The sequence below is a fragment of the Methanocalculus sp. MC3 genome (assembly GCF_054767395.1).
Window position 1 is genome coordinate 55,024 of sequence record NZ_BAABMP010000002.1, and the last position, 57,671, is coordinate 112,694.

Here is a 57,671-nt window from a genome sequence, read left to right on the forward strand (position 1 = left end):
GGTGACCGTAAATCACCTCCTTGATGCATCAATTGCTCATGAGCATGATGAACTCTGCGGCGTGACAGAGAATGTCATCGTCGGCCAGCCGATCCGGCTTGGAACCGGCGATGTCCGTTTGGTCGTAAAACCAATGCAACCAATCACCAAAACAGGTGACAACTAATGGATTTCAATACATCTTTACGCAGGGCAATGAAGACCGGAACGGTCATTCTTGGCCGAAACAGCACAGAAGCGAGCATTCAGGATGAGACCGCAAGGCTCGTAATTATTGCAAAGAACTGCCCGGAAGACTTCAAAAAGATCGTTGAAGCGCAGGAGAAAGTCGCTGTATACCACTACAATGGCTCAGGCCGCCAGCTCGGCAAAGAGTGCGGAAAGGATTTCATCGTGAGCGCACTTGCAGTCATTAACGCCGGTGAATCCGACATTCTAAATATTCAGAGAGCTTGATATGTCGGAAATAACCTTAAATGAAGACTGCATGCACCTGATCTCCCAGTTCGAGAGCCTCACAGGTGCAGGTGCACGCGACTGTGTCATCGATGACAGGCATGACCGGGTCATCTTTATCATCAACCCCGGCGAGATGGGTCTTGCAATCGGGAAGAAGGGCGCCTCAATCAAGAAGGCATCCGAGGCCCTTGACAGGCGTGTTGAGGTCGTTGAATATTCTGACGATCTCGTTCAGTTCATCAGGAACTGCTTCCTCCCAGCAGAAGTTCTCTCGATTGAGTTCGAAGGCGAGGATGATGAGCGTGTTGCACAGATCGAAGTCCGTGAGGATGATCGAGGCCTGGCAATCGGCAAAGAAGGTAAGAATATCTCAAAAGCCAAGCAGCTTCTCCGGAGACAGTTTGACATCGCGGATGTCGAACTGATTCAGGAATAATTTTTTTTTGAAGCAGGGGCAGATCTTCGTTCTGCTCTCTGGAAGAATGGTTCATCTCTATGCCTCATCCTGGTTTCTATTCCCTCCCCTGTCTTCTCCTTGATGAGAGAGAACTGCTGGAATCAACAGAGGATGCATCCCGGGAGACGGCAATTGCCCTCTTTGTGAATGGCCGCCATGCAGAGACGGCGATCCTCTCTCCGGGCAGTCTTGAGGAGTATACAATCGGGTACCTCTTCTCAGAAGAGATCATCAGGTCAAAAGATGATATCGAATCAATCAAATTCGAGAAGAACCGGATCAGTGTCCTGACAACAAACCCCTTTCGGATCACCGGCCGGAGGAAGACCATTCTTGCCGGATGCGGTGGGAGTACATCCTACATTGATACGACATCACTTCCCAGGATTGAGGGTGGCGGCAATCCCATCTCTCTTTCTGTCATAAGAAAGATCCTCTCACAACTGCCGGGTGAGAAAGAATCAGCAATACTGATGGATCGGGATGGGGGAATTATTGCCTCGTTCCATGATATCGGCTGTTCACCTGCTGTTGACAGGGTGATCGGGTATGGTATTCAGCACGGCCTTGACTTTTCGGGTGCCGTTCTTGGGATCTCCGGCAGGATTACCTCTGAAATGGTCAGGAGATGCCTCCTTGCCAAAATCCCGATCCTGTTATCAAGAGGGCAGGTAACAGATCTTGCCGTTTCGATTGCAGACGAGACAAACCTCTGCATCATCTCTCATACCCGGGACGGCAGGCCCGCCTGCTTCTCACATCCCGAGAGGATCAAAGGCCCTGTGTGATCTCGCGGATCGCTGCTACCAGGAGATCGACCTCATCGATGGTGGTATAGAGGGCCAGGCTTGCCCTCACCGTTCCATTCGAAAGGCCAAGCGACTCCATCAGCGGCTGGCAGCAGTGATGGCCGGATCTCACCAGGATGTCATAGTCGCTATCAAGACGCTCTGCAACCTCATGAGGATGAAGCCCCTGAATCGAAAAAGAGACAACACCGATCCGTGATGCCGGATTGGATGGTGCATGGATGGTGACTCCATCGATCCGCGAGAGCCCCTCTCTCAGACGGGTGGTAAGCTCTTCTTCGTGGCGACGGATCTGATCCATTCCGATCTTCTCAAGGTAATCGACAGCAACGCCAAGCCCGATTCCGCCTGAGATGTTCGGAGTGCCTGCTTCATACTGCTGGTATCCCTCGATCGGGATAAATCCATCCTGATGCACCTCTTCGATCATCCCGCCACCCAGCATCATCGGTTGAATGATCGGCTCCTTCATCCAGAGGACACCTGTCCCGGTGGGAGCAAGCATCTTATGGCCTGAGAAACAGCAGAAATCGCAGCCGATATCCCGGACACTGACTGGCATATGTGGTATTGATTGTGCGGCATCGATGAGGAGGAGGGTATTGTATCTCCTGCATATCTCTCCGATCTCTTTGACAGGGATGATCACCCCGATTGCATTTGATGCATGGGTGATCGCAACAAGTTTCGCTCCTCTTCTGACCTCCTCCTCAAAGGCTTCAAGATCGAGGCTGTAGTCCGGCTGTATGCCGAGGACTGTGATTTCGACTCCCTCTGCTTTCAGTGCTCTCCAGGGCAGGAGGTTTGAATGGTGTTCGAGGATGGTGGTGATTATCCGATCTCCCGGTTTCCAGTCGAGGCCGCGGGCAACCATATTGATCGACTCGGTGGTATTCTTTGTGAAGACGGTTGTGCCCTCTTCTCCGCCGATGAACCGGGCGACCTTCTCATGGGCATGCCAGTACCGCTGCGAGGCGATCTGCGTGAACCGGTGGATGCCTCTTCCGACATTGGATCGATACGTGTGTTCAAACTCAACAACAGCATTGACAACCGGTTCAGGGGAGAGGCTGATTGCCGCTGAATCGAGGTAGATACAGTCGTGGATGATTGGAAAGTCCCGCCGTACTGTCTCAGAAAAGGATACCCCTTTTGTCTTCTTTGGAGCTATCTCTCCATCAGTTTCTTCCTTCTCCATCCTCTCGGGACTCTTCCGGGGCGCCCCTTCTTTCAGGGTGAAGTCCTTGTTCACCGGGATGTCGTGTTCACGGCAGAGCTCGCGCATCTTTGGGGGGAGCGCCTTCCATCGCCAGAGCCCCCACTGGTGGTATGCATCAGGCAGCCCGTTCTTCCCAGCCCATTTCATGAGGAAGGCATCCCACCGATCACAAAGATCAGGATGGAGGGTTCTGAGCAGCTCATATTCGCTCTCGAGCATTGCCGGGCAGAGGTAACAGCCGATCCGTTCAAGCCCCAAATCATAGAGCGGATTAATCGGCACATCCTGCCACCAGAGGTAGAGGAATACTTCAAATGCCCGCCAGTTTCTAATCGGTGAAACATTCAGCTGGAGAGGGTTTGCCGGATTCTGGCTCGTCTCATCAAGGTCTGCCCTGTTCCACGACTCGTACCACCGGTTCCCCTGAAAGGTGACCGATGCCCCAATCTCCGAGAGATAGATCCTGAGGGGATGGAGTTTTAACAGTTTGCAGCACCAGCGGTGGTCTTTTCCCGGCGGGCCGGCCTTTTCGACTGCTGCGAAGAAATCTCCGCCTTTTCTGATGATATCGACCTTCTGTGATTCGATATACCTGATCGTCTCGGGGAGTTCGATTCCGGTATCAATGAAGAATGCCGATTCCACTCCGGCTTTTCTGGCAAGGTGGAGGACGGCGGCACTGTCTTTTCCACCTGAGAACGAGACATTTGCGGTTGGCCGGTCATTTTTATGTTTTGCAATGATCCGCAGGCTGTCCCGCTCCATAAGCCTGAGATGGTACTGGTTCTGCAGGACTCCCCTCTTCCAGTCGGGGTTTTTGAAGGTTACGGGATTTACCTGCATTAGTTCCTTCACTCTGATATGGCCGTCACGAACGACACCGGTTCCATATTTCCTCCTGTAACTGACGATGACGGTACCATCCAAAACAGGTGACTTGAGGGGGAAGCGTTTCCCCCCGATCCTGACCTTCTTCTCCTGGTCGATGTGATCGTCAAGGTTTACGATGCCGGTTGTTGTATGCTTCAGCAGGTAGGGAAGTGATTCCGGTGCGACATCCAGTGAAAACTGCCGGGAGATTGGATCGAAGAGGAGCCACCCAAACCGGCTGCCATTCATGATGATGAGATCGGCCTTGTCCTTTCCGCCGGTTTTGTTCAGGAGGATGATTTCAGGGAGGGGTACCTCTCCAAACCGGCTGTTGAGCAGTTGTTGAATGAGTTTGCGATCTGCACCAAGGGCGGGCCTTAAGTCAAATGGCTCCAGCAGGGGGATCGCCCGCGCCTCTTTTCCGCATCCGCATCTCCTCCCGATAAGCGGAAGATTGCAGGTATCGCACCAGAAGAGTTCCTTTTTGACTGCCGGCTCTCGCATCATTCATTCTATTGGTGCTTTGAGGCGATGAAAGATATGGTGGGGGTGTTCAGATGAGCACGCGCCGGTCTGCCTGCACGATGCTCCCGCTCGTCTCCGGCGTTTTATCAGAGCGGTACTCGGTGAACTGCTTGAGTGATACCGTCAGATCACGGGTGAAGGCGAAGTATCCGATCTGGGTGGTCCGGCAAAGGTTCATCGCCATATCCATCAGCCCGCGGGGATCAGGCCGGGCTTCTCCAAGCCAGATATGGAAGATATTACCCCCGTCTACGATCGGGAAGAAGACATGCTCTATCTCCATCCGCCTTGTCAGTGGAATATCCGCGGAAGGTGTGACATGAATGCCGTTTGTATAGTAGACCGGGAGATCGAGTGTCTTCTTTGACCGCTCAAGCAGGTTCTTTGTATCTCCCTTGACGATCCTGAGGGCATGGGGGCGGAACTGCTCATCAAGCAGATCGGCAACGGCAAATCTCTGCCCGGTCGTCTCTGCAGGGGTGCGTGCAAGTGCAATCGTCATCCCGTGTTTTGCCGAGAGTTTCTTTGCATATTGTTCCATCTCGGTCATTGTCCGGACCGCGAACCTGAATGCCTCTTTGGTCTCGTGGAGCTGGGAGCCGAGATGATGCTGGATCATCTCATTGACGCCGACGATCCCAACGGTATAGACGAGCCCCTCGAGATCGACTGCAACAGCCCCCCTCTCCTGTGTCTCTGGATCTTTTGGCCTCTGCATTGCAAACGGCATCCGTCCGTTCGCTCTGACAAGCTCCATCCAGCGGCGTTTGATCTTAAAGATTGAGACCGCAGAATCCATCAGTTTTCGGAGTTCAGCAAAGAGTTTCTGGTCGTCGTGGTCTGCCCGGAATGCTGCCCTGGGACAGTTCACCGAGATCACCTGCCAGGATCCCATTGAAAAATGTTTGCCATCCGTGAAGGTGAGTTTATCCTCGAATGAGGTGTCATTTGCTGCGGTCGTCGAGAACTGGTAGGCACAGCACTGGTAACATGAGATCCCCTCTCCGGCACCCCTGTAGGCGGGGAGCTGGTTGTCATAGTATGGAGTGCCGAACTTTGATGCAAGCTCAAATGTCATCAGGTAGAGTTCACGGTAGGTCGGGATATCCGGATTGTTCGTATTGAAGTCTTCATCCTCATCCATAAAGTCCGGTTCAATACTGATCTCGGGTTTTGGGAAGTTGAAGGGCTTGCCCCAGTTATCTCCCTCAAGCATCACTTCCATCAGTGTTGCAAAGAGAAGCCGGACTTCACGTTCAAACTCTCCATATGCCCTGAAGGGAGCCTGCCTGCCATTCCAGACCTTGCCTTTGAAGACGATTGGCTTGTCACGCCAGAGCTTTGGGACTCCTGGTGAGAGCTGGACTGATGAGAAGACGACCTGGCCGCCACGTGCCACCATCATCTGGGTCATCTCATAGACAAACATCTGCATAAGCTGTTTGATCTCGGCCCTGTCCATCCCCTCGACATAGGGGGCTAAGAAGGTGAGGAAGTTGTAGTAACCCTGCCCTCCGGCAAAGTTTGTCTGTGCGGATCCAAGTGCCTTGACCGCATGGAGCACAGCCACCTCGGCGCGTTTTGCCGGACCTGCCACACTCGCTTTTGTCCCGTTTCCATCCGGCATTAAGCCATAGTAGAAGAAATAGCGGAGATCCCAATCCTGGCAATTATGGATGAGGAGGCCGTCCGATGCAAAGAAGGTATGGCTCTCCTCGCTCCCGTCACCTTCCAGAAAGAGATCGTAGACATATCTGCTGGAGGGTGTGCAGGGTTCAATGGTGAGAACGCGTTCAGGCTTTTCAGCCCGGTTTATCTTCTGAGTATGCTTCAGGAAGGAATCGATATGATCCTGCCTCTCATCGAGGAACGAACAGTATTTTGAAAAGATATCGATATTCTTTCGTCCATGGAACTGGATACGGTAGAGTATCCGCCGCTCTGTATCATCATTATACAGCTCGGTGATATGCACCCCTATGCCGAGTGCCGACAGAAGAAGGGCAAGCTCCTGGCGGAGTGATTCTGATGCTGTCGTATAGGTGATGATACAGTCAGACTTTTCCGGGCGATAGTATGCTGATCCATCGCCGGTGTAGAGTGCTGAGAGGAACTCACGAAGCAGTGCGTCATCGGCATGATAGACGATCCAAGGCAGGCGCTTGCTGCTGCTGCCTTCTGGTATGCTGAAGATGTAACGGAAGAGGAGATAGACGATCTTTCCCCCGAAATAGACCTGCTGTGCACGATTCCTATGAACTTCGATTCCGTAGATCTCGGTTGTATCCGGGGTGGGGCGGGTGATCGTTGCATAGGTATTGAGGGTAGCTTTCACTGATGCCTGTATCGAGGCTGACTGATGGTTTTCAGTGATTGCAAGATTATATTGTCCGGCCTTTGGAGAGGCATTGTAATTTCCTTCAGAGATAAAGAATCCAAGCAGCCGCATCAGGTCAGGGGTGATCGGCAGGAGAGCCGGGAGGTCATGCTCGCTGCCTGTTACCCCCACTCTCAAACCTGTCATCTCAACTATCCCATAGTGCTCACAGAATGCCCGGAAGGAACGAAGAGGCATGATACCTTTTGTGTACCATTGTTTCCTGTGTTCGATTCCAAGGGCTCGTGAGATCGCCGTATAGGATCGTGCCTGCCCCGTCCTGACAATTTCAGAGAAGAGATCTGCGGCGCCCCGGACATACACGCCGGTGAGAAGATCTTCAGGAACAAGTTCTGTGAGTTCACGGATCAGGTTTATTCCGCATACCGGTTCTCCGCGGATCGGATCAGATGCAGTAATTGTGTAGAGGATATCACCTTCCCGTATCTCATCTGCCCGCCGGATCACCATCCCATCATCTGTCTGTACCGGGATCCTGTGCTCCCCGGTGACAGAGAGCATGCGGCCGCCCGATGTCTTTATCCTGAGCATCTCTCCATCGAGAGCTACCCTCCGGGTTACCTTATTCACCCGCACCCAGCCTTTGGGCGTAAGAAGGGAGAGATCATCGGGGGCGTTTTCATCCCCGTCAATTGGCAGTTCATCGGCCCTCGTACTCCTGATCCGACCCTCAGATTTCACCGGAATGACGGTACTACCGTCTATGCAGAACGGGCGTGATCCAAAATATTCGAGGTCGTGAATATGCATGTCGCCGGTCAGGTGGATGTCTGCGAGTTCCGGGGGGAGCTGGAGGAGGTACTGCTCTTTACTGATCTTGTCTGCCTTCTTCTTATGGGATGTCTCGGCATTCTCCTGGAGGTTTGAGTTGTCCTTTGCCTCAAAACCCCTTCCGACATCGATTAAATGCGCATCATAGACGGGTGTTCCGACACGGGTACAGACGTTCCGGTAATCGACAAGCCCCTCTTCGAGGAGGGTGATATTCATGATCTCACGGATAAGGGGACCGGAGAGGAAGGTGAGGCCGAGCTTTTTGATCCGGGTCTCAACATTCTGGGCTATCCGCTCAGCAAGTTCGAGGTCCGCCCCTTCCCGTCCATAGAAGGTCTCGACAAGGCGGGTCTCGGTGAGGATCTGCTGAACAATCTTCTGGCGGTCCCAGTCCATCATGTGACCCTGGGAAGTCCGCACCTTGGGCATCGGGGGTTGGAATGCCCCATCAAGTGTTGACTGCCGCGTATCTTTCATGCAGCCTTCACCGTCGGCAGACTTCTGCAATCGAGGTCAATACAGCACCATTTTCAAAGATCTCCTGTGAGGTGAGGTATTCATCCCCGACCTGGAGTACTGGTGCTTCCATCACAAATATGCCGTTCATTCTCAGATCGGTGAGTGCTTCGGGATCCTCAAGGCTCCGTTCCATAAAGGGGATCGCATTGTCCTGAAGGTATTGTTTGAGTATTTCACAGTTCGGACAGACTTCGAGTGAATAGACAATAATTTCATGAACATCAGACATGAGGCATACCCCTTCTCTTAGTATAGATCTATACGTTCCTTCTATTCTTATTTGCCATCTGATATCTGTTCCTCTCCTGACAGAACCGGAGGTGAAGATATTTCCCCTTTTATGACGAAGACATACTTCAGGTTATCGAGTTATGGTGAGGGCATTTATTGCAATCGATCTGCCGGCATCCCTGCAGGAGGCATTATCTCTCGTTCAGGAGCCACTGCACAAGGCACCGGGACGGCTTGCGATCGTTGATCCCTCCCTCCTTCATATCACCCTGAAATTCCTTGGAGAACTGTCTCCCGATCAGGTTGCCCGTGTCATTGAAGAGCTGAAATCCCTGGAATTTCCTGCATATCCAGTTTCGATCAGAGGTATTTCAGCAAACAATCCAACTCGCCCCCGCGTCATCTGGGCAAAGGTGCAAGATGAGGGGAAAACTGCTGCGCTTGCCGGACTGATTGATTCAGCTCTTGAAACTATAGGTGTTTCTCGTGAAACCCGGCCATTCCGCCCACATATCACCATTGCGCGGGTGAAGGAATTTCATCCCGGAATTCCAGCAGCCATTTTCCCACTCTCCGGATGGATTGGAGGGGAGATCGATATCAGCCGGATTGTCCTGAAGAAGAGCACTCTCACCCCGCGGGGACCCATCTATGAGACGCTTGCTGAGGTGGCGCTATGACCAGAAGTCCCTTTGAGGAGGAGATCCTCTCCCGAATCAGGCCTACACCTGAGGAGGTGGAACACCTCCGCACCATCTCTGATCGGATCATTGCGTACCTGATGGAATATCATCAGCGCCCCTCAATGGTCGTCGGATCAGTTGCCCGGGGGACATTTGTCCGTGGTGACCGCGATCTTGATATCTTCATGCTCTTCCCAACAGATCTCCCCCGTGATGATCTTGCAAAGGATGGGATTGCGCTAGGGCGTGCTGTTGTGGCTCACTTCGGGGGTACCGCTGTTGAAAAGTACGCCGAGCATCCGTACTTAAATGCCCGGATTTTTGACCTTGATATCGATCTCGTTCCCTGCTACCATGTGGCATCTGCTACCGAGATCAAGAGTGCGGTGGACAGAACCCCGTTTCATACCCGGTATATTATTCCCCGTATCGCCGCATATGTCGATGATGCCCTGCTAATGAAGCAGTTTACAAAAGCAGGAGGCGTGTATGGATCAGATCATATGACTGAGGGCTTCTCAGGCTATCTCTGCGAACTCCTTGTCCTTCATTACGGTGGCTTCAATCCGCTCATAAGGGCAGCGACAGAATGGCGGCCCACGGTTCTGATCGATCCGGAGAATCACCGGGAGCGTTTTTTTGATGAGCCGCTTGTTGTGGTCGATCCAACCGATCCAAACCGGAATGTCGCCGCAGCCCTTTCACTTGACCGGATGTGCGCTTTGATAGAGCTTGCACGCGCTTACCTGAAAGATCCGACGGAGGCATTCTTCATGATTCACCGTCCAGCCTCATTTACAAAAAAACAGGTGGAGCTGGCACTTGCCGAACGTGGATCTGCGCTGTACACCATAACCTTTCCAACACCCCCCTATGTCCCGGATACTATTGTTCCGCAGCTCAGGAAGAGTACAATAGCAATCAGAGACCTTCTGGAGCGGTCGGGCTTTTCCGCAAACCGGATCGACTGCCATATGGGTGAAGAGAGATCCGTTCTCCTCTTTGAGCTCCTCAATGACAGGGTTCCACCAGTTGTCCGGCATATCGGTCCTCCGGTGAATAACAGTGACAATGCAGAACGCTTTGTCCGTAAATATATTGAATACTCACCTCTCTCTGGTCCTTTCATTGAGGATGGGCGGTACATTGTTGAGGTTCGCCGCCCCTATACCGAGGCTAAAACCCTCCTCTCATCAAAAGATCTGCTTGAAGCCGCCCTTGGGAAGCATGTGAGAAAGTCAATGGTGGAGCATGGCTGGAATGTTGCGTCCGGCGCCAACTGCTGGAATGAGAATCTCTCAGAATTTCTGGCAGCCTTCTTTGAGCGATCAAGCCCGGCTGTCCGGATCATGAGGATGGGTGGGAACACCGGGAGATCATGATCCTTCTTTCTGGTTCTGATCAGCCTCCTCATAAAAATTGATTCTGCCAATATCGGCGATCTACATATGTTCTCTCCTGAAAAACCCTTGCTTCGGTCAATAGTTTTATTCATTCAAACCACGAGTCACCAGTATTCCCGATCCCGGATCGCCTGGTACCCGCCTTGCAATCCTCTATGTCGATGATGAACCTGGTCTCCTCCATATAGGAAAGCTCTACCTTGAACGGGAAGGTGAATTTGCGGTTACAACCATCAGGAGTGCACACGAGGCAATCCAGCTCCTCTCGGAAGAATCATTTGATGCAATAATCTCAGATTACCAGATGCCGGGATGCGATGGCATCTGCTTTCTCAAGCATCTCAGGGCGAATGGGAACCCAACTCCGTTTATCATCTTCACCGGAAAAGGGCGTGAAGATGTTGTTATTGACGCATTAAACAGCGGAGCTGATTTTTACCTCCAGAAAGGCGGTGATCCAAAGTCGCAGTTTGCCGAGCTCTCAAACAAGATACGGTATGCTATATCAAAAAGGAGGAGTGAACAGGCGCTTTTTGAAAGCGAGGAACGGTATCGGAATGTTGTTCTTGTGCAGACAGAGCTTATCTGCCGTTTTCTACCGAATGGCACCATTCTCTTTGCAAATGGTGCATACTGCCGTACCTTTGATCTGGATCCGGACTCTGTTATCGGAAGACGGTTCAAGCCAAAGATTCATCCCGATGACGTTCACAAGGTCGCCCTCCTTTATGCTTCTCTTACCCCGAAAGAGCCGTCCGGGACCATCGATCAACGAACCATCATGAAGGATGGCGGGATCCGGTGGCACCGGTGGAGCACGACAGCCCTTTTCGATGAACGGGGTATTCTTTCCGAATACCAGGCGGTCGGAAAGGATATCACCGATCTCATTGAGCGCGATTTTGAACTCCAAAGGAGAAATGATGAGATAAGGGCTGCTTTTGAACAGCTGGCTGCGGCTGAAGAGGAACTCCGCCAGCAGCTGGATGAACTGACTGAAGCGCAGCATGAACTCCGTGAGGGCAGGCGACAGCTTCGGACTATTCTTGATCACTCATATGATGGGATCATCATCAGTGATTCCGATGGTGCAATTATCGATGTAAACGAGACGATGCTGAGGATGTTTGGGGTTTCGCATGAAGAGGCGCTCTCCTCTTCTCTTTCTGAATATCTCTCCGGCAGCCGAAGCCCTGGTCAATCCGAAAAAGGCCTGATGGATGGTTTTTCAGATGCCGGGGAATTATCTGCCCTCTCTGCCCGTCGCCCTGGTGATGGGACACTCTTTGATGTGGAAGTCTTCCGCACCCGGATACGATTTGAAGGGCGGGATCTCCTCCTCCTCAATATCCGGGATCTGACTGATAGGAAGCTTGCTGATGAAGCCGTGCGGAGGCGTATCCTGATCGATCAATCCCGTGACGGTATTGTGACCCTGGAACAGGATGGCAGCGTCTTCGAATCGAACAGGCAGTTTGCCGATATGCTCGGGTATACGCAGGATGAGATCCGGAATCTCCATGTCTGGGATTGGGATTTCCAGTTCAAACCGGAGACGCTGCTTGAGATGCTCGGAACGGTTGGTGAGGACGGCGATCACTTCGAGACACTGCACTGTAAGAAGGATGGCAGTGTCCTTTCGGTTGATATCAGTACAAATGCAGCCGTATTCTCTGGAAAGAAACTGATATTCTGTGTAGTCCGTGATATAACCGGGAAGAAGCTTGCGGAAGATGCACTCCGGAATGCAAACCGCCAGCTCAACCTGATGACAAGCATCACCCGTCATGATATCCAGAACCAGCTCATGATCACTGAAGGTTTTCTCTATATGGCTAAGAAGCGTGCAAGCGGAGATGAAGAGTTGCTCCGTCAACTGGAGAAGATTCAGATCTCATCAGAGATGATCCAGCGCCAGATTGCCTTCACCAAGACGTATCAGGATATTGGTGTACATAAGCCAAAGTGGCATGAACTCAATAGCATACTTCCACGAACAGATGTACCGGAGGAGATTCGTTTAACCGCAGAGGTGGAAGATGTTTCCATCTTTGCAGATCCTATGATATCCAGGGTTTTTGAGAATCTCCTGGATAATACAATCCGCCATGGAGAGCATGTTACGCGGATCTGCGTCAGTTATGCTCAGGCAGGCGATGATCTCATGATCATCTGGGAGGATGATGGAGCCGGTATCCCTGAGAATTTGAAAAAGAAGATTTTCAATCGTGGCTTTGGTAAAAATACCGGCTATGGCCTCTTCCTCTCAAGCGAAATCCTCGGGATAACCGGGATTGCCATTCAGGAAACCGGTGTGTATGGGGAGGGAGCACGGTTTGAAATTCTGATTCCAAAAGGTGAATTCAGGATTTCGACAGCCTCTCAAGCTGCATGATGTATGCTAACCCGCTCTTTTTGGCCACAATAGCTGACAGTATGTCTCTCTCGAGCAGATAAGTTCCGCTTCAGATGATCTCTTTCCAAAAGGAAGAGGGATATCTATTGATTGCCTCTTTTTCGAATTGACAACCTTCATCATCTAAAAAGAGCTATTCTTGGATTGGGAGCAGACTCATGGAGATGGAGCGGGGTATTTTTCATGGGGATATCATCAATTTTCTGCCTGATGCAACACTGGTTATTGACCGGGATGGTCTTGTCATTGCATGGAATCGTGCCATGGAGGAGCTTACCGGAGTATCTGCTGATTCGATGCTCGGCAAAGGCGACTATGAGTATGCTCTCCCGTTTTATGGGGAGCGGAAACCGCTTCTTGCAAACCTGGTCTTCATGCCCGAGGTCGAGATCGAAAGGCGGTATAATAGTGTCGAAAAGATCGGCGATACGTTGGTGGTTGATATCTTCATCCCGACATTTGGGCCGGACGGTATCTATCTCTGGGCAAAAGCAAGCCCGCTGTATGGTCCGGATGGCGGGATCATCGGTGCAATCGAGACGATACGGGATATAACCGATCGGAAACGTGCTGAAGAGGAGATCGCCAGATCCCACAAGAGCCTTGCAGATACCATAAATTTTCTGCCTGATGCAACACTGGTTATTGACCGGGATGGTCTTGTCATTGCATGGAATCGTGCAATGGAGGAGCTTACCGGAGTATCTGCTGATTTGATGCTCGGCAAAGGCGACTATGAGTATTCTCTCCCGTTTTATGGGGAGCGGAAACCGATTCTTGCAAACCTGGTCTTCATGCCCGAGGTCGAGATCGAAAGGCTGTATAATAGTGTCGAAAAGATCGGCGATACGCTGGTGGTTGATATCTTCATCCCGACATTTGGGCCGGACGGTATCTGTCTCTGGGCAAAAGCAAGCCCGCTGTATGGTCCGGATGGAGGGATCATCGGTGCAATCGAGACTATACGGGATATAACCGATCGGAAACGTGCTGAAGAAGAGATCGCCAGATCCCACCAGAGCCTTGCAGAGATCATCAACTTTCTTCCCGATGCAACATTTGTGATCAACAACAGGGGCAATGTTATTACCTGGAACCGTGCCATGGAGGAACTGACCGGAGCATCTGCCGAATCGATGCTTGGTAAAGGCGATTATGAGTATGCCCTCCCATTCTATGGCAAACGCAGGCAGATGCTTGCAAATCTTATCCTATTGCCTGGCGCCGAGGTTGAGAGCAAATATTCCACTGTACAACGGGAAGGGGATACCTTGATCGTAGATACCTTCATTCCGGGTATGGGGGAGTCCGGCAGATATTTCTGGGCGAAGGCAAGCCCTCTTAATGATCCTGAGGGAAAAGTCATCGGTGCCATTGAGACGATACGGGATATTACGGAGAGGCGGGAGATGGAGGGGCGTATTGCACGCTCAAATGCCGAACTTCAGATTGCCGCAGAGATCCAGCAGAGTTTCCTTCCTGATCATATTCCAAAGCTTTCGGGTTATGATATCGCAGCACGGAGCGTGATGGCAAAGGAAGTGGGTGGTGATTTCTTTGATGTCATCCCATTCGAGGTGATCCTGCTTGAAAGCGGAACCCTTGGCATACTTATTGCAGATGTTTCGGGAAAAGGCGTTTCAGCAGCACTCTTTATGGCGTTGTCACGTATTGTGGTACGGATGACTGCAATCTGGCATAAGGACCCAGCCTCAGCCATTTCTTATGCAAACAATATAATCTGTCAGGATTCAAAGGCCGGGATGTTTGTAACCCTCTTTTATGGCAGGATTTCACAAGAGGATGGAACGATGACCTATGTCAATGCGGGCCATAATCCGCCGGTTGTTTACCGGGCAGGGCCACAGTCCGTTGAGGAGCTCATGCCCACCGGTATTGCTCTTGGTGCAGTTGAGGATGCGGAGTACTCCTCTGATATCATCTCTCTTGAAACCGGTGATGTCGTCGTCATGTATACTGATGGCATTACAGAGTCAGTCAATTCGGAAGGAGAGTGGTTTGGTGAAGATCGTCTCCGAATGATACTCCTTGAGAATGCAACACTTCCGGCGCAGGATATCCTGGATAATATCCTCCGGGCAGTCATTTCATTTGTCGGCGATCTGCCCCAGTTCGATGATATCACACTGATGGTGGTCAAAAAGACCTGATGAGGCGATCCGCGTTATGACGTGGAATGGCAGGATCCGGATCCACCCTGCCCTCCCAACATCAGCCAGATTACTCTCAATGAATGGGAATAATCAAGAACTTCAGAGTCGATGAAGATATACTGATGTCTGCTGTTTCGGTTCGATGATGTGGGGATATATTTGAAAAGACGCCTTCCAATACACAAGCCAGGCAGAGCCTGCCACCAGATCGATCAGGTATCACCGCCGGATGCACCTGGTTCCTCTGATAGGCCGCACTCTCCTGATCCCGCCGATACAGATGTCTGGCTGAACCGTGGCATTGCTGAGGCAGCCCTCGGACATCAAGAGGAGGCACTTCTCTCCTATGATCGTGTTCTAGCAATCGATCCGGATTATACTCCTGCCTGGATATTCCGTGCCGTTGCTCTTGCTTCACTCTCCCGTCTCAGTGATGCACTTGCCTCAAATGACCGTGCAATTGCTCTCAACCCCGGTGATGCTGTTGCCTGGATCAACCGTGGCGCCGATCTCGCCGATCTCGGCCACCCTGTGGATGCATTCGCATCATTTGAGAAGGCGATTGCACTCAACCCTGACGATGCCCTTGCCTGGTCTGGCCGGGGCATCTGCCTCACCAGCCTCGGCCGGTACGCCGATGCCCTCACTTCTTTTGATCACGCCCTCACCCTTGATCCGGATGATGGCTGTACATGGACGAATCGTGGTAATGCGCTCCTTGGACTGGGACAGTATGCCAATGCGATCGCCTCATGTGAACGTGCACTCGGAATCGATCGAAAAGATGCGTCAGCATGGTATTTTCGCGGTGTTGCCCTTGCCAATCTCGGCAGGTATGCTGATGCCGTCGCCTCGTTCGATCGCTCCCTCTCCCTGAACCGGAGAAATGCCTATGCCTGGTATAACCGTGGTAATGCACTGAGGAGCCTGTCTGAATATGAAGATGCACTCATCTCCTATGATCGTGCCCTTGCACTGGATCAGAAGAATGCAAGTTCCTGGACCGGCCGCGGCAACGCCCTCCTCCGTCTCGGCAGATACTCCGATGCCGTCTCATCATATGGAAATGCGCTTTCAATCAACCCTGAAGATGAGGTTGCCTGGAATAATCGCGGTGTTGCCCTTGGTGCACTTGGCAGGTATACTGAAGCCCTGGCATCCTATGACAGGGCGCTGTCGATGAACCCGGATGATGCCCTCGCCTGGACCGGCCGGGGGGTGGCACTTGCAGAACTCTCCCGATACACCGAAGCACTTGATTCCTTTGAGAGGGCGCTTCAGATAAATCCGAAGAATGCGCCGGCGTGGTATAATCGCGGCAATGCCCTCGCGAACCTTGGCCGGTATGATGATGCCCTGAGATCCTATGATCGTGCCCTTGCAATCCAACCCGAATATGCAACCGCATGGTATAACCGCGGTAATGCATACCTTGGTATCGGGAGGCTGGAGGATGCGCTCGCCTCATATGACAAGGCTCTGGAAATTGATCCCTCCAACCCATGCGCATGGGCAAACCGGGGCAATGCCCTTGGCGTTATTGGAAGGTATGCAGATGCGGTTGCATCCTGTGATAAGGCGCTCTCCCTCGATCCTGAGAACGCAAATGCCTGGACCGGCCGTGGTGTTGCTCTTGAAAAGATTGGCCGGAGAAATGAGGCGGTCGCTTCGTATGATAAGGCCCTTGCCCTCGATCCGGATCACGCCCTTGCCTGGTATATCCGTGGGACTGCACTTGGAAATCTAGGCCGCTTTAAGGATGCTCTAGCCTCCTATGATCGTTCTCTTGCGCTTAATTCACGGGATCCACACGTCTGGACCGGCCGTGGTGTTGCCCTTGAAAAACTCGGGAGGTTTGGCCATTCCCTTGCCTCGTATGATAAGGCCCTTGAGTTCAATCCTGATGATGCCCATGCATGGGCAAACCGGGGCAATGCCCTTGGCGGGCTTGGACGATATGATGATGCCCTCCTCTCTTATGACAAGGCCATCGCATTCGATCCGGATCTTGCGGTGGCCTGGACGGGCCGTGGTGTTGCGCTTGAGAAGCTTGGCTGTGTGGATGAAGCATTCAGATCCTATGAGCGGGCGCTTTCGCTCAATCCTGATGATGATGTTGCCCGAACCGGAAGAAACACGCTTATTGACAGGCTCAGCCGCCAGCATGATCTCCCGGCACCCTCTGATCCTGGTGTTGAGTGTGATGAGCCTGTTACGGACATTGCCGGTGAAGGATCGAATAGCACTGGTAGTGGCATGAGTCCTCTCTACCCGGACTCGTCTGCCGCTCAAACGGTTGTATCATCCACAGGATCGATTGATATCGCTCATCATCCGAAACTGCTCTATTATCTTCGTCGGAAGAAGAGGGGTGCCGTATCTGCTGCTGATATGGATCTGTCTCTTTCAACTGCCCTCTCAGAGATCCGGAGGATGGGATCGGCCCTTGGGCTTTCCCGGGAAGTCCAAAGTGAAGCCAGGGAGATCTGCAAAAAAGAGGCTGCGGCGGGAAGGATTCCGGGTGGATCTGATCAGACTCTTTCAGTAGCTGCACTTTACCATGCCTGCCGGCAGAAGAGCCTGCCTGTAACCCTTGATGCGATCATCCATCTCTCGCGCCTTTCACGGAGAGAGGCGGTATTTATCGGGGAGAAAGCTGATGATATCCGGGTTGTCGATCCCTATCAAACCGATATCTCTTCTGCTCTGGATCGCATATCCGGGCTGCTTGGGATCGATGAAATCCAGCGGAGGCGTGCCGGGGAGATCCTCTCCGGGCAGCCGGTAATACAGGAAGAACGAAAAAAGGATGCTGCTGGTTTTGCAGCTGCTGCTCTCTATCTCGCCTCACTTGAAACCGGAGAGAGGCGAACCCAGAGTGATGTCGCAAAGGCTGCCGGGGTGGGGGTTGCCACCCTCAGGAACCGGTGCCGGGAACTGGGTCCCTGATCTCTGGCAATTCCTTTTAGTATGGGTTGAAATCTGCATCTTTTGTATCTGATCACTCTTGTGGGATGCCCCGTGCCGCTTTCTTCGCGGCAAGTGATTCGATCGCTTTCTCGTCAATTCCGTCTTTTATCAGCAATGCTCCCGATGCAATCGCAGACTTGACAAATGTTTCTCCGGTGCCGCTCCTGATGATCAGTGTCGTTTGTCCGGGAGGAGAACCGACTGCACCTGCCGAGATATCTGCTGATCTGGCAGTCAGGTCGGTGCAGATCCGGCATCCCGGGCGAACCGCTTCATTCAATTCCTTCAGGGGAATCGTCAGTGTCTCGCCATCGGTCTTTGTAATCAGAAGCCCTTTCTTCATATCGAGCCTCCCGATATCCTGGGGCTGAAGCTGGTATCTTCGCTCAAAAATTCCCTGCACAAGATGATTGTAGTCAAACGTCTCTGTGCAGAAGAGACCAAGAACCAGCCTGATCGATCTCGCATAGGGCCTGACCAGATCGTTTTCGCTTGCCTTCATCTCCGCTACCGCCTCGGTGACACAGGGAAGCCCGATGACGGCGATCTTCCTGCATTTCTTCTCAAGGACGGCTGTCTTCAGTGCTGCAAGCAGGGGAACCCACCAGGCATACCTGCTCCCCGCATGGCGAATCAGCTCTCCTGACGAGGTGATCACTACTGACTGGGGTTTCAGGGTGAAATGGTCCTCGGAAACAGTAACGACAGCATCGATCAGGCCGTTGTCAAGGGCATCAGCGAGGATCGCCGTGACTGCTCCGCCGCTCTGCCGGTGTGGGATCTCGATTCCTGCTGTTGCCGAGACGATCGAGCGGTAGTCCCCAAGGAGGCCCCGCCCCTGTATCATCTTCACTCGTGGGCAGACCTCGTAGCAGGCTCCACAGGGAACTCCATCTGTGGCCTCTTTACAGTAACTGCGGTTTAGAGGATGGCTGTTTTCTTCGGCTGTAAAGATGAGGGCATCTGCGGGACATACAGCAATACATGCCCCACAGCCACAACATCGGTTCGTATCCCAGACTTCCCGCCTGAGATCTTCATAACATCTTCCCTGCATGCTCTGTCACTCCCAGGTGTATTTATTTGCAAATGGTCGTCCGCTGGCAGGGGTAATCCTTGTATATTCAGCAGAGAGGAGCGTTTCCTCATCCACTGAGAAAGCCTCCGCATATCTCCGGATAAGCGGTTTGATCCTGTCAAGATCTTCTTCGGTTGCCACCGCTTTCCGTGCACCGACCCCGAGGATCCTCTCCGGGATATCGCCCCGAATGAAGATCTCACCACCATGAATGCCGGTTCCAACCCCGCGATCAGGCAGGATGCGCTCGCCCCGGCATCCAAGGATGATGATCACTCCGCCTGCCATGTACTCCCCAAGGAAGGAGCAGGCATTTCCACCCGCAATCAGAACCGGGCGGTGATCACCATACTCTTTCATATGAATCCCGCCACGATAGCCGATATCTCCTTCAACCATCACCGTACCGCCACGCATCGAGTGTGCGGTTGCATCTCCCGAGTTCCCATGAACGATGATCTCCCCTGCATCCATGGTGTTGCCGGGTGCATGATCGCAGTTGCCAAAGACTTCGATCACCGGTCCGCTCATGAACATCCCGAGATCTCCTCCGGGTGTGCCGCATACGGTGATCCTGGCTTTTCCTTTCAGCCCGTCAGCAATAAACCTCTGTCCAAGGACATTTTCTATCCTGATCTGGTCAACCCCCCGTGCGACTGCTGATCGAATCATGATATTGAGGGGGGTATAATGGATGCCTTCTGCATTGATTACCAGTTCTTCATCCATCGTTTATGCCCCCACTGGTTTCACATCAAGCACATTCATCATCGCTTCGTCCAGCATATATCCTCTCAGCCGGTCACGGTTTCCACGCAGGCTTTCGATGCTGTTGATACCGGCAGCACCCATCAGTTCACTGATCTCCAGCGTCCATCCACGGATCAGGTTTGCCACATGCTGCCACTCGACATCAGGATCAAGCCGCTGGGTGAGGCGAGTATCCTGGGTTGCAATACCCCACGGGCAGAGGCCGCGATAACATGTTCCACAGACACGGCAACCCATTGCGATCAGTGCTGCGGTTCCGATGTATATTGCATCCGCTCCAAGAGCGATTGCCTTCGTGACATCCGCTGCATCCCTGATCCCGCCGGATGCGATGATCGAGATCTCGTTCCGTATCCCCTGTGACCTGAGTTTCTGGTCGACTGCTGCGATTGCTGCCTCGATGGGGATACCGACATGATCGCGGAATACCCTCGGTGCGGCTCCGGTTCCTCCACGGAATCCGTCAATGACGACGGCATCGGCAGAGGAGCGGGCAATGCCTGAGGCAATTGCTGCAACATTATGGACTGCCGCGATCTTGACAAAAACCGGTTTCTTCCATTCGGTTGCCTCTTTCAAGGAATGAACCAGCTGTTTGAGATCTTCTATCGAATAAATGTCATGGTGCGGTGCCGGGCTGATCGCATCGCTCCTCTCAGGTATCATTCTTGTCTGTGAGACCTCAGGTCCGACCTTTTCACCGGGAAGGTGTCCGCCGATACCTGGTTTTGCCCCCTGCCCGATCTTGATCTCAATTGCAGCCCCGCGTTCAAGGTAATCGATATCAACACCAAAACGCCCGGAAGCGACCTGGACGATCATATTATTCTGGTACTCCCTGAGTGAGGGGTGAAGCCCACCTTCTCCGGTTCCCATGAAGGTTCCCAGATTCGAAACTGCCCTGGCCATTGAGAGCTGGGCATTGAGGGAGATTGCTCCATAGCTCATATGGCCGATCATGATCGGGATATTCAGTTTGAGGTTCGGGGAAAGGGTGGTATTCAGCTCGATATCTCCGTCTTTTCCCCGTTTGATCTCGAGCTTCCTGGGTTTCTTGCCAAGATATGTCCGAAGCTCCATCGGTTCCCTGAGCGGATCGATACTCGGGTTTGTTACCTGGCATGCATCAAGCAGCAGCCGGTCGAAGATGTTTGGAAGGTCGGTTGCATTCCCCATACCGGCAAGGACGATCCGTCCGGTCCGCGCCTGGTTATAGATCGCCTCCCGTGCCTCCCTGCTCCAGAGCGGGTGACTCCGGTAGTCGATTGGTTTTTCTTCAATAGAGATCGCATCACGCGGACACATGGCGACACACCGGTGGCATGCGACACATTTCCGTGAATCAACAACGATCGTCTCGCCTTCCCGGCGATACGTGCCGTAGGGACAGTTTTCGATACACCGCTCACAGAGCATGCAGCGGGCGGGGTCTATCCTGACTTTGAATTTGATCGGGATCGATCCGATGCTCATACCCTCACCCTCCCGATAACCGGTTCACCCGCTTTTGGCATCCATACGCGGTCAAGATTTGGCTCCATCCTCCTGATCGCCGCCTCTTCACTGGATATGTAGAGACGGTCGCCTGCCTCTGCTGCAATCAGCGGCCTGAGCTTGATCCGGTCGGTGAAACCGACGATCCCGTCAGCCGTTGCAACAACAATGGCAAACGGTCCGTTCATCAGTGCCGATCCATAGGTCAGCCTGATGGCGCTGTTCAGTGTGGCGTCGGCTTCTTTCATCCGGTCGATCTCATCCCAGAAAGGTGGGGCAAAGGCGCGGACCATCAGTTCTTCAGGGAGGCCGTGCTTTCTCCCGAGGAGATCGCAGAGGTATGCGACAACCTCGGTATCGGTGAACATGGTACATTTGTATCCATAGCTCTCAATATAACGGCGGTTTGTCCCATATGAGGTAATCTCGCCGTTATGGATGACACTCCAGTCGAGAAGATTGAAGGGGTGCGCACCACCCCACCACCCCGAGGTATTTGTCGGGTACCTGTTATGGGCAAGCCAGATGTAGCCTTCGTACTGTTCAATCTGGTAAAAGTCAGCAACCGTCTCCGGCCATCCTGATGCCTTGAATACTCCGATATTCTTGCCTGATGAGTAGACGAGCGCACCCTGGACGGTGGTATTGATCTTCATCACGAGCATCGTGATGATATCCTCTTCAGGGGTTGTGCTTCCGGGCATCAGGGTCCGGTCAGGCTTGAAGAAGTATCGCCAGGGGATATGGGTTCGGCGGAGATCGGGCTGTTCAATGGTTGGTATCTCTTCTTCGTATTCTATCTCCCCCCAGGTTTTGAGGATCTCATCCACGGTGCCCTTTGGCTCGACAAGGTTGTTAAAGAAGAGGTGAAGGGCATAGTACTCTGAATAATCCGGATAAATGCCATATGCGGCATACCCTGCACCTTCGCCGCTCCCCCGTTCATTCATGAGCGAAAGTGCGTGTTTGATGCGGGTTCCATCCATTCCGGCTTTTGATCTGTCAATGACGCTGATAATGCCACACATGAGTATCACACGGGAACGATTTCTTCATGACTCCCGGATGTATATGGTTGTTCCATTAACTATTTATAGTAATCAGTAGAAGTAATCTTCCATATGACAGGAGACGACGTGTCCAGGATCCTGGAACAGATCGAGGAAGACCGGGTGAAGTTCATTCGGCTCCAGTTTACCGATATCATCGGTATGGCAAAAAATGTTGCGATCCCTGCGAAGCAGGCCGAGAAGGCACTGACTGACGGTATCAGCTTCGATGGGTCGTCCATTTTGGGATTTGCACGGATTGAAGAGTCGGATATGGTTCTGAAACCGGATATCTCCACGTACCAGATCCTCCCCTGGAGGCCTGAGGCGATGCGGGCTGCACGGTTTATCTGCGATATCTACACTCCGAAAGGAAAACCCTTTGAGGGTGATCCGCGCTACATCCTCAGGAAGCAGGTTGAGGAGGCAGCGAAGATGGGGTATATCTTCAACACCGGCCCGGAACTGGAGTTCTTCCTCTTCCGCCAGCAGGATGGAAAACCCTCCCTTGAACTGCAGGATACTGGTGGCTACTTTGATCTGGCGCCAACAGATCTGGCAGAAGATGTCAGGCGTGATATCATCATTGCCCTGACCGATATGGGCTTTGATATAGAAGCATCTCACCATGAGGTTGCCGAGTCGCAGCATGAGATTGACTTCAAGTACGGGGATGCCCTCACAACGGCAGACAATGTGATCACCTTCAAGTTTGCAACCAAGACGATTGCTCTTCAGCGGGGGCTGCATGCAAGCTTTATGGCAAAGCCGATCTTCGGGATTAACGGGTCCGGCATGCATACGAACTGTTCTCTCTCGACGATGGATGGTAAGAATGCCTTCTATGATCCTGATGCGCCAAAGCAGCTGTCTGATATTTCAATGAAGTTCATTGCAGGTCTTCTGAAGCATGTGAAAGCGATTACACGGATCGCAAACCCGACGGTTAATTCGTATAAGCGGCTTGTTCCCGGCTATGAAGCGCCTGTCTATATCGGGTGGAGTACTTCAAACCGGACAGCGCTCATCCGTGTGCCCGCTCCACGTGGGCGGAGTACCCGTGTGGAACTCCGGAGTCCGGATCCCACCTGCAACCCCTACCTGACCTTTGCTGCAATCCTCGCCGCAGGTCTTGACGGGATCAAAAATGATCTTGAGCCTCCAAAGAGTGCTGATAAGAATATCTTCCACATGACCGGCGATCAGCGGAAGGATGAAGGGATCGATACCCTGCCGGGGAGCCTGTTTGAGGCGAACCAGTACCTGATGAATGATCCCCTCATCTGCAATGCCCTTGGCCCTCATGTAACAGAGAACCTCAACTCGATCGCGGAGATTGAGTGGGATTCATTCAGGACAGCTGTTACGGACTGGGAGACAAAACGGTACCTCGCGACCTATTAATCCCCTCGTCCCTTCTTTTCCTTTTGAATCAAACCGGATTCATTTTTTTTCTGCATTTTTCTCCCTTTTCAAGCGCATTTTTAGCCGGACTTCTCTCTTTGGAAAGGCAGGATCGCTATCTCTCATTGTATTCATCTCTCTCATTTCTATATCATAATAGTAAACTATTTATCTGATAGAAGATAACTTCCTTCTAAGTCATGCAGGATGGTGGTGTGGAGTATCGGGGTAATTCCCTGCTCTGCTCCCTTCTGTGTGACTTTGTATGGTAATTCGGGCATTTTCTCCCTGCCCTGCCCCATGTGGCAATGAGAAAACAGCCGGGATGTATGAAATAGATCTCAGAAATGAAGAAGATGGAGTTGAAAGAGAATGGGACTTGATTCGGGTGCAACGGCCTTTGTGTTGATTGCAACGGCTATGGTCATGCTGATGACACCCGGTGTCGGGTTGTTTTACGGCGGCATGGTTCGGAAGAAGAACTTCATCTCGACGATTGCGCTTTCGATGATCGCGTTTGCTGTTGTGAGCATCCAGTGGGTAATCATAGGGTATTCCCTGGCGTTTGGCCCGGATGTAGGCGGGTTCATCGGAAATCTCGATTATGTCGGGCTCCAGGGAGTCGGGATGGATGGTGACGGGATACCGGATCTCCTCTTCATGGCCTTCCAGCTTGTCTTTGCAGGGCTGACGCTTGCGATATTGACCTCTGCAATGGCAGAACGTGTGAAGATCAGTTCGTTCATCATCTTCGGCCTCCTCTGGACGACGCTCGTCTATGATCCGCTTGCCCACTGGGCATGGGGTGGTGGCTGGGCACATCAGCTCGGAGCGCTTGACTTTGCCGGTGGAACGGTCGTTCACATCAGCTCAGGTTTTGGAGCTCTTGCCGCAGCACTCATCATCGGGAAACGTATCGGATTTGGAAAGCACTCGATGGAGCCGCATAACATCCCGATGACCCTCATCGGCGGTGCGCTTCTCTGGTTTGGATGGTTTGGATTCAATGCCGGTTCAGCCCTTGCAGCTGATGGCCTTGCAGCAAATGCCTTTGTGGTGACGAATATCTCAGCAGCTGCGGGTGCTCTCGCCTGGATGTTCGCTGCATGGGTTCAGGGCAAGCCCTCGTCCCTCGGTATGATCTCGGGTGCAATTGCGGGTCTTGTGGCAATCACGCCTGCTGCAGGCTTTGTCGATCCGATGGCATCAATTCCGATTGGTCTCATTGCCGGTCTTGTCTGCTACAAAGCAATGCTCTGGCGGATCAATAAAGGCCTTGATGAAACCCTCGATGCATGGGCGATCCATGGTGTCGGTGGTCTCTGGGGTGCTTTGGCAACGGGTATCTTTGCGACTGCTGCTGTTGGCGGTGTGAACGGTCTCCTCTATGGAAACCCAGGCCAGCTTGGTATCCAGGCAATTGATGCGTTTGCAGCGGTGATCTATGCATTCGTTGTGACCTACATCCTTGCCTATGCTGTCCACAAGACGATCGGTCTCCGGGTAACAGAAGAAGAAGAGTATGTTGGTCTTGACATCTCACAGCATGGAGAGAAAACTTCAAGTTAGCTGGGGGAGTGTGGATGAAAAAAATTGAGGCAATAATCCGGCCGGAACGGTACGAACATGTCGAGAAAGCCCTTGAAGAACATGGGTTTTCCGCAATGACCGTCTCGGATGTCAAAGGACGCGGTTCCCAGCGTGGGATCATACTCCAGTACCGTGGCAAGACGATGAAAGTGAATCTGCTGCCAAAGATCAAGATCGAGATGGTTGTAAAAGATGAGGATCTTCACCGTGCAGTCGAAACAATCCAGACAGCTGCACGGACAGGGATGGTTGGTGATGGCCGGATCTTCGTGATTCCGGTTGAGGAGGCATACTGGGTACGAAAAGACGATAAGAGCGAATAAAAAGAGAATTGGGCTCCATAATTCTTAGTACTATCTCCCACTATAAAAGGGGGGCTGATGGAGCCCTATAAGCCCCCCTTTTCCTATCACCCTTGTTCTTATGAATGTATTTATCGAATGCTGATGCTTTTTTTGTGTATGGCTGAGCCGGGAAGAGCGGATTATTATGCAAAAAAAGAACGGAATTGTTGGATCAGAGATCCAGCCAGCCACGAAGCTTCATCGCCTCAACGACACGGGAAATAGCAACAATATATGCCGCTTTTCTCATTGAGATACCGCGTGCACGTGATGTCTTGAAGATCTCGTGGTGTGCTTCAACCATCTTCTCTTCGAGTTTATGGTTCACCTGATCCTCTGTCCAGTAGTCCAGTGTCCTGTTCTGAACCATCTCAAAGTAGGAAACAGTAACGCCTCCGGCATTTGCGAGGATATCGGGGAGGACGATGATGCCCCTGTCTTCAAGAATGCGATCCGCTTCCGCGGTAGTTGGCCCGTTTGCCAGTTCTGCGAGGATCCTTGTCTTGACCCGTCCGGCATTCTCGGCGGTGATTGCATCTTCAAGAGCTGCTGCAATGATGATATCCGCTTCGATCTCAAGCACCTCGGCGCTTCCGACTTCCTGGGTGTTTGGTGCACCTTTGACTGATCCGGTCTTTGTCTTGTGTTCGATGATCTCCTCGAGATTCAGGCCATCAGGGTTGTAGGCGCCTCCGCGTGAGTCGGAGACGGCAATGACGCGGCAGTTCAGCATATTGCGTGCAAGCAGGGCGGAGTACATACCGACATTTCCAAAGCCCTGGACAACAACGGTTGCTCCTTTTGTTTCAAGCTCGATCTCGCGTGCTGCTTCCCTGATAGTGAGAATGCCGCCGCGTCCCGTTGCTTCTGTCCTTCCGAGTGAACCGCCGATCCGAATCGGCTTTCCGGTGATGATACCGGGTTTGTACTCTCCGCTGAGACGGGCATATTCATCCATCATCCATCCCATGATGGATGCATCGGTTCCGACATCAGGTGCGGGAACATCGGTCTCCGGACCGATAAATTTCCATATACGGCCCATATATGCTCTGGTAAGCCGTTCAAGCTCGCCGCGGGAGAGCTTCTTTGGATCACAGATGATGCCGCCTTTTGCCCCGCCTAGCGGGAGGTTCATGACGGCACATTTCCAGGTCATCCATGCCGCAAGTGATCTGACGATCTCAACGGTCTCTTCAGGATGATACCTGATACCCCCCTTCATCGGTCCCATGGCATTGTTATGCTGGACGCGGTATCCGGTGAAGACCTTCACGCATCCATTATCCATACGGACCGGAATAGAGACCTTTAGCTCCCGTTTTGGGTTCTGAAGGAGTTCTGTTGTACTCTTGTCGAGGTTCAGATCGCGTACGCACTCTTCAATAATATTGTACTGCGATTCTGTTGAATGATTCTTGTCAGTATCCATGTACTATCTCCTTGTAGCATTTGGGCCACTACTCCAAACGCACATATTTGTAAGGCGTGAGGGTAATAAGTGCTTGTCTTCCATCCCTTTATAAATGTGCTGGAACTTGTCCTATTTATATAGTTTATTATGCCCCCTCGTTCAGGGGAAGATTCCTATCATGCCAATTCCGATTCCAAACATCATTATTGCAAAGATCTGTTTCAGCCTCTCTGAAGGGAGCCGGTGGGCTGTTGCCACACCTACCCGGCTCAGGGGGATCATTGCTCCTGTTAAAAGAACCCATTGGAAAATGTCGATATAGCCAAGGAATCCTCTTCCAAGCTCTTCTATCATTGCTCCATGGAACATGTATGCAGCGATGCCGCCGATTGAGAATAAGAGGATGCATGCTGAGGATGTCGCAACTGCCCGGTGTATCGGGAGTTTAAAGATGAAAAGGAGCATCGGGACCAGGATGAATCCTCCTCCAAGTCCGAGAAGCCCTGAGAGGAGGCCTGCAATAATCCCGGTCAGTGTCCATATGCAGAGTCCACTTCTTGTTGTACCGCCTGATGAGGCAGAGGTGCCCCGTACCATCCGGATTGCAGCGAGGATGACCAGCATCCCAAAGATTACTTTCAGGATTTCAACAGGGAGATGCGACGCGAGGGTCCCCCCTGCAAAACCTCCTAGTATTCCGGCTATTCCGATTGGAAGAGCAGCATTCCAGTCGATTGCACCCCTTTTCTGATGTGCCCATGCAGCGGCACAGGATACCGGGAATACAACCGCGAGGCTCGTTCCAAATGCAATGCGGATGGCATATGTCGGATCAATCCCACCATCAACCAGGAGGAGGTACTGCACCGGGACCATGAGGAATCCGCCTCCGACCCCAAGGAGGCCCGCAAAAAAACCGGCAATGATGCCTGTCAGAATCAGAATGAGTATGATCCAGATCAGATCCAGCATAATCACCCATTTTCTCTCTTAGAGGGGCTCTTCACCGCGATATTCGGCAAGGAGGCGTTTCATCCGTTCTTTCTTCAAAATTCCCTTTACCAGGTTATTGATCATATCGGTGGTCTCCTGATCATGTGCCTTCAACAGCATTGCATCCTGAAGTGCCGGTACCGCATCATTTCCCATACGCATGAGGACCTCTGACGCACCGCTCTGCAGGTCATCGTCTTCTGATTCCAATGCAACAAGAAGAGATGGAATGGCGGTTCTTCCCATACCTGCCAGGATCTCAACGCTGCGTTCACGAACCCGCCGCCTTGGATCAAGGAGGCTTTTCATCAGGGGATGGATTGCCGGTACTCCGACAGCTTTGAATGCAGCAGGGAGAGCCTGGCGTACTCCCTCTTCAGGTGATGCAAGGGCATCAATCAGCAGGTGAATGGATTGTGGATCGGCGGCCGCTGCCAGGGCATCCGAGAGGGCATCCCTGATTGCCGGTGTATCCTGGCGAATGAGTTCACGGAAGATGGCTGGTACCAGATCACCCCCGATTGAACGGAGGATCTCCCGAATAAATGCCCGATCCGGTTCATCACCTGATGCATATCTGACCATCAGGGGTTGAAATGATCGCCTGATCACCTGTCTGAGCACCTCTTTTGCCTGCCCCCTGATCGATGAATCATGGCTCATGAGGTGGGTGAAGATCTGGTCAATTGTCTCCTGATCTCCAAGAGTGCCAAGGGCTGTGAGGGCGACAAATGCTACCCGGATCGAATGATGGGTAGATGCTTTGATGAGCAGGGATACCCCCCGCTCATCGTGGGTGCGTTCAACGAGCCTTATTGCACGGATTATTTTCGTTTCTTCCCTGTCTGTCAGGGCTTCTTCCAGTGCAGATACTGCGGCAGGCTGCCTCATCCTCCTGAGAGACCGGCCGATTGCATCAAGAAGTGTGGCTGCCTTCTCTCCGCCTCCCTCCTCCGGGGTCTCCATGGATAATCCCACTCTCACAAAGAGCCCCGCACAGCGGGGATCTCCAATTGCGAGAAGGACATGAAGGGCACGGAACCTGATCTCCGGATCATTGTTCGAGAGGAGTGGGCGGATATATGGTGTTGATCCGGTTCCAAGCCTGATGAGTTCATGAGCAGCTTTCATCGCCCTGGAATTCTTCTCACGGGAGAGAATTCGTACAAGACCTGGATAGTCCGCTTCTTCCCGGAGGAGGGTAAAGTCCCGCTCCTCTGTCCTGATCAGGTCCTGTTTCATCATCCGGATGGCTTTTCTCCGGGCTTCCTTTGCCTGCTCATCATCAGGCCGGATCTCAAGGAGATGATCGAATGAGATGATCGCCTGATTGAACCGCTTCATTTCAAGCAGTACCCTTCCCCGTGCAGACCAGATATCCGGATCCCGCTTGTCCTCGCCGAGTGCGGCGTCGAAGAGACGGAGTGCCTCTTCGTACTCTTTGTCTTCAAGGAGCAGTATCCCAAGGGCATAATGGGCGGGACCGGGTTTTGCCATGGCACCAGTTGCCTTCTGAAAGCTGGATTTTGCAATACCCCGTTCCCCTCGTATATTCTTAATGACACCGTGCAGGTACCAGCCCTCTCCTTCATCAGGATTCTGGCGGATAACCTCAAGGATCTGCGTTTCGGCCTCATTGATCATCCCGGATTTTAAGAGTGCCTTGCCTCGTTCAATCCATGCTCCGGGATCATCAGGGAGAAAGGCCATCGCCTGGGTTGCGAAGAAGAGCTTCCGTGCAGGATCTTTTTCGAGACGGGCACGTGCAATGAGCTCCTCCCCCCTCTCCCGGTCTCCTCTCTCCTCTCCCATGCCAGATCCCTGCTAACGTTGATGTAATCGAAGTATATCAGTATTTGGGTAAAACCATTCGGCACAGTAGCCTCTCTCATGGGATGATCTCGCATCCATTATACCTGGTATGGGCAAATGATCCCGGATCGATTCTGCCATCCTGTAAAAGGGTGCGAATTATCGGGAGGGATGCAATGAGTTCTGATCGCAGGTGGTGAATGGTCGAACAGACAGCATCTCTTCCTTCCTGTGGCCATGGCCTGATGATGTTTGAATAGAGGCACCGCCCCCCGCAGAACTCAGCTATCGAGCAGACGGTACAGGGATGGTGCGGCCGGACTTCGCGCAATCGGGTCGGGTCAGCCGATCTGATATCCCCCAGCAGGTATTCGTTCATCCCGATCATGATCGGGCAGGGGATGATCGATCCATCAGTCTGGATGGTGAAATTTGTCACCCCGGAACCACAGCGAAGGCCGGATGGCCTGTTTTGTAGCAGGTCTTCGGTTGTCTGGAGGAAGGGATACCACCTCAGTACCTCGCCATCAGATTGCATATGAGAAACCCAGTGATCGATGAGTGAAGAGATACCCCTGTTATAGTTTGCGCTGGCCCATTCTGCAAAGTGCCGTCTTTTATAATCTCCTGAGAAGTTTGCATCCATCTGCCAGTGAATGGATGTGAAGGGGGAGTCTTCAAGTGATGCAAGGTGAAGAACCGACGCAGCAATATCGGTCTCTTCATCAACAGTCATTCGTGCGATAAGCTCCCCGGTAAAGCCTTCTTCCCGGAGAAGCCTGGCATTTTGCAATGCACGGCGATATACTCCCTCCCCACGGTTTTGGTCAGTCGTCGCCTCATCACCATCGATCGAGATGAGGATCGTTTCAAACCTGTTTCTGTATGCAGCAGGCATCCGATCGAGCAGGATTCCGTTTGTCTGGAGCATGAACCTGTTGCAGGGGGCTTCGTCCATAATCTCGCAGATAAGATCATGCATCAGGAGCGGTTCCCCGCCGATGAAGGTGAGGACCGGCTCGGGATCTGCTGCGAGGAACCGGTACAGCGGGCTTTTCAGTGAGCGATCAAACTCCACCGGGAGATCCACTGCGATATCGCAGGGTGATGCACATTCATCCTCGTCATCATCGAAAAGTTTTCCGCGGCAGTACCGGCAGCAAAGGTTACAGTTGTCTGTACAATAGAGATGAAAAAATACCACCTGATCGTCACCCGCATAACAATGCAGATCATTATTTGAAGGGCACGATGATAAGGGAAGTGGAAAAGACATGCAATTCTTTAAATACTGTCGCTCGTATTCTCTAGTATGAACGAACAATCACGTATGCCCTATATCGTGCGAGGAGTGCTTGCCCTTCTTCTAGGTATTATTGTGCTCTTCTGGCCCGGCCTCACCGTTGAGGTGGTTGCAATCCTCTTTGCGGTCTTCATCCTGATCAATGGCCTTCTCCTTGTCGGGCTGTCACTCATGAAGCCCTCTGGCGAATCATTTGGAACTGCATTTCTCATCCTTGGAATCCTCCTGGTGATTGGTGGCATATTTGGGGTAATTAACCCGATCATGACTGCAATTACCCTGACTATCCTCATTGCAATCCTTGCGATCATATCAGGTTTCTCAGATATCTGGGTTGCACTTACGGTAATGGACTCAGGCGGTATCCGCCTGCTCCTTGGGCTCTCCGGTGCACTCTCGGTTATTCTCGGAGGTATCTTCTTCATCTTCCCGCTGCTTGGTGCGGTGATCCTGGTCGCCGTCTATATCGGTGTCTTTGCGATCGCAATCGGCATACTCAGCATTGTTCAGGGAATAATGACGCCAAAAGCCGTTTCTATGGACTCTGAGTAATTCCGGAGTATTTTTTTTTAAAAAAAGGGTTTAGATGATGATGGTCTGGCTTTTCTGATCCTTCTCATCATCATAGTCGGTGATGATTGCTTCTGTTGAGAGTATCATTCCTGCAATCGATCCTGCATTCTGAAGCCCGATCCTGACCACCTTGGCGGGATCGATGACACCGCTCTCGATCAGGTTTTCATACTCGCCCTTCTTGGCATTATACCCGATTGACGGGTTCTTCTCACCCTTCAGCCGGGCGATGATCTCGGCTCCTTCGATCCCTGAATTCTTTCCGATCTGGCGAACCGGCTCTTCGAGGGCACGGCGGATGATCCCGACTCCTGCATCCCTGCCATCATTGAAGGAGAGATCCCCGAGGTTGTCTATTGCACGGAGCAGGGTGATACCGCCTCCGACGACAACCCCTTCCTCGACTGCTGCCTTTGTAGCATTCAGTGCATCGTCGATCCGCATCTTCTTCTCTTTCAGTTCGGTCTCGGTGGCAGCACCCACCTTGATGACAGCCACTCCCCCGCCGAGGCTGGCGAGCCGCCGCTTCAGTTCATTTGTCTTGAACTCCGCATCACTGATCTTAATCTGTGAATCGATCAGTTTCATCCGCTCTTCGACCATTGCACGATTGCCTGCGCCGCCGACGAGAAGGGTCTTCTCATCATCTACCCGTATGGTATGGCAGGTGCCAAGCTGTGAGCGGGTGACATCCTCAAGTTTCAGTCCCCGCTCTTCGGAGATGACAGATGCACCGGTGAGTGCAGCGATATCCTCAAGGTTTGCGAGCCGGTCATCACCAAATCCGGGTGCCTTCACGGCACAGACCTTCAGTGATCCGCGGATGATATTCAGAACCAGTGCTGCCTGAGCTTCTCCGTCAACATTCTCTGCAATGATTAAAAGCGGCCTTCCCTCGGATGAGACAAGTTCAAGGATCGGAACGATCTGCTTGATGGTGCTGATCGTCTTGTCGGTGATCAGAATATAGGGGTTTTCGTACTCGCAGACCATCTTCTCCTGGTCGGTGACCATGTAGGGTGAGATGAACCCGCTGTCAAACTGCATCCCCTTCACAACCTCAAGCCCTGTATCAAGGCTCTTTGCATCCTCGACACTGATCAGGCCATTATATCCGACCTTCTCCATTGCTTCTGCAATGAGGGATCCTATCTCTTCATCGTTGTTTGCCGAGATGGTTGCAACCTGATGGATCTTCTCCTGGTCGCGGACCGGAATGCTGGTTGACTCGATATATTCAACTGCGGCACTGACAGCACTTTCAATACCCTTTTTGATCTCGATTGGATTTGCACCAGTTGAGATGATCTTGATACCTTCTGTCAGGATCGCCTGTGCCAGCAGACAGGCGGTTGTTGTTCCGTCCCCGGTCTTATCCTGTGTCCGTGATGCGACCTCTTTTATCAGCTTTGCACCCATATTTTCGAATTTGTCGTGGAGTGAGATCTCTTTTGCAATTGTCACTCCGTCATTGGTGATGATCGGGTTTTGGTTCTTGTCGATGACGACATACCGCCCTTTTGGCCCGAGCGTCACCTTGACCGTATCTGCCACCTTATTAACACCTGAGAGGAGGGATTTTCGTGCCTCCTCATTGAACATGATCTGTTTTGTTGAAGTCATCTGTATCACCTATTCCACTTTTGCAATGACGTCCTTGAATTCGATCATGACGAGTTCTTCATCTTCGACGGTGATCTTCTCTGAACTGTATCCGCCATACAGGATCCGATCCCCGGCTTGTACGGGAAGTTCCTTCCCATCTTTATATGTCCCGCAAGCGACAACATCGCCCTCTTTCCGCTTCTCCTGGGCGCTGTCCGGGATATAGATCCCGCTCTTTGTCTTCTCTTCAGGTTTTCTCGGCCTGATAAGAACACGCTCACCGATTGGAACTATTGCCATTGTGTATCAACTCTCCTGATAGATTCGGCTTTCTGCCTTAACATAAGGTGAGTAGCAGTTCTATATATCCTTTGCCTATTGCCTCAAAACTTCTCTGTGATACACTGTTATCTCACCGTGTTCTGGTGCTGGTGAGCGCAACATAATTCGGAAGTTTCATCAGTTCAGAGGGAGAGTGTGTCCGCATGAACGGGCGAATACTCGTTGCCTATGCAACACGGGCAGGATCGACCGCCGGTGTTGCCGGGGCGGTTACTGAGGTGCTACGGGATGCCGGTTATGATGTCGATCTCTCTCTGCTTAACTCCGATCTGATACCTGAACACTATGATGCTGTCATCCTTGGGGGGCCGATCTATATGGGGGCCATGCGTGAGGTGGAGGAGTATGTACACGCCCATCACGCCGCACTTGAAAGCCGTTTCAAGGCGGCATTTGCTGTCGGGATGTCATTTGTCGAAGATGATGAAGAGAAGCGGGCTGTGGCACGTGATGCACTGAGCAAGGCTATCAGCCCCTTTGAGCCTGCGCATCTCGGATATTTTGCTGGTAAAACGGATCCGGCGAAGCTTTCGTTTCTCCAGAAGGTGGCGCTGAAGGTTGTCAGCTCACCAATCGGTGATTTCCGGGATTATGAGGCGATCAAAGCCTGGGCTTTGGAGGTGTCGCGGGATCTGGGTGGTTCTCACCCGGCATGACCTTCTGTCTCTGCCTGCAAACCGGTAAGATATATCTCCTCAATCATCATCCAGTATCAGTACAGGAGCTCTATTACTGATGCTCGATCTTGCAATTGTCTTTGGAACGCTGCTTCTGGCACTCGTGCTCTTTGCGACCGGTAAGGTCAGGTATGACATCGTTGCATTGATTGCACTCCTCATCGTCACCATTGCAGGGATCATCGATCCGCTTGATGCGTTCCTTGGATTTGGCCATCCCGCGGTGATCACCGTTGCTGCTGTTCTGATCCTGAGTAAGGCGCTTCAGAACTCAGGGTTAATAGATATTCTTGCCCGCCAGGTGTCGCGGGTGGGTGATGGGAAGGTGCGGCAGATCTTCTCACTCACCGGTATCGTTGCCCTTCTCTCCGGATTCATGAATAATATCGGGGCACTGGCCCTGATGATGCCGGTTGCCATCAGGACTGCGAGGAAGAGCGGGAGATCTCCTTCATATCTCCTGATGCCGATAGCGTTCGGCTCGCTCCTTGGTGGCATGGTCACCCTCATCGGCACACCCCCAAACATCATCATCGCCACCTATCGGATCCAGAATGGAGGCGATCCATTCCTCATCTTTGATTTCGCATATGTCGGGCTGGGGGTTGCGATCTGTGGCATCCTCTTCATCTCACTCATCGGGTATCGGCTGATCCCGATCCGGGAGAGACCGGCATCGCAGGAAGAGCTTTTCTCCGTTAAAGATTACTTAACCGAGGTCAGGGTTCCCGAAAAATCCAAATTCGCGGGAAAGATGATCATCGATATCGGGACCGCCACAGAGGCGGATGTGATGGTGGTCGGGATCGTACGAAATGGCCGGAAGATTGTCGCTCCCTCGGTCTATGAGAGGATACTTGAGAGTGATATCCTCATCATCAAGGCACATTCCGATGATCTCCAGACTCTCCTTGATGCAACCCGGCTCGAACTCACTGAAAAAGACGATGTGACCGAGGAGGTGATCGGATCGGAGAGTGTGGGCATTCTTGAGGCGATCGTCAAGCCGGATTCACCGATCCTCGACCAGACTGCATACTCTGCAAATCTCCGCTGGATACACGGGCTCAATCTCCTTGCAGTTGCACGGGAAGGCGGACGGATCAAGGATCGGCTGAAACAGGTCCGGTTTCAGCCCGGCGATATACTCCTCCTTCAGGGGAAAAAAGATGCATTGCAGGCAGCCCTTCCAAAAATCGGCTGCCTCCCTCTTGCAGAGCGGGGATTCAGGATAGGTGGCCCGAAGATGATCCTCCTCGCCCTGATGATCTTCGGATCGGCACTTCTGGTATCTGCATTTGGGCTTCTGCCTGTTCAGATCGCCTTTTCCGCTGCAGTAGTCCTGATGATCCTCACCTCCATCATCTCTCTTCGCGAGACGTACGAGAGTGTTGAATGGCCGATCATCATCCTCCTTGGTGCAATGATACCTGTTGGACAGGCACTTGAGATCAGTGGAGGTGCTGCACTCATTGCCGGAAGTATCGTCTCGGCAGGCTCGACATTTCCACCGGTATTGACGCTCGTTATCCTCCTTGTCATCACGATGTTCCTCTCGGATCTCGTAAACAACGCCGCATCAGCTGTCCTGATGGCCCCGATAGCTATTGGTATTGCTCTTGATATGGGAGCCTCAATCGATCCCTTCCTTATGGCGGTTGCAATCGGGGCATCCTGTGCATTCCTTACCCCGATCGGCCATCAGTCCAATACCCTGGTCATGGGTCCGGGTGGATACAGGTTCACGGATTACTGGAGGATGGGGATTGTGCTTGAGCTGATCGTTGTGGCCGTCTCGATCCCACTCCTGATCTTCTTCTGGCCAATGTACTGATCAACGCGAGTAGATTGCCTCAGCATTCCCAAACTGGATGACATGGCCTGCGAGTGCAGCAGCAAGCTCTTTTCGTGTCGCCCCGGCGGGAAGGTCGATCTCGCTGTCAAGTGCATAGACCTTGAAGATGTACCGATGGGGTGATCCGGGTTGTGGGCATGGGCCTGAGTAGCCGATCTTTCCAAAGTCATTTACCCCCTGTACTGCTGAGACCGGAAATGAGATCGTCGGCTCTTTCGCGAGTGATTCAGGGAGGATTTTGACGGGTTCAATATTCCAGATGATCCAGTGGGCGAAGTTGCCGCCACCTTCTGAACTTGAATCCTCCATGATAACGGCAAGGGCTTTCACCTGATCGTTTAACCCGGCGATGGTCAGGGGAGGGGAGCGGTCTGCCCCGTCACAGGTGTAGTCGCCTGGAAATTCACGTGTTGGTAAGGTTATTGTCAGTTTCTCCATGGATTGTCACCAGTTGATGAGTGTGTATCATGTGTAATAAGGGTATGTCATCGCTGAACAAGTGCCTCGGTCTGCCCATACTGGAGGACATGCCCTTTCATTGCGCAAATCACCTCATGCTTGTCTGCACCTGGCGAACAGTCAAGGGGAGCATCGAGGCCATAGACCTTGAAGAGGATCCGCTGTGTCTCTCCTGCTGGTGGAGCGGGTCCCCGGTATCCGATCTCGCCATAATCGTTTTTTCCCTGTTTTGCCTGGATAGGCGTGGTAATTATCAGTTCGTTTGGGAAACCGGATGGAATCTGGTGAATGGCGGGGATGTCCCATGCCACCCACGAACAGAATGAGCATCCGGGTTCAAAAGGATTCAGGGCAAAGACTGCCAGATATGGTGATTTCAGGTTGGCCAACCGTATCGGCGGGGAGATGTTTCCTCCATCACCGGTATGGGTCGGGGGAAATTCTATGAATCCAAGGGTTACCGTGAGTTTTTCCATATTGCCGGTGATAGTACCAGGAAGAATAAAAACGTGTTGATTGGGGTTATTATGGCACGGAAGGTTTCACTCTATACTGACGGGGCATCCCGGGGAAATCCGGGTCGGGCGGCGATTGCCTACATCCTCATCGAGGATGGCCGGATTCTACGGGAACATGGGGAGACGATTGGTATTGCCACAAATAATGAAGCTGAATACCGGGCACTGATCGCAGGTCTCAAAGCTGCTGCTGCCCTCGATGTGCATGAAGTGGCTGTCCACTCTGACAGCGAACTGATGGTGAAACAGATGAAAGGCTTATATGCTGTCAGATCGGCGAGACTTCTTCCCCTCTATAAGCAGGCAACTGAAGCGAAGAGTATGTTTGATCGTGTCACATTCACCTCTCTTCCACGGGAAGATCCTACTATTCAGAAGGCAGATGCACTTGCAAATGAGGCGCTTGATGGGAAGATGCCCTCCTCTCCTGTTGGATCACGGCCGGAAGCGTACATGAAGCCGATAGGTATCGTCTCTTCTCCGTACAAAGTGCAGGCAGATGCTCCGAGGCAGGGGAGGCTTGATCCTGTCGAGAGCATAATTGAGATATATCCTGAATACGAAGGAGGTCTTGCCGGGCTCCTGAATTATGACAAGCTCTTCATCTTCTCCTGGTTTGACCGGAGCCGCCGCGATCAGCTCCTGGTTGAGCGTCCGGGGAGGGGTGATACGCGCGGTGTCTTTGCAACCCGCTCCCCGAACCGCCCAAATCCGATCGGCCTCACCCTTGTAGATCTCCTTGAGATCAATGGCAGAATCCTTCGTGTGCGGGGTCTGGATGCCCTTGATGGGACTCCGATTCTTGATATCAAACCATATGAGCCGGATCTTGATTCCCAGTAAAAGAGAGATATCTGGTATTGATTCCTATCCTTCACAGGATGCACCGATCTATACACCTATAATCTCTCTTTCACAACCTTCCTTTGTATTGTGTATTGAGGCATATCATGACAGATAAACAACAACCACAGGAATGTGATGGGCAGTGCGAAGGCTGTTCATCAAAGACAGATGAATGTCAGTCAAATCTCCCAAAAAAGGCGAATATAGATGTCAAGCATGTCGTTCTTGTCCTCTCCGGCAAGGGCGGCGTCGGGAAGAGCACCGTCTCGGTGAACCTGGCCTATGCTCTCTCAAACCATGGGTTCAGAACCGGCCTGATGGATCTTGATATTCACGGTCCAAGCATCCCGAAGATGCTCGGGCTTGAGGAACATAAGCTCCAGATCATGGGAGAGAAGATCCAGCCGGTGAACGTGACAGGAACGCTTGCTGTTATCTCTATGGCGTTCCTCCTTCCTGAGCGCTCCACACCGGTTATCTGGCGTGGTCCCATGAAGATGACAGCGATCCAGCAGTTCCTCTCGGATGTGAACTGGGGTCCCCTTGATTTCCTTGTGGTTGATCTGCCCCCGGGAACAGGCGATGAGGCGCTTTCGATCGTTCAGCTTGCACCAAATATTGCCGGTGCGATCATCGTCACCACCCCGCAGGATGTCTCGGTGCTCGACTCGAGCAAGGCGCTGAAGTTCGTTGAACAGATCGGGATTAAAAACCTGGGCATTATCGAGAATATGAGCGGCATGGTCTGCCCGCACTGCCATGAAGCAATTGATCTCTTTGGGAAGGATGGCGGGAAGAAGGCCGCCGAAGAGTTTGGCGTCCCCTTCCTCGGGAGCATCCCCCTTGACATCGATATGCGGAAAGCTGGAGATGAGGGCAAGCCATTCATCATCCGCCGTGCCGATAACCCCACCTGGCAGGCTGTTGATACCATTATGGAGAATCTGATCGGGATCATCGAGGATTGATCCTGCTCTTTCTCTTTTGAAAAGATAAACAACAATATTTAATACCATTTCTGTCGATTCTATCACTAGCGTTCGAATCGCACTCTTCTGTGGTTTGAGACTGAAATGAAGGTAATTCTATGAAGATTGGAATTGTTGGCGGAACCGGGGATATCGGTGAGGGGATGGCACTCCGACTCTCTCATCTCCATGAAGTGATACTTGGATCAAGAGATGAGTCGAAGGCATGTACAGCCAGCGACTGCACCATCGAGACACTCAAAGGGCGAGGAGTTCAATCAAAATGCCGGGGTGTCTCCAACCAGGAGGCTGTGGATGCAGGGGATGTTATTGTCCTTGCACTCCCGTTTGCCCATGTAGACTCCACTCTTGCCGGGCTGACCGGATTTGAGAATAAGATCATCATCTCTCCGGTGAATCCGATCGCCCGCTCAGGCCATTTCTATTATGATCCGCCTGAGGAAGGATCGGCCGCCGTCTATATCAAAAACCGGCTCCCTGAGAGTGCCCGGCTTGTTGTTGCGTTTAACAATATCGCCGCTCACAAATGGAAGGATCTTGATGCGGTCCTTGACTACTCGGTAGCTGTCTGTAGTGATGATGCGGAAGCAAAGAAGATTGTCATGGATCTCATCCGGGATCTCCCAAAACTCTCCCCCCTTGATGCCGGGCCCCTTGCCGTCTCATCGATTGTTGAGAGCATCACCCCCCTCCTCCTGAATATCGCAATCTCCAACAAGATGCGTGATGTCGGGGTTTACTTTAAATAATTAATTTTTTCTTCAACCTAAAACCTCTTCCGATGTGATAGAGCGAGCTTCAGGCTTCGTGTGTCCTGATATTCCTGACGTGTGTACCTGATCATTTTCCAGATTCTTCTTCACTTCAGTGTCTCATCCAATGATCCTGTCCCATCACCATTTGGTTTTCTGTTTCTCCTTGTGTCAGGGTATTGGTATTTCTGCACATCCTGATCAGAATCTTATTCTTGGATGATCGTACTTCCGATTAATTTAAATACCGATGGAAGGAAACCTCTTATTAATTACAGATCAAACAGGAAATAGACGTTTTGGGAATCTTTCTCCCCTATGCGCCATTTTCAAGGAGAAGTATTATGAATCTTCGAACCCCGAATGCAAACGAAGCTCTCGGTACCTTCAATCGATCACGGGATGTTGTCCCGATGTCCGGTCTCTGCAGCCGGTGTGTTGATGGCTGCAAAGGCGGCTGTGATATATGGCTCTCCACAATACGGAGCCGGGAAGTCATTTATCCAGGTCCTTTTGGTGAGATCACCGCAGGTGCCGATAAGAATTATCCGGTCGACTACTCCCACCTGAATATCCAGGGCTATGCAGTCGGTGCGAAAGGTATGCCCGAAGGCGTTCCGATTAACTCAGATACCGCACTCTTCTCTTCAGTTGATACCACAACAGAATATGGATGGGATATCAAGGTCCCGATGCGTGTGCCGATATTTACCGGTGCTCTTGGATCAACCGAGATTGCACGGGCAAACTGGGAACATTTTGCCATTGGTGCTGCAATTTCGGGCATTACTCTTGTCTGTGGTGAGAATATCTGTGGTATCGATCCCGGGCTTGTCCGTGATGTCCATGGCAAGGTGAAGGAGTGTCCGGAGATCGATCGGAGGATCAATACCTACCGGGAGTTTCATGATGGCTATGGCGAGATCCTTGTCCAGCTGAATGTCGAGGATACCCGTTTTGGAACAGCCGAATACGTATCCTCAAAACACAATCTCGAGACGATCGAGCTGAAATGGGGGCAGGGAGCAAAATGCATCGGCGGAGAGATCAAGGTTAAGTCCATTGATTGTGCAACCGAGCTGAAGCAACGAGGTTATATCGTCCAGCCTGATCCGACACTGCCTGAAGTAAGAAAGGCTTTTGCATCCGGTGCTATCAAGGAGATTGAACGTCACTCAAGGCTTGGATTTGTTACAAAGGAAGATTTCCTGGCTGAAGTGGATCGGCTCCGCGATATCGGGTTCAAGCGTGTTACCCTGAAGACCGGTGCCTATTCCGCTGTGGAACTGGCAATGGCTCTCCGGTATGGTGCAGAGGCGAAGATAGATCTCCTGACTATCGATGGCGCGCCCGGTGGTACTGGCATGTCGCCGTGGCCGATGATGAATGAATGGGGTATCCCGACTGTCTATATCCAGAGCCTTGCGTACCAGTATGCCGAACTCCTGAAGAAACGGGGGATACGCGTACCCGATCTTGCCATTGCCGGCGGAATTGCTGATGAAGCAAATGGTTTCAAGGCTCTCTGCATGGGTGCACCCTACTTCAAGGCGGTCTGCATGGGCCGTGCCCTGATGATCCCAGGCATGGTCGGGAAGAATATCCAGAAGTGGCTTGATGCTGGAGAACTGCCAAAGAGTGTCTCGAAGTACGGCAGCCATGTTGAGGAGATCTTCGTCTGCTATGAGGAACTGAAGGAGAAATATGGCGCCCGGATCAGTGACATTCCGCTTGGTGCGATGGGTATCTACAGCTATGTCGAGCGGTACCGGCTCGGCATGCAGCAGATCATGGCAGGGAGCCGAAATTTCAGCCTGAAGTCCATCTCACGAAACGATCTGATGGCTCTCACCGAAGAGTCCGCAAAAGTAACCGGCATCCCCTATGTGATGGATGCATACAGCGATGCAGCTGAGGCAATTCTCCTCAGCTGATTTTTTTCAATTTTCTGGGAAATGAGGGGGAGAGGATTGCCCCTATTATTCTTTCAGGCAAGTTTCCAGACCGGGGATTCCTCTTCCGGAAGGAAGATGCTGACATAGGTTTCAAAGGGTGAGATTCCTTCTGGCACTTCGTAAATGATGAACCCTTCTTTTGTCTCATAGACGTAGAGTTTTCCTCCGGTATACTCAAGTTCCTTTATATCTTTAATCTGGACAGTCGGATCTCTTCCGGATTTATACGAGTAGGCATTTCCATTTGTATGGACGGTGATCACCGAAGGGTACGGGGCTGAGATCTCTTTCTTAGTCCCGGTATGCTTTACCCGGACGAAGATGAAGAGAAACTCTTTCCCCTCAGGCGGACTGACCGGTTCCCATCTGCCCCAGCCCTGGGCAAAAAACTCATATCCGTCCCTGATCAGGTATTTATACACTGAAATCTCGCGGGTGTTCTCCCCCTCGCCAACTGATGCAATTGCCCTCAGGGGAAGGGCATCCGGGAACGGGGAGGCTGCCTCTGTGGGTGCAACAGGGGCGGGAGTTGGAACCGGGGTTGGCTCTGCCGTTTGGAGCGGGGTAACAACTGCGGCTGGTTCCGGTGTCACTGGCGATTCGGTGCATCCTGCAAAGAATACAAGAAGGATAACAAGGATGGCTGCTGCGAGCAGACGTGTCTTCTGCATATAGCGGAGTATCATCTTATTGTATAAGAATGCTGTTGCCCGGCTGTTTCGATCCATAGAATGAGTGGGGTGTCTCTTCCGGTATTCATATCTGAATGAAATGCAGATACACGGATGGTGTCTCTGTTCCGTTTCCCTGTGATAGCAGTACTGGTGCTCCTCTGTATTGCGTCTGGCTGTGTTCAGCCCGATATGGTGCTCCCATCGATCTCACCAGCTCAGGCTGAATCTCCGGCTCTGGTCATTGATCACACATTCCCCTTTGAAGAGAGCGAGATAACAATCAGTCTTCCTCTTGATTCTGGTGTCTATTACGGGGCACGGGATGCCGATAAGCAGATCTACCTCTATACCGATCTCACCGATCGTGACTGGCTTCCCCATTATTATCGGGCGTTCATCGATGATCCCCACCAGGAAGAATTCTTCCTGGATCTGATCGAAGAACTGCGGCGGGTGCGATCCGATCTCCAACTGGATGATGATCGCTACCTTGAGCTCTGCTGTGTCTTTGTCCAGTCTCTCCCCTATGATGATGATACCGTCCTGATTGAGCCGAAGTTCCCGATTGAGACCTATGGGGACGGCACCGGTGATTGTGATGATAAAAGCCTCCTTCTTGCTGGAATTCTCTCACGAGAGGAGTATTCTGTTGCTCTGCTCCTCTATTCAGAGGAGGCGCATATGGCAGTCGGGGTGAAGGGAGATGGCTGCCGGGATATAGGGGATGGGTATGTATTCATTGAAACAACCCGTTCCAATTTTGTTGGTATTGTCCCGGAGATGCTTGCCGGGGATATTGTTCTTGAGTCTGATCCGCTCATTATTCCCATCGGGGATGGAACGATTCGGTATGGGCGATGCGATCAGACGATCGTGTTGTCTGATCTCCTTACATACTGCCGGGATGAGATAGATCGATTGAATGCTGAGATGGAGCGCGAATCAGTTCTCATTCGTGAGATGAATGATGATATCGGGGCGCTTCGCAGGGAGATGGATATCCTCATCCGGCAGGGGAGGTACCAGGAGTACAACCGGCAGGTGCCTGTCTTCAATAGCCTGATTGATCGGTATAATAAGCGCATTGAGGAGTATAATCGCCTTGTTCGTTCGGCTGAGCGGTATGTTGCCATTCATACCACACTCATCAACCGGATGTATGACCGCTACGGGCTGTATAGCGAGATGCTTAAGGAGGGAATTATTGCCGAGCTGAGATCCGGAATCTGAAACGAAGAGCGCTCAGTTCTGCTTTCCTTCACCCTCAGAAAGGCCACTTATCTGCATCATGTCTGACTTCATGAGATGGAACTCCTGGTTGAAAGGTAAGATATTATAGTGGATAGTGAGAGAAGTACCAGATAAGCAGATTCTAATCCCAGATGATACGCATGCTGGCAGATCATCTCTCCGGATGTATCCGGGATTGGATTCTCAGAGGATGGGGTTCAAGATGGGGTTGTTTGATCTTCTCAATAAAAAAAATGCTTCTGTTCTTTCCTTCATTGAAGAAGGTACCCGGTTCCATGAGAGTGGACAATTCGCTCAAGCAGTAGACTCTTTTGAGAAGGCATTATCCCAGGATCCCGGGAGATATGACGCATGGGTTGGCCGCGGCTCTGCCCTCTTTTATCTTGACAGATACTCTGATGCACTCACCTCATTTGAGAAAGCCATTGAGATTGATCCAAAAAGACCCGATGCATGGAAGAATCGTGGCCGTACCCTCCATGAACTTGGCCGCCCTTCAGACACTCTCGAGTCATATGAGAAGGCAATCGATTGTGATCCCCGTGATACCGATACACTTTACTATCGTGGGCTTGCTCTCCATGAACTCGGCCGTCTTGAAGATGCTATCGAGGCATATGAGCAGATCCTCACAACCGATCAGAATAATCCTGACATCTGGTTCAGGCATGGTGTTGCCCTTGATGATCTTGGCCAGTATGTCCGGTCCATTAAATCCTATAACCACGCTCTTGCAATAGATCCAAGCAATGCTGTTGGCTGGTACAACCGTGGTGTTGCACTTGAACGGCTTTCGCGTCCACAGGAAGCTGTGGAATCATACCAGAGGGCACTGGAAATTGCTCCCAATCATCCCGGTGCCCAGAGGAATCTTCCACGCCTGATTGAGGAGATGCAGAGGAGAGAAACCGGGATGTCAGATGAAGCGATCTCTCCTCTCAGGGACGGGAGTTCCCCGGTTGATGCTGAATCAGGATTGGCTCTCCCCGATCCCGGATCAGATCCGGAAGAGATGCTTCAGGAGATTGATGCAGAGCGGATCGATGATCCAGATGATGGGATTGGATCACCCGATGCTGGTGCACCTGATGAACTACCAGTACCTGATGAGCTACCAGTACCTATTGAACTACCAGCACCCGATAAATTACCAGCGCCCGATGAACTACCAGTACCTGATGAATTACCCTTAACAGGGCCCGCTCTGCCTGATCTGGAGGTGAAGGGTGATATGAATTCCCCTATAGAAGAGCGTGAGAAGGTTGACTGGGCGAAATCCGCTATGAAACATGCAAGTGAAGGCAGTTTTGAAGAGGCGCTTCTGTCATATGAGCAGGCACTCAGGGACGATCCGGGAGACGCGTATCTCTGGGTTGGCCGGGGTCTTGCGCTTGAAAACCTTGAACAGTATAGTGAAGCCGTCGAATCATTTGATATGGCGATCGAGATTGACCCGGATAATGCCAAAGTCTGGTATAACCGTGGCCTTGCTCTCCAGCATCTCAAACGATATGATGATGCGATCGACTCTTATGATCGGGCTCTTGCAATCGACTCACATCTCTCTGCCGTCAGAAAGAAGAGGGATAGTGCGATATCTGAAAAACAGAAGGAGGAGGGTTGGATGGTCCCGGAGATGGCAAAAAACCCTCTCCCGGAGAATCTTCCATCCCTTCTCCGAACGAAATCCCAGGATCAGGCGGCAGCACCGGTTTCAGAGGAGATACCTGACAAAGAAGAGCTGATTGCGATGGCAGCGCCTCAGGTTGATGAGGAGCCCCTTGAGGCTGATTGGGATGATTTGGATTCCGGCTCGGATGAAGATCCTTCCCGGGAGATACTATCCCCTTCACCCCTCGCCATCGAAGAAGACGAGATGCCTGAGGTGGTGTCTGATGATGGCGGGGAAGTGGTTATAGATGTTATCACGCCAGATTCAGTTTTTGAAGGGGATGAGGGTGCTTCTTCCCCGTTGGCAGATCCATTTGAAGCGGCACTGGATGCAGCCGATCGGGCTTTATCCCGGAATCCTGGTGATAAAAACGCCTGGTATAACCGTGGTGTTGCTCTTCTCCACCTGGAACGCTTCTCAGAAGCCGTCGATTCCTTTGATCATGCACTGAAGCTTGATCCCGGCATGCCTGATACCTGGAATAACCGGGGGGTGGCTCTTACCCGGCTCGGCCGCCATGAAGATGCCATGGAATCATTTAATCGTGCACTGCTGCTTGATCCCGTTCATGGCAGTTCCTGGATGAACAAGGCTCGTACTCTGGCAGAGCTTGAGCGTCCTGCTGATGCAGTTGAATCATATGATCGTGCACTTGCGATCAATCCGGGGGATGCATCTGCCTGGTATAACCGCGGAGTGCTGCTTTCTGAGATGGGAGAGATTGAGGAGTCTGCTCATTGCCTTGATAAAGCACTTGCAATCGGGTATAAAACTGGAAAAGAGTGGTACACATCTGCCCCATTCCAGGGGTACATTGATGGCTATGCCGCTGTCTCCGAATCAGATGATGGTGGGAAAACACCAGGATCTCTCGCCTTAGAGCGGGGTGAATATGGAGAGATCGGTCTGGAGACGGGAGAAGAAATTGATGATGCAGATCCGGATTCGTTTGCTGCTCTTCCGGATATCACCGGCGATCTTGAACTAATTGAAGCTGCCATGGCGCGATCGGATGTTGATGTTCCATCAGATGCCGGATCAGATGATGCGGATATAGTTACTGGATCCGAGGCTCCCGAGATCGCTTCTGATGACTATGAGGATATTGACTTGTCAGATGATCTGCCTGAATCAGAAGGGATTGGTGAGATGGTTGAGGGCACTGAACCCGATCAGGATTCGTTTGCTGCTCTTCCGGATATCACGGGTGACCTCGAAGCAATTGAAGCTGCCATGGCGGGTTCGGATGTTGATGTTCCATTAGATTCAGGCTCCGATGATGCGGATATAGTTTCTGGATCCGAGGCTCCCGAGATCGCTTCTGATGACTTTGAGGATATTGACTTGTCAGATGATCTGCCTGAATCAGACGGGATTGGTGAGATGGTTGAGGGCACTGAACCCGATCAGGATTCGTTTGCTGCTCTTCCGGATATCACCGGCGATCTAGATGTAATTGAAGCTGCCATGACGGGTTCGGATGTTGATGTTCCATCAGATTCCGGCTCCGATGATGCAGATGTAGTTTCTGGATCCGAGGCTCCCGAGATTGCTTCTGATGACTTCGAGGATCTTGACTTGTCAGATGATCTGCCTGAACCAGACGGGATAGGTGAAATGGCTGAGGACGCTGAATCTGCACCTGATCTGTTAGCTGCTCTTCCGGATATCACGGGTGACCTCGAAGCAATTGAGGCTGCAATGGCGGCAACGGATGTTGATCTTCCATCAGATGCCGGATCAGATGATGAGGATGTCGTTTTTGGATCGGAGGCTCCCGATACCGTTTCAGATGATTTTGGCGAGGTCAATTGGGAAGAAGATCTGCTCTCTCCGGATTCTGCCTCCCTTCTACCTGAGATCTCTGTTCTCCTTTCAGATATGGACGGGGATGAGGAAGCTGGCGGGATGGACCTGCACGATCTGCCTGAAGCACCCGATGCCCCTGATGCCGATGAAGAAGTATCTGATCCGGATGGAGTCGAAGGTGTGTATGGAGATGATATGGTGTATGGGCCAGACACGTCCGCTCCTTCCGGTGATTCTGAGGAGGTGGATGAAGAGCCCTCTCCAGAAGAGGGAATGATTGGGCTTGAAACTGATAGCAGCTTTGCCGAGATCCTGAAATATTATGATCGGGCAGTTCTCCGCAGTCCGGATGATGCTGATCTCTGGTATAATCGTGGACTCGTCCTCTATAACCTCAACCGGTATCGTGATGCCGTCGTGTCGTTTGAAAGAGCCGTTGCTATCAATCCGGACTATGCCGAGGCAGAAAGGAACCGGCGCATCCTGATGGCGTTAATCCAGAAGAAGATCGTCGATTACGAAAGGAAAGGAACCGAGTGTGCGACTGACGGCAGATTTGATGAGGCAGTTGTCTATTATGATCAGGTGCTCTCACTTGATCCAGAAGCCCCCTCTGTCTGGTACAACCGTGGTGTTGCTCTCCGTAACCTTGGCAGGTATGAAGAAGCAGTTGCATCCTATGACCATTCACTCTCACTTGCACCTGACGATCCCGGAACCTGGTATAATCGCGGTGTTGCGCTCCGTAATCTTGGCCGTTATGAAGATGCAATCGAGTCATATGACAGGGCACTCGCACTCGACCAGGATGATGCTGATACCTGGCACAACCGCGGTGTTGCCCTCAGGAAACTCGGCCGCCATGCCGATGCAGTCACCTCATTTGATCGTGCCCTCTCAATCAACCCGCAGGATGCTGCCATCTGGTATAACCGTGGTATTGCCCTCAGGAAGCTGGGCCGTTATGATAATGCATTGGAATCCTACGATCAAATGCTTGTCCTTGACCCGGAGAATCTCCTCGCCCTGAATAACCGTGGTTTTCTCCTGAATGAAATCGGCCGCCATGAAGATGCTGCAGAATCATATAATAAATCGATCCTCCTCAACCCGGAGAATGCCGCTCCCTGGGTGGGACGGGGTATTGCAGAGTTCAACCTTGGCCATTATGCTGCTGCTGTTGAATCACTGAACCGGGCTCTTGGAATCGATCATGAAGACAGCTACTCCTGGCAGGTTCATGGCCTTGCCAACGCACGACTCAACCAGCATGCCGAGGCCGTTCTTTCATATGATCATGCTATTGCTCTTGATCCATCTGATGCGAGAATCTGGGTTATCCGTGGCCTCTCTCTCATGGGAACTGGTAACTATCCTGATGCGGTTCTCTCATTTGAACGGGCTCTTTTGCTGGATCCGGATAATCCTGATATCCTCTCCCATCGGGATGAGGCAGCCCGGATGATTCCGGTAGATGAGAGGATTTTGCCGGTGGAAGAGACCTCTGCCAGATCCGGGGTTGAGCCGGGGCCTGTATCCTCCCCTGAGATCGGACGCTCATTCCCGCCAGCTGCCAGCTTCTCTGTAACACTTGATCACTCCCGGTTTATCAGGAACCAATGGCACCGTGTCCCCCTGACGATCCAGAACAACGGCGATGATCCACTCATCGATCTGCTGATCTCGTTCTCTGAGGATTTCGCCACCAGACGGCTGATCCCGGTCACGGTTCCTCCCACTGAACAGGTTACCATTGATATTGGCATCAAACCCCTCTCGGTAGGGATGGTGCCTCTGGATCTCAAGGCTGATTACCGGGATGAGGAAGGACACGAATATACGAGGATATTTGAGTTCTGGATAGAGGTTCTTCCCGAGCCCTGAAGGGATCTTGATCGTGGCATTCTCCGGATGCGGGGTGTGCTGGTGATTGATCCCGCCTTTCCTTCCCTGCTCACATCATTCCCCGCCCACAAATATTCGTCATCCTTATCTCATCTGAAACGCTTATCCTACAGAGATGACACCCAGGGTTATCATCCACTCCTCAGTGAGCCTGGATCATGCCATCATCGGCTATGATATTGATATCGGGCTCCATTATGCAATTCTCGGGGAATATGCACCCGATGCCGTTCTCGTCGGGTCAACGACAGCTGCGTTTGGTATTAAGATGTTTATGGATAGCAGCCAGCCTGAGACGGCAGCAGACCGGACCCGGCCTCCGCCGGTTCCTGGTGACAAGAGGCCAATTGGGGTCTTTGTCGACAGCAGGGGCATCCTTCACGGGCTTCTCCACTTCTACCGGCAGATGGAACATATCAGGGATGTCGTTGTCCTCGTATCCGAGGCGACACCTGATGCCTATCTTCAGTACCTCAGGGAACGGGAGTACCCGTATCTCCGGTGCGGGAAGGATCGGGTGGATATCGGAGGCGCCCTGCGGGAGCTTGAAGATCGTTTTACGATACAGACAATTGTCTCTGACAGTGGTGCGGATCTAACCTGAACTCCCGTTGTTTATAGGCACTGGATCACAATAGGATCTCACATAACCATCTATTTCCTCAATTTATCCTCGATCTGGGCTTTTAATCGAAAGTACTTTATACTATCATGTGCCTATATTATGTGGGCACGCCATGGAGCCTATTCGAAGGATCAAAAAATCTGGCGGAAGAGAATACTGGTACGAAGAAACACCCTATTACGACCCAGTATCAAAGCAGACTCGATACAAAAACTCCAAATATCTGGGTCGGAATATCGATGGAAAACCCGTCCGTATGCGGGATGCACCACAAGAAGTCAAAGATAAGCTCAAGAAAAATACCCAACCCATAACGATCCGATCTGCCTATGATCATGGCTCAATCATGCTCCTTAAGCAGATCATGCATGACCTGAAACTGGATCAGTATCTTCATGAGATCCTCAACGACTCCGATGCGGCAATGGTGACTGCACTTGCAATGAACCGTATTGTCCGACCAATGGCAATGAAAGATGTCAGGACATGGTATGCCGGAACCACCCTTGCCCTTGATTCACCACAGAGGTCTATTACCGGCCAGAGGATCAGTGAACTGCTTGCTCGAATCGGAACCAGTACTGTTCCGCAGCAACTGATGGCAAGACTCCTGGAAGAGAACAGGACGAAACGAACACTGATCTATGATATCACCAGTCTCTCCAGCCATTCTTCCCTGATGAACCTCCTTGAATACGGTTATAACAGGGATGGCGTGTCACTTCCCCAGATTAATCTCTCACTCATCATGGACAAGGAACTTGGTATCCCGGTGATGTACGATCTCTATCCAGGGAGTATTACTGATGTCACAACGCTCACTGGAACCCTGAAGAAAATTGCCGCATATGGCGTGAAAGAGTATACCGCCATTATGGATCGTGGATTCTTCAGCCAGCATAACCTTCTGGAGATGCTGGAACAACAGATTTCATTCATTATCGCTGCAACGATCCAGCTGAAGGAAGTGAAACTCCTTCTCACCGAAGCTCAGCGGGATATCACCAATGTTGAATACCTGCAGAAGTTCAAAGACAGGACGCTCTACGCAAAGCCAGTGACACTCCCGCTTGAGTCCTCTCAATTGAAAGGGTATCTCTTCTATGATCCAAAACGGGAACTCGAGGAGAAAGAATCACTCACCAGCCGCCTGATTGATATCAGAGATAAACTGGCCACTGTCAGGCTGAAGAAGGAAAAACCTGCATATATCAGGTTTTATGAGATAGCTGGCAAGCTTAAGAATTTTTTCGATTGGAATGTGGTTGATGATCGGATTGAGGCAACCATTCGGCAGAATGCTGTTGCACAAAGGATGAACAGAATGGGGAAGTTCATGGTGTTTTATTCAGGAGATGTTGACTGGTTGACTGCTCTGTCCCTGTACAGGGAACGTGATGAGATCGAGAAGGAGATAGAGATGATGAAGTCGGATTTGGATGTACTCCCACTGAATACACATAAGGACAGTACCACAAGCGGTTTCATCTTTGTTGTGTTTGTGGCGTTAATTATCCGCACCAGATTGCTGGGAATGATGAAGGAAGATGACAAAGAAACAGCGGCTCATTCTTGAGGCACTTGAGATCATGTGACTACGTTTTCCGGGAGTTCAGGATCTAAACGATCACCTCATTCGATCGGGGATTGCTGATGAACTCAACCTTATCGTAGCCCCTGTGATCGCCGCAGGTAATGGTAAGAGGCTCCTTTCATCTGTGGATGCATGCACCCTCGATCTGATCGGTTCAAAGGAGGTTGGTTCCGGGCGGGTGCATCTCCGCTATGCTCTCAGGAGAGAACCGATACGCACCTGAAATTAAATTAGAGAACAACCGGGAAGGGGTATCTGATTATGGGTTATTCTTCGATAATATAACCTTCTTTTGGCACAAGAATCTCAAATCTTGCCCCTTTCCCCGGCTCACCATTCTCGGTGATGGAGATCCTGGTGATGGTTAATATCTCCTGCACAAGGAAGAGACCGTACCCGGTATTCTTCCCAAAACCCCGATCAAATATACGTTTCTTCTCTTCATGCGGGATGCCGGGGCCGTTGTCCTCATAGGTGATTGTCAGTCCGGATCCGGTCTCCCTGCACCTGATCCGGATCTGATCTGCTCCTTCTCCATGGCGGAGGGTGTTATCGATTAAGTTTGAAAAGACCTTCTGGATCATCGGATCTGCCAGAATCCTGGCTTTTGGTCCTTCATAGCCGATATGAACCCCCTGCTCATGAATCTTACCGATGGTGCTCCAGATGGGTGTCCATACCGGCTCACTGACGCCAAGCTGTTCATATTCGCGGGTGAAGATGATCTGCCCTTGAATTGCAGATACCGCATCAGTTACATTATCAAGATACTGTGAGATGGTGGAGCTTGCATCAATCTCTCGTGTGAGATCGAGGTATCCCTGTGCGATCATAATCTTGTTTAAGATGTCGTGGCGGGTGATGCTTGAGAGGAGGTGGAGTTTATTGTTAGTCAGGCGGAGTGTCTCCTCCATCTGTTTCTTCTCGGTAATGTCACGGCCAACAGACTGGTACTCCCTGATATGTCCATATTCGTCAAATATTGCCCGATCATTCCACTGCTGCCACCTGATTTCACCGTCGGGCATGATGATCCGGTGCTCAATGGTTCCGATGGGGTGATCCCGTGTGAGCGATGCAAAGAACGTGTTGACCTTTCCTGAATCTTCAGGGTGGATATTTGGTGAGAAGTTTTCTCCAAGCAGCTGATCCTTTGTTGTACCGAAGTATCGTGCATAGGCATCATTGACGAGGATATGCGTTCCATCAGGCTTGAACCGGCAGATGAACTCGGACTGGTTCTCTATGACCGCCTGGTACCGCTGCTCGCTCTCCTGTAATGCCGCCTGAGTCTTGATGATCTCATCGAGCTGCTGGCGAATCTCCTCCTCTGTTGCTGCCAGCTGTTCATATGCTGCATTCAGTTCGAGGTTCTGTTCTTTGAGCGCCTCCTCAGCCCGTTTCTTCTCGGTGATATCACGTCCGACCGACTGGTATTCCCTGACATGGCTGTATTCGTCAAAGATTGCCTGGTCATCCCAGTGTAGCCACCTGACTTCGCCATCCGGCATAATAATCCGGTGCTCTATGGTGCCCTGTGGGTTCTGGTAGGTGAGTGAAGAAAAGAATCTGCGAACGATCTCCCTGTCATCCGGGTGAATATTGGGAGAGAAGGGTTTTCCCATGATCTGATGCTTATCTTTGTTGAAGTATCGTGCATAGGCATCATTGACGAGGATATGCGTTCCATCCGGCTTGAACCGGCAGATGAACTCGGACTGGTTCTCTATGACTGCCTGATACCGCTGTTCGCTCTCCCTGAGTGCGGTCTGTGTGGTGATGATCTCATCGAGCTGCTGGCGTATCTCCTCCTCGGTTGCTGCCAGCTGTTCATATGCTGCATTCAGTTCGAGGTTCTGTTCTTTGAGCGCCTCTTCTGCACGCTTTCTATCTGTAATATCACGCCCGACCGACTGGTATTCCCTGACATGGCCATATTCGTCAAAGAGTGCCCGATCACTCCACTGCTGCCACCTGACTTCGCCATCGGGCATGATGATCCGGTGCTCAATGGTTCCTTCCGGGTTCTGGTACGTGAGTGATGCAAAGAACCTGCTGACAATCCCGCGGTCATCAGGGTGAATATTCGGGGAGAATCCTCTCTCTATGATCTCGTGCTTGTCTTTATTGAAGTATCGTGCATAGGCATCATTCACGAGAATGTGCGTTCCATCCGGTTTGAACCTGCATATGAATTCGGTCTGGTATTCAATAACCGCCTTGTATCGATCTTCGCTCTCCCTGAGAGCCGTCTGTGTGGTGATGATCTCATCGAGCTGCTGGCGAATCTCCTCCTCGGTTGCTGCCAGTTGTTCGTATGATGCCTGGAGCTCCATATTCTTCTGTTGAAGCTCCAGCTCCCGATCCATCACTTCTGTTATGTCCCTGCCAACGGACTGATACTCCCTGAGCTTCCCTTTCTCATCAAAGATCGCCCGCGTGTTCCACCGCTGCCATATGATACGGCCATCCGGCATAACCACACGTTGTTCGCTGAATGCGGATGGGTTCTCCGGTGTCAGGGAAGAAAAGAGCCGGGTAACACTTTTTCGATCATCCGGGTGAATTTGTGGCTTGAACCGGGTGCCGATGATCTCCTCATCCTGCATCCCAAAGAAGGTGCTGTATGCCTCGTTCACAAAGAGGTGTGTGCCATCTGGCTTGAACCTGCAGATGAACTCGGTCTGGGCCTCGACAACATTTCTGTACCGCTCTTCGCTCTCCTTGAGGGCCTTTTCTGCTTTTTTTCGTTCGATTGCGTATTGTATCTTATTCTGGAGTTCGGCAAACTGCGATCTCGGATCTCCTCCCTTCTGCATATAAAAGTCAGCACCATTGTTGAATGCCTCGATCACCACATCTTCACGGCTTTTTCCGGTGAAGATGATGAAGGGTGTTTCATTGCCGTTCTGCCGGAGATGTTTGAGGAGCTGTATACCGTTCATTCCGGGCATCTGGTAATCTGAGATGATCGCATCAAATGGCTGGGTGGAGAGGATCTTTATTGCATCCAGTGCACTCTCGCAGGTGGAGACGGCTAACTTCGGGTTCTTCTCGAGGAAGAGCCGGCCTATTCTGAGCAGATCAGGCTCATCATCAATGTAGAGGAGTGTATGTGAAGTCATGGTCAGGCCCTGATGGGATGCCAATTGGAAACAGAGAAAAAAATGCTCGGGTATCCCTTATAGAAAAGTGTTGAGCTCATCTGTTTATGAATGTTTGTATGGATTTTTACTCAAATCTCGATGATATGGCTTTTAATTAAGTTATATTAACATAATTTTTTTTCTTTCACTTATATAAAGTTAGTTGGTTATATTTATAATATTGATTCTTATGTATCATATAAATATGTGTATCTCCTTCTCTCTCTTCAAAATGGAAGAGTGATACAAAGAAAGAAGGGTGTCTGATATCCCATCATTTTAGTGTTTTGGATATCCCATATACATGAGTTTTTCTTTGATCTCGTCAAGGATTGCGGGATCATCAATCGTTGCCGGAACCGTATAGGGGGTGCCGTCTGCAATCTTCTTGATCGTGCCGCGCAGGATCTTTCCTGACCGTGTCTTTGGGAGGCGTTTTACGACTGCAACCTCTTTAAATGATGCAATCGGCCCGATCTTCTGCCGCACAAGTGCAATGAGCTCAGATTTGATGGCTGTCTCATCACGCTCCACCCCGGCCTTCAGGAGAACAAAGCCAAGCGGTACCTCCCCTTTGACCGGATCGTGGACGCCGGAGACGGCACATTCGGCAACATCAGGATGGGATGCAAGCACCTCTTCCATCGCGCCGGTCGAGAGCCGGTGCCCCGCCACATTGATGATATCGTCAGTCCGCCCCATGATCCAGAGGTACCCGTCCTCATCGATGAAGCCGGCATCGGATGTCAGGTAACAGCCCGGATATGCCGAGAAGTAGGTGGTGACAAAATCGGCATCATTTTTCCAGAGTGTGGTGAAACAGCCTGGTGGAAGCGGGAGCCTGACGACGACATTCCCTGTCACTCCGGCAGGAACGCTTCTCCCTTCAGAATCGAGCACCTCTATCCTGTAGCCGGGAACCGGTTTTGTGCATGATCCGGGTTTCACCGGCAGCAGCTCAAGCCCGGCGCAGTTGGCTCCGATCGCCCAGCCGGTTTCTGTCTGCCACCAGTGATCGATCACCGGCACATTGAGCTTCTCTTCTGCCCAGAGCAGGGTGTCCGGATCGCACCGCTCGCCCGCCAGAAAGAGCGTTCTCAGGGATGAGAGATCATATCTTCTTATGTATGAACCATCGGGATCTTCTTTCCTGATCGCCCGGAATGCGGTTGGGGCACAGAAGAGGACTGATACGCGATGCTGTTCAATCACCCGCCAGAAGGCCCCCGGATCCGGGGTGCCGACAGACTTTCCTTCATAGAGGACCGTCGTACAACCATGCAGAAGAGGTCCGTACACGATATAGGAATGGCCGACGACCCAGCCGATATCGGAGGCGGCCCAGTAGACCTCTCCGGGTTTCATTCCATAGATATTCTCCATGCTCCAGGAGAGTGCCGCCAGATGGCCGCCGTTATCCCGCACCACCCCTTTTGGCCTCCCGGTGGTGCCGGAGGTATAGAGGAGGTAGAGGGGATCGGTTGCCCTGACAGGGACACATGCGGCAGGCTCTGCATCGATCAGCTGATCCCATGTGATATCTGAATTGCCTGGTAAATCAACCGGGTGCTCTTTCCGCTGGACATACACGCATGCCGAAGGTTTGTGGGTGCAGAGGGCGAACGCTCCCTCAAGGAGCGGCTTGTAGAGGATGATCCGGTCCACTTCGATCCCGCATGATGCGGTGATGATGATCTTGGGCTCTGCATCCTCGATCCGTTTTGCCAGTTCGCGGGAGGCGAAGCCCCCGAAGACGACCGAGTGGATGGCGCCGATCCGGGCAGAGGCGAGCATTGCGATGACCGCCTCCGGGATCATCGGCATATAGATGATGATCCGATCCCCTTTCTGCACACCAAGCTTCCGGAGGCCCCCGGCAGAGCGGGCAACGAGATCACGAAGCTCACTGTAGCTATAATTCCTGATCGTGTGTGTGACGGGGCTGTCATAGATGAGGGCTGTTCTGTCTCCCCGCCCCTCCCCGATGTGGCGATCAAGGCAGTTGTAGCAGGTGTTCAGCTCGCCCCCTTCAAACCAGTGATAAAATGGAGGTTCTCCGGCTGTGAGCACCCGGTCATATTCTCTGGACCAGATGATGTTTTTAGCCGCAGTTCCCCAGAACTTTGTTGGATCGGTTATCGATTCACGAAATGCCTGCTCGTACTCTCCACTCATACATCTCCCCGTGCTATTGTAATGTAAAAATGGGGGAAAAGTTCTTATTTGTTGCTGTTTTTACCGGGGACGGAATGGGGAAGATGGTGGTGAGGGGGGTGATGTATCCTGTAATGTGAGGAGGGTATCAGTTCACCAAATTGATTTAATCCGTTATAGCTGAGTCTGATATGGATTCATCATGGTGATTCCGGGTATCTTCCTGAAATGTGCATCTTCGGTATATATTGTATGAATATGGTTTTCCAGCATTGTTGCAGCCAGCAGGGCATCCCAGAAATGGAGCTTATGCTGTTCTTTAATCTCATGGGCATGTATGATTGTCGTGCCTGTGTAGTGAACGAGATTCCATCCCTGGTATGAGGTAATCGTATGAATGAATTGCTGGATATCTTCAGATGGCATTGGATCTGCGACCTTCTCAGTGACAACGACAGAAAATTCTGCAAGGTTTTGGTAAGACAGAGAATACCTTCTCTCTGATTTGAAACAGCCTGCGATGAGCTGATGAGAGATATCCCGTTTATTTGCCGCGTCTTCATCAAAGAGATAGACCAGTATGTTGGTATCGATGAGCGGTGGTGCTTCACCGGTCATAGAGATCCTTCCTGTAGCGATATTTCTTCTCTCCAAAATGGTATGTCTTCCTGATGAGTTCCAGAGCATCTTTTGCTATGGCTTCCTGCGTCTTCTCGTGAATCCAGAGTTTCATCGCATCGGTTGCGGCTTCGCCCAGGTACCCTTTTCGCTCCCCTATAACCTTCCTGGCTGTGCTCCGAAAGCGCCGCTCTGTTTCATCGTCGATGCTGAGTGTGATCGTTCCCATGGATGTAAGTATATCTCAGACTTATTTAAATATTGTGTGTATGTATGTGTATGTTTATGTATGTTTATGTATGTTTATGGGGGAGTCATTTCTTGATCTGCCATTCTTGTTCTACCACTCATCTTTGTTCCTGCTCACTGCTGCTGTGACTCATTCTATTTTCAACCCCCCCTGCCCGCATCTCCGAATAGATCTCCCCGATCCTGCCCCAGCACTCTTCCCCGTGGTACTTCCAGTCTTTAGCCGAGAGTCCGGAGGTGGATG

Annotated in this window: 44 protein-coding genes and 1 pseudogene (2 of these 45 only partly in view); 24 read left to right on the forward strand and 21 right to left on the reverse strand. The window is 51.6% G+C overall.

Annotated elements, in window-relative coordinates:
* The 4 genes in view from rpoA2 to ACYUBO_RS03900 are tightly spaced (at most 59 nt apart) and all read left to right on the forward strand, a layout consistent with a single transcriptional unit that may run on beyond the window.
* Nucleotides 1-166, forward strand: partial view of a DNA-directed RNA polymerase subunit A'' gene (gene rpoA2 / locus ACYUBO_RS03885; RefSeq protein WP_300330696.1) — the final stretch only. 1,148 nt of this gene lie to the left of the window's left edge; 166 of the gene's 1,314 nt are visible here — the last part of the coding sequence; the start codon falls outside the window, past its left edge; its stop codon occupies nt 164-166.
* On the forward strand, nt 166-456 hold the full coding sequence (locus ACYUBO_RS03890) for a 50S ribosomal protein L30e (protein ID WP_300330692.1): 291 nt from the start codon (nt 166-168) through the stop codon (nt 454-456). Before rpoA2 ends, ACYUBO_RS03890 begins: the two co-directional genes overlap by 1 nt.
* 1 nt (nt 457) lies before the next feature.
* Nucleotides 458-895 (forward strand): NusA-like transcription termination signal-binding factor, encoded by a 438-nt coding sequence (locus ACYUBO_RS03895; protein WP_300330689.1) that lies wholly within the window; start codon nt 458-460, stop codon nt 893-895.
* Nucleotides 896-954: 59 nt separating this feature from the next.
* Nucleotides 955-1,704, forward strand: coding sequence for a formate dehydrogenase accessory sulfurtransferase FdhD (locus ACYUBO_RS03900; RefSeq protein ID WP_460372518.1), 750 nt, complete (start codon nt 955-957; stop codon nt 1,702-1,704).
* On the opposite strand, the gene ACYUBO_RS03905 is transcribed toward ACYUBO_RS03900, so the two are convergent.
* The 3 genes from ACYUBO_RS03905 to ACYUBO_RS03915 are packed head-to-tail and all read right to left on the reverse strand — an operon-like array spanning nt 1,688 to nt 8,259.
* Entirely contained in the window at nt 1,688-4,321 is a 2,634-nt protein-coding gene (locus tag ACYUBO_RS03905; RefSeq protein WP_460372520.1) for an aminotransferase class V-fold PLP-dependent enzyme, read from the reverse strand. The two genes, ACYUBO_RS03900 and ACYUBO_RS03905, sit on opposite strands and share 17 nt — an antisense overlap.
* Nucleotides 4,322-4,367: 46 nt before the next feature.
* Entirely contained in the window at nt 4,368-7,988 is a 3,621-nt protein-coding gene (nrdD, locus tag ACYUBO_RS03910) for an anaerobic ribonucleoside-triphosphate reductase (protein ID WP_460372522.1), read from the reverse strand.
* A 7-nt stretch (nt 7,989-7,995) separates the two neighbouring features.
* On the reverse strand, nt 7,996-8,259 hold the full coding sequence (locus tag ACYUBO_RS03915; RefSeq protein ID WP_300334789.1) for a glutaredoxin family protein: 264 nt from the start codon (nt 8,257-8,259) through the stop codon (nt 7,996-7,998).
* 142 nt (nt 8,260-8,401) lie between these two features.
* On the opposite strand from ACYUBO_RS03915, the gene thpR reads away from it, so the two are divergent.
* The 5 genes from thpR (at nt 8,402) to ACYUBO_RS03940 (ending at nt 17,886) form a co-directional block, all read left to right on the forward strand.
* On the forward strand, nt 8,402-8,941 hold the full coding sequence (gene thpR / locus ACYUBO_RS03920; protein ID WP_460372524.1) for an RNA 2',3'-cyclic phosphodiesterase: 540 nt from the start codon (nt 8,402-8,404) through the stop codon (nt 8,939-8,941).
* Complete coding sequence (gene cca / locus ACYUBO_RS03925; RefSeq protein ID WP_460372526.1) at nt 8,938-10,326, forward strand: CCA tRNA nucleotidyltransferase; 1,389 nt, start codon at nt 8,938-8,940, stop codon at nt 10,324-10,326. The genes thpR and cca overlap by 4 nt, the downstream gene beginning before the upstream one ends.
* A gap of 205 nt (nt 10,327-10,531) precedes the next feature.
* Nucleotides 10,532-12,742, forward strand: coding sequence for a response regulator (locus ACYUBO_RS03930; RefSeq protein WP_460373582.1), 2,211 nt, complete (start codon nt 10,532-10,534; stop codon nt 12,740-12,742).
* Nucleotides 12,743-12,921: 179 nt separating this feature from the next.
* A complete protein-coding gene (locus ACYUBO_RS03935) occupies nt 12,922-14,934 on the forward strand; it encodes a SpoIIE family protein phosphatase (RefSeq protein WP_460372528.1) in 2,013 nt (670 codons plus the stop codon).
* Nucleotides 14,935-15,096: 162 nt separating this feature from the next.
* Nucleotides 15,097-17,886, forward strand: a complete 2,790-nt coding sequence (locus ACYUBO_RS03940) for a tetratricopeptide repeat protein (protein WP_460372530.1) — start codon at nt 15,097-15,099, stop codon at nt 17,884-17,886.
* A 52-nt stretch (nt 17,887-17,938) separates the two neighbouring features.
* On the opposite strand, the gene ACYUBO_RS03945 is transcribed toward ACYUBO_RS03940, so the two are convergent.
* From ACYUBO_RS03945 to ACYUBO_RS03960, 4 genes are read right to left on the reverse strand one after another with little or no spacing between them, the layout of a single operon-like run.
* On the reverse strand, nt 17,939-18,964 hold the full coding sequence (locus ACYUBO_RS03945) for a Coenzyme F420 hydrogenase/dehydrogenase, beta subunit C-terminal domain (protein ID WP_460372532.1): 1,026 nt from the start codon (nt 18,962-18,964) through the stop codon (nt 17,939-17,941).
* Between the two features lie 6 nt (nt 18,965-18,970).
* Nucleotides 18,971-19,714, reverse strand: coding sequence for a GltB/FmdC/FwdC-like GXGXG domain-containing protein (locus ACYUBO_RS03950; RefSeq protein ID WP_300333358.1), 744 nt, complete (start codon nt 19,712-19,714; stop codon nt 18,971-18,973).
* Nucleotides 19,715-19,717: 3 nt separating this feature from the next.
* On the reverse strand, nt 19,718-21,229 hold the full coding sequence (locus tag ACYUBO_RS03955; protein ID WP_300333361.1) for a glutamate synthase-related protein: 1,512 nt from the start codon (nt 21,227-21,229) through the stop codon (nt 19,718-19,720).
* Nucleotides 21,226-22,278, reverse strand: a complete 1,053-nt coding sequence (locus ACYUBO_RS03960; RefSeq protein WP_460372535.1) for a class II glutamine amidotransferase — start codon at nt 22,276-22,278, stop codon at nt 21,226-21,228. The genes ACYUBO_RS03955 and ACYUBO_RS03960 overlap by 4 nt, the downstream gene beginning before the upstream one ends.
* Nucleotides 22,279-22,371: 93 nt before the next feature.
* Between ACYUBO_RS03960 and glnA the strand changes: the two genes are divergently transcribed.
* From glnA to ACYUBO_RS03975, 3 genes are all read left to right on the forward strand, one after another.
* Nucleotides 22,372-23,703: a type I glutamate--ammonia ligase gene (gene glnA / locus ACYUBO_RS03965; RefSeq protein WP_460372537.1), complete on the forward strand. Its 1,332-nt coding sequence runs from the start codon at nt 22,372-22,374 to the stop codon at nt 23,701-23,703.
* 372 nt (nt 23,704-24,075) lie between these two features.
* Entirely contained in the window at nt 24,076-25,272 is a 1,197-nt protein-coding gene (locus ACYUBO_RS03970; protein ID WP_460372538.1) for an ammonium transporter, read from the forward strand.
* Between the two features lie 14 nt (nt 25,273-25,286).
* Entirely contained in the window at nt 25,287-25,616 is a 330-nt protein-coding gene (locus ACYUBO_RS03975; protein ID WP_300328597.1) for a P-II family nitrogen regulator, read from the forward strand.
* A 193-nt stretch (nt 25,617-25,809) separates the two neighbouring features.
* Here the strand turns inward: ACYUBO_RS03975 and ACYUBO_RS03980 are convergent, their stop codons facing one another.
* The 4 genes from ACYUBO_RS03980 to ACYUBO_RS03995 form a co-directional block, all read right to left on the reverse strand.
* Nucleotides 25,810-27,069, reverse strand: a complete 1,260-nt coding sequence (locus ACYUBO_RS03980) for a Glu/Leu/Phe/Val family dehydrogenase (protein ID WP_460372540.1) — start codon at nt 27,067-27,069, stop codon at nt 25,810-25,812.
* Nucleotides 27,070-27,210: 141 nt separating this feature from the next.
* Nucleotides 27,211-28,023, reverse strand: a complete 813-nt coding sequence (locus tag ACYUBO_RS03985) for a sulfite exporter TauE/SafE family protein (protein WP_300328591.1) — start codon at nt 28,021-28,023, stop codon at nt 27,211-27,213.
* A gap of 18 nt (nt 28,024-28,041) precedes the next feature.
* Entirely contained in the window at nt 28,042-29,856 is a 1,815-nt protein-coding gene (locus tag ACYUBO_RS03990; protein ID WP_460372542.1) for a HEAT repeat domain-containing protein, read from the reverse strand.
* Between the two features lie 76 nt (nt 29,857-29,932).
* The gene (locus ACYUBO_RS03995; protein WP_460372544.1) at nt 29,933-31,060 is read right to left on the reverse strand and encodes a TIGR04084 family radical SAM/SPASM domain-containing protein; all 1,128 of its coding nucleotides are present in this window, start codon (nt 31,058-31,060) and stop codon (nt 29,933-29,935) included.
* 108 nt (nt 31,061-31,168) lie between these two features.
* Between ACYUBO_RS03995 and ACYUBO_RS04000 the strand changes: the two genes are divergently transcribed.
* Nucleotides 31,169-31,711: an HdeD family acid-resistance protein gene (locus ACYUBO_RS04000; RefSeq protein ID WP_460372546.1), complete on the forward strand. Its 543-nt coding sequence runs from the start codon at nt 31,169-31,171 to the stop codon at nt 31,709-31,711.
* 30 nt (nt 31,712-31,741) lie between these two features.
* Here the strand turns inward: ACYUBO_RS04000 and groL are convergent, their stop codons facing one another.
* Both groL and groES read right to left on the reverse strand, forming a co-directional pair.
* Nucleotides 31,742-33,355 carry a chaperonin GroEL gene (gene groL, locus ACYUBO_RS04005; protein ID WP_300328575.1) on the reverse strand — a complete coding sequence of 538 codons (1,614 nt, stop codon included), beginning with the start codon at nt 33,353-33,355 and terminating at the stop codon, nt 31,742-31,744.
* A gap of 9 nt (nt 33,356-33,364) precedes the next feature.
* The gene (groES, locus tag ACYUBO_RS04010; RefSeq protein ID WP_300328572.1) at nt 33,365-33,637 is read right to left on the reverse strand and encodes a co-chaperone GroES; all 273 of its coding nucleotides are present in this window, start codon (nt 33,635-33,637) and stop codon (nt 33,365-33,367) included.
* A 185-nt stretch (nt 33,638-33,822) separates the two neighbouring features.
* Here groES and ACYUBO_RS04015 point away from each other — a divergent pair, with 185 nt between their 5' ends.
* Nucleotides 33,823-34,335: a flavodoxin domain-containing protein gene (locus ACYUBO_RS04015; RefSeq protein WP_460372548.1), complete on the forward strand. Its 513-nt coding sequence runs from the start codon at nt 33,823-33,825 to the stop codon at nt 34,333-34,335.
* A gap of 79 nt (nt 34,336-34,414) precedes the next feature.
* Nucleotides 34,415-36,190 carry an SLC13 family permease gene (locus ACYUBO_RS04020; RefSeq protein ID WP_300328566.1) on the forward strand — a complete coding sequence of 592 codons (1,776 nt, stop codon included), beginning with the start codon at nt 34,415-34,417 and terminating at the stop codon, nt 36,188-36,190.
* Here the strand turns inward: ACYUBO_RS04020 and ACYUBO_RS04025 are convergent, their stop codons facing one another.
* Entirely contained in the window at nt 36,191-36,649 is a 459-nt protein-coding gene (locus ACYUBO_RS04025; RefSeq protein WP_300328563.1) for a YbhB/YbcL family Raf kinase inhibitor-like protein, read from the reverse strand.
* Between the two features lie 47 nt (nt 36,650-36,696).
* Complete coding sequence (locus ACYUBO_RS04030) at nt 36,697-37,146, reverse strand: YbhB/YbcL family Raf kinase inhibitor-like protein (RefSeq protein ID WP_460372550.1); 450 nt, start codon at nt 37,144-37,146, stop codon at nt 36,697-36,699.
* A 51-nt stretch (nt 37,147-37,197) separates the two neighbouring features.
* Here ACYUBO_RS04030 and tsaA point away from each other — a divergent pair, with 51 nt between their 5' ends.
* The 4 genes from tsaA (at nt 37,198) to ACYUBO_RS04050 (ending at nt 41,709) form a co-directional block, all read left to right on the forward strand.
* On the forward strand, nt 37,198-38,031 hold the full coding sequence (tsaA, locus tag ACYUBO_RS04035; RefSeq protein ID WP_460372552.1) for a tRNA (N6-threonylcarbamoyladenosine(37)-N6)-methyltransferase TrmO: 834 nt from the start codon (nt 37,198-37,200) through the stop codon (nt 38,029-38,031).
* Nucleotides 38,032-38,138: 107 nt separating this feature from the next.
* Nucleotides 38,139-39,002 (forward strand): Mrp/NBP35 family ATP-binding protein, encoded by an 864-nt coding sequence (locus tag ACYUBO_RS04040; RefSeq protein WP_300329699.1) that lies wholly within the window; start codon nt 38,139-38,141, stop codon nt 39,000-39,002.
* A gap of 119 nt (nt 39,003-39,121) precedes the next feature.
* Nucleotides 39,122-39,772 carry an NADPH-dependent F420 reductase gene (npdG, locus tag ACYUBO_RS04045; protein WP_300329696.1) on the forward strand — a complete coding sequence of 217 codons (651 nt, stop codon included), beginning with the start codon at nt 39,122-39,124 and terminating at the stop codon, nt 39,770-39,772.
* 347 nt (nt 39,773-40,119) lie between these two features.
* Nucleotides 40,120-41,709, forward strand: coding sequence for an FMN-binding glutamate synthase family protein (locus ACYUBO_RS04050; protein WP_460372554.1), 1,590 nt, complete (start codon nt 40,120-40,122; stop codon nt 41,707-41,709).
* Nucleotides 41,710-41,762: 53 nt separating this feature from the next.
* On the opposite strand, the gene ACYUBO_RS04055 is transcribed toward ACYUBO_RS04050, so the two are convergent.
* On the reverse strand, nt 41,763-42,401 hold the full coding sequence (locus ACYUBO_RS04055) for a hypothetical protein (RefSeq protein WP_460372556.1): 639 nt from the start codon (nt 42,399-42,401) through the stop codon (nt 41,763-41,765).
* Between the two features lie 114 nt (nt 42,402-42,515).
* On the opposite strand from ACYUBO_RS04055, the gene ACYUBO_RS04060 reads away from it, so the two are divergent.
* The 5 genes and pseudogenes from ACYUBO_RS04060 to ACYUBO_RS04080 all read left to right on the forward strand — a co-directional run bounded on the left by ACYUBO_RS04060 (nt 42,516) and on the right by ACYUBO_RS04080 (nt 51,483).
* A complete protein-coding gene (locus tag ACYUBO_RS04060; protein ID WP_460372558.1) occupies nt 42,516-43,634 on the forward strand; it encodes a hypothetical protein in 1,119 nt (372 codons plus the stop codon).
* A gap of 223 nt (nt 43,635-43,857) precedes the next feature.
* Nucleotides 43,858-49,020, forward strand: a complete 5,163-nt coding sequence (locus ACYUBO_RS04065) for a tetratricopeptide repeat protein (protein ID WP_460372560.1) — start codon at nt 43,858-43,860, stop codon at nt 49,018-49,020.
* A gap of 136 nt (nt 49,021-49,156) precedes the next feature.
* Nucleotides 49,157-49,645: a dihydrofolate reductase family protein gene (locus ACYUBO_RS04070; RefSeq protein ID WP_460372562.1), complete on the forward strand. Its 489-nt coding sequence runs from the start codon at nt 49,157-49,159 to the stop codon at nt 49,643-49,645.
* Between the two features lie 133 nt (nt 49,646-49,778).
* Nucleotides 49,779-51,212, forward strand: a pseudogene (locus ACYUBO_RS04075) (IS1634 family transposase); the annotation flags it as partial.
* Between the two features lie 133 nt (nt 51,213-51,345).
* Nucleotides 51,346-51,483: a hypothetical protein gene (locus ACYUBO_RS04080; RefSeq protein ID WP_460372564.1), complete on the forward strand. Its 138-nt coding sequence runs from the start codon at nt 51,346-51,348 to the stop codon at nt 51,481-51,483.
* Between the two features lie 43 nt (nt 51,484-51,526).
* Here the strand turns inward: ACYUBO_RS04080 and ACYUBO_RS04085 are convergent, their stop codons facing one another.
* From ACYUBO_RS04085 to ACYUBO_RS04105, 5 genes are all read right to left on the reverse strand, one after another.
* Entirely contained in the window at nt 51,527-54,385 is a 2,859-nt protein-coding gene (locus ACYUBO_RS04085) for a PAS domain S-box protein (RefSeq protein WP_460372566.1), read from the reverse strand.
* A gap of 300 nt (nt 54,386-54,685) precedes the next feature.
* Nucleotides 54,686-56,629 carry a propionyl-CoA synthetase gene (locus ACYUBO_RS04090; RefSeq protein WP_460373584.1) on the reverse strand — a complete coding sequence of 648 codons (1,944 nt, stop codon included), beginning with the start codon at nt 56,627-56,629 and terminating at the stop codon, nt 54,686-54,688.
* Between the two features lie 105 nt (nt 56,630-56,734).
* Nucleotides 56,735-57,178, reverse strand: a complete 444-nt coding sequence (locus ACYUBO_RS04095) for a PIN domain-containing protein (protein ID WP_460372568.1) — start codon at nt 57,176-57,178, stop codon at nt 56,735-56,737.
* Nucleotides 57,168-57,407: a hypothetical protein gene (locus tag ACYUBO_RS04100; RefSeq protein WP_300334552.1), complete on the reverse strand. Its 240-nt coding sequence runs from the start codon at nt 57,405-57,407 to the stop codon at nt 57,168-57,170. Before ACYUBO_RS04100 ends, ACYUBO_RS04095 begins: the two co-directional genes overlap by 11 nt.
* Before the next feature lie 118 nt (nt 57,408-57,525).
* Nucleotides 57,526-57,671 carry the 3' portion of a mismatch-specific DNA-glycosylase gene (locus ACYUBO_RS04105; protein ID WP_460372570.1) on the reverse strand. It continues 529 nt past the right edge of the window, so the window shows 146 of its 675 coding nt (coding positions 530-675); its start codon lies beyond the right edge, outside the window — the gene reads right to left on this strand; its stop codon occupies nt 57,526-57,528.

Excerpts from the sequence above, each read along its gene's own strand:
- ACYUBO_RS03890 (WP_300330692.1), top strand. The coding sequence starts at position 166 with ATGGATTTCAATACATCTTTACGCAGGGCAATGAAGACCGGAACGGTC.
- ACYUBO_RS03895 (WP_300330689.1), top strand. The coding sequence starts at position 458 with ATGTCGGAAATAACCTTAAATGAAGACTGCATGCACCTGATCTCCCAG.
- ACYUBO_RS03900 (WP_460372518.1), top strand. The coding sequence starts at position 955 with ATGCCTCATCCTGGTTTCTATTCCCTCCCCTGTCTTCTCCTTGATGAG.
- ACYUBO_RS03905 (WP_460372520.1), bottom strand. The coding sequence starts at position 4,321 with ATGATGCGAGAGCCGGCAGTCAAAAAGGAACTCTTCTGGTGCGATACC.
- nrdD (WP_460372522.1), bottom strand. The coding sequence starts at position 7,988 with ATGAAAGATACGCGGCAGTCAACACTTGATGGGGCATTCCAACCCCCG.
- ACYUBO_RS03915 (WP_300334789.1), bottom strand. The coding sequence starts at position 8,259 with ATGTCTGATGTTCATGAAATTATTGTCTATTCACTCGAAGTCTGTCCG.
- thpR (WP_460372524.1), top strand. The coding sequence starts at position 8,402 with ATGGTGAGGGCATTTATTGCAATCGATCTGCCGGCATCCCTGCAGGAG.
- cca (WP_460372526.1), top strand. The coding sequence starts at position 8,938 with ATGACCAGAAGTCCCTTTGAGGAGGAGATCCTCTCCCGAATCAGGCCT.
- ACYUBO_RS03935 (WP_460372528.1), top strand. The coding sequence starts at position 12,922 with ATGGAGATGGAGCGGGGTATTTTTCATGGGGATATCATCAATTTTCTG.
- ACYUBO_RS03945 (WP_460372532.1), bottom strand. The coding sequence starts at position 18,964 with ATGCAGGGAAGATGTTATGAAGATCTCAGGCGGGAAGTCTGGGATACG.
- ACYUBO_RS03950 (WP_300333358.1), bottom strand. The coding sequence starts at position 19,714 with ATGGATGAAGAACTGGTAATCAATGCAGAAGGCATCCATTATACCCCC.
- ACYUBO_RS03955 (WP_300333361.1), bottom strand. The coding sequence starts at position 21,229 with ATGAGCATCGGATCGATCCCGATCAAATTCAAAGTCAGGATAGACCCC.
- ACYUBO_RS03960 (WP_460372535.1), bottom strand. The coding sequence starts at position 22,278 with ATGTGTGGCATTATCAGCGTCATTGACAGATCAAAAGCCGGAATGGAT.
- glnA (WP_460372537.1), top strand. The coding sequence starts at position 22,372 with ATGACAGGAGACGACGTGTCCAGGATCCTGGAACAGATCGAGGAAGAC.
- ACYUBO_RS03970 (WP_460372538.1), top strand. The coding sequence starts at position 24,076 with ATGGGACTTGATTCGGGTGCAACGGCCTTTGTGTTGATTGCAACGGCT.
- ACYUBO_RS03975 (WP_300328597.1), top strand. The coding sequence starts at position 25,287 with ATGAAAAAAATTGAGGCAATAATCCGGCCGGAACGGTACGAACATGTC.
- ACYUBO_RS03980 (WP_460372540.1), bottom strand. The coding sequence starts at position 27,069 with ATGGATACTGACAAGAATCATTCAACAGAATCGCAGTACAATATTATT.
- ACYUBO_RS03985 (WP_300328591.1), bottom strand. The coding sequence starts at position 28,023 with ATGCTGGATCTGATCTGGATCATACTCATTCTGATTCTGACAGGCATC.
- ACYUBO_RS03990 (WP_460372542.1), bottom strand. The coding sequence starts at position 29,856 with ATGGGAGAGGAGAGAGGAGACCGGGAGAGGGGGGAGGAGCTCATTGCA.
- ACYUBO_RS04000 (WP_460372546.1), top strand. The coding sequence starts at position 31,169 with ATGAACGAACAATCACGTATGCCCTATATCGTGCGAGGAGTGCTTGCC.
- groL (WP_300328575.1), bottom strand. The coding sequence starts at position 33,355 with ATGACTTCAACAAAACAGATCATGTTCAATGAGGAGGCACGAAAATCC.
- groES (WP_300328572.1), bottom strand. The coding sequence starts at position 33,637 with ATGGCAATAGTTCCAATCGGTGAGCGTGTTCTTATCAGGCCGAGAAAA.
- ACYUBO_RS04015 (WP_460372548.1), top strand. The coding sequence starts at position 33,823 with ATGAACGGGCGAATACTCGTTGCCTATGCAACACGGGCAGGATCGACC.
- ACYUBO_RS04020 (WP_300328566.1), top strand. The coding sequence starts at position 34,415 with ATGCTCGATCTTGCAATTGTCTTTGGAACGCTGCTTCTGGCACTCGTG.
- ACYUBO_RS04025 (WP_300328563.1), bottom strand. The coding sequence starts at position 36,649 with ATGGAGAAACTGACAATAACCTTACCAACACGTGAATTTCCAGGCGAC.
- ACYUBO_RS04030 (WP_460372550.1), bottom strand. The coding sequence starts at position 37,146 with ATGGAAAAACTCACGGTAACCCTTGGATTCATAGAATTTCCCCCGACC.
- tsaA (WP_460372552.1), top strand. The coding sequence starts at position 37,198 with ATGGCACGGAAGGTTTCACTCTATACTGACGGGGCATCCCGGGGAAAT.
- ACYUBO_RS04040 (WP_300329699.1), top strand. The coding sequence starts at position 38,139 with ATGACAGATAAACAACAACCACAGGAATGTGATGGGCAGTGCGAAGGC.
- npdG (WP_300329696.1), top strand. The coding sequence starts at position 39,122 with ATGAAGATTGGAATTGTTGGCGGAACCGGGGATATCGGTGAGGGGATG.
- ACYUBO_RS04050 (WP_460372554.1), top strand. The coding sequence starts at position 40,120 with ATGAATCTTCGAACCCCGAATGCAAACGAAGCTCTCGGTACCTTCAAT.
- ACYUBO_RS04055 (WP_460372556.1), bottom strand. The coding sequence starts at position 42,401 with ATGCAGAAGACACGTCTGCTCGCAGCAGCCATCCTTGTTATCCTTCTT.
- ACYUBO_RS04060 (WP_460372558.1), top strand. The coding sequence starts at position 42,516 with ATGGTGTCTCTGTTCCGTTTCCCTGTGATAGCAGTACTGGTGCTCCTC.
- ACYUBO_RS04065 (WP_460372560.1), top strand. The coding sequence starts at position 43,858 with ATGGGGTTGTTTGATCTTCTCAATAAAAAAAATGCTTCTGTTCTTTCC.
- ACYUBO_RS04070 (WP_460372562.1), top strand. The coding sequence starts at position 49,157 with ATGACACCCAGGGTTATCATCCACTCCTCAGTGAGCCTGGATCATGCC.
- ACYUBO_RS04085 (WP_460372566.1), bottom strand. The coding sequence starts at position 54,385 with ATGACTTCACATACACTCCTCTACATTGATGATGAGCCTGATCTGCTC.
- ACYUBO_RS04095 (WP_460372568.1), bottom strand. The coding sequence starts at position 57,178 with ATGACCGGTGAAGCACCACCGCTCATCGATACCAACATACTGGTCTAT.
- ACYUBO_RS04100 (WP_300334552.1), bottom strand. The coding sequence starts at position 57,407 with ATGGGAACGATCACACTCAGCATCGACGATGAAACAGAGCGGCGCTTT.